Source organism: Salinivibrio sharmensis (genome assembly GCF_001995985.1).
GTDB lineage: Bacteria > Pseudomonadota > Gammaproteobacteria > Enterobacterales > Vibrionaceae > Salinivibrio > Salinivibrio sharmensis.
The window spans coordinates 1-43037 of record NZ_MUFC01000020.1 but is presented as its reverse complement, the minus strand read 5'-3'; the positions used below and the strand labels follow the sequence as shown (position 1 = coordinate 43037).

Annotated in this window: 36 protein-coding genes, 4 tRNA genes and 1 rRNA gene; 27 read left to right on the top strand and 14 right to left on the bottom strand. The window is 51.4% G+C overall.

What is annotated here, in order from left to right; all coding sequences use genetic code 11:
• Nucleotides 1-45 precede the first annotated feature (45 nt).
• From rrf to BZG74_RS13920, 3 genes are all read left to right on the top strand, one after another.
• Nucleotides 46-161: ribosomal RNA gene (gene rrf / locus BZG74_RS13930) — 5S ribosomal RNA — on the top strand.
• A 244-nt stretch (nt 162-405) separates the two neighbouring features.
• Nucleotides 406-786, top strand: a complete 381-nt coding sequence (locus BZG74_RS13925) for a thiol-disulfide oxidoreductase DCC family protein (protein ID WP_077773146.1) — start codon at nt 406-408, stop codon at nt 784-786.
• 8 nt (nt 787-794) lie between these two features.
• Nucleotides 795-1436 carry a flavin reductase family protein gene (locus BZG74_RS13920; RefSeq protein WP_077773145.1) on the top strand — a complete coding sequence of 214 codons (642 nt, stop codon included), beginning with the start codon at nt 795-797 and terminating at the stop codon, nt 1434-1436.
• Here the strand turns inward: BZG74_RS13920 and BZG74_RS13915 are convergent.
• Together BZG74_RS13915 and epmB are read right to left on the bottom strand one after the other, a co-directional pair.
• A complete protein-coding gene (locus tag BZG74_RS13915) occupies nt 1433-1921 on the bottom strand; it encodes a GNAT family N-acetyltransferase (RefSeq protein ID WP_077773144.1) in 489 nt (162 codons plus the stop codon). The two genes, BZG74_RS13920 and BZG74_RS13915, sit on opposite strands and share 4 nt — an antisense overlap.
• A gap of 88 nt (nt 1922-2009) precedes the next feature.
• On the bottom strand, nt 2010-3032 hold the full coding sequence (gene epmB / locus BZG74_RS13910; RefSeq protein WP_077773143.1) for an EF-P beta-lysylation protein EpmB: 1023 nt from the start codon (nt 3030-3032) through the stop codon (nt 2010-2012).
• Between the two features lie 33 nt (nt 3033-3065).
• On the opposite strand from epmB, the gene efp reads away from it, so the two are divergent.
• The gene (gene efp / locus BZG74_RS13905) at nt 3066-3632 is read left to right on the top strand and encodes an elongation factor P (protein ID WP_046074398.1); all 567 of its coding nucleotides are present in this window, start codon (nt 3066-3068) and stop codon (nt 3630-3632) included.
• 67 nt (nt 3633-3699) lie between these two features.
• On the opposite strand, the gene frdD is transcribed toward efp, so the two are convergent.
• Genes frdD through frdA form a run of 4 tightly spaced genes read right to left on the bottom strand, consistent with a single transcriptional unit; the run spans nt 3700 to nt 7008 of the window.
• The gene (gene frdD, locus BZG74_RS13900) at nt 3700-4062 is read right to left on the bottom strand and encodes a fumarate reductase subunit FrdD (RefSeq protein ID WP_077773142.1); all 363 of its coding nucleotides are present in this window, start codon (nt 4060-4062) and stop codon (nt 3700-3702) included.
• A gap of 8 nt (nt 4063-4070) precedes the next feature.
• Complete coding sequence (frdC, locus tag BZG74_RS13895) at nt 4071-4454, bottom strand: fumarate reductase subunit FrdC (RefSeq protein ID WP_077457626.1); 384 nt, start codon at nt 4452-4454, stop codon at nt 4071-4073.
• Nucleotides 4451-5206 (bottom strand): succinate dehydrogenase/fumarate reductase iron-sulfur subunit, encoded by a 756-nt coding sequence (locus BZG74_RS13890; protein WP_077773141.1) that lies wholly within the window; start codon nt 5204-5206, stop codon nt 4451-4453. Before BZG74_RS13890 ends, frdC begins: the two co-directional genes overlap by 4 nt.
• Nucleotides 5203-7008 carry a fumarate reductase (quinol) flavoprotein subunit gene (gene frdA / locus BZG74_RS13885; protein ID WP_077773148.1) on the bottom strand — a complete coding sequence of 602 codons (1806 nt, stop codon included), beginning with the start codon at nt 7006-7008 and terminating at the stop codon, nt 5203-5205. The genes BZG74_RS13890 and frdA overlap by 4 nt, the downstream gene beginning before the upstream one ends.
• A gap of 309 nt (nt 7009-7317) precedes the next feature.
• Between frdA and epmA the strand changes: the two genes are divergently transcribed.
• Nucleotides 7318-8295: an elongation factor P--(R)-beta-lysine ligase gene (gene epmA / locus BZG74_RS13880; RefSeq protein ID WP_077773140.1), complete on the top strand. Its 978-nt coding sequence runs from the start codon at nt 7318-7320 to the stop codon at nt 8293-8295.
• A gap of 49 nt (nt 8296-8344) precedes the next feature.
• Here the strand turns inward: epmA and BZG74_RS13875 are convergent, their stop codons facing one another.
• The 5 genes from BZG74_RS13875 to rsgA all read right to left on the bottom strand — a co-directional run bounded on the left by BZG74_RS13875 (nt 8345) and on the right by rsgA (nt 16152).
• Nucleotides 8345-10222 (bottom strand): methyl-accepting chemotaxis protein, encoded by a 1878-nt coding sequence (locus BZG74_RS13875; RefSeq protein WP_077773139.1) that lies wholly within the window; start codon nt 10220-10222, stop codon nt 8345-8347.
• A 181-nt stretch (nt 10223-10403) separates the two neighbouring features.
• Nucleotides 10404-12290, bottom strand: a complete 1887-nt coding sequence (locus tag BZG74_RS13870) for a methyl-accepting chemotaxis protein (RefSeq protein WP_077773138.1) — start codon at nt 12288-12290, stop codon at nt 10404-10406.
• A 239-nt stretch (nt 12291-12529) separates the two neighbouring features.
• Nucleotides 12530-13936, bottom strand: coding sequence for an SLC13 family permease (locus BZG74_RS13865; RefSeq protein WP_077773137.1), 1407 nt, complete (start codon nt 13934-13936; stop codon nt 12530-12532).
• A 203-nt stretch (nt 13937-14139) separates the two neighbouring features.
• Nucleotides 14140-15003, bottom strand: a complete 864-nt coding sequence (asd, locus tag BZG74_RS13860) for an archaetidylserine decarboxylase (protein WP_077773136.1) — start codon at nt 15001-15003, stop codon at nt 14140-14142.
• 96 nt (nt 15004-15099) lie between these two features.
• Nucleotides 15100-16152: a small ribosomal subunit biogenesis GTPase RsgA gene (gene rsgA, locus BZG74_RS13855; protein ID WP_077773135.1), complete on the bottom strand. Its 1053-nt coding sequence runs from the start codon at nt 16150-16152 to the stop codon at nt 15100-15102.
• A gap of 79 nt (nt 16153-16231) precedes the next feature.
• On the opposite strand from rsgA, the gene orn reads away from it, so the two are divergent.
• The 5 genes from orn to BZG74_RS13830 all read left to right on the top strand — a co-directional run bounded on the left by orn (nt 16232) and on the right by BZG74_RS13830 (nt 17297).
• On the top strand, nt 16232-16777 hold the full coding sequence (gene orn / locus BZG74_RS13850; protein WP_077773134.1) for an oligoribonuclease: 546 nt from the start codon (nt 16232-16234) through the stop codon (nt 16775-16777).
• Nucleotides 16778-16909: 132 nt separating this feature from the next.
• Nucleotides 16910-16985, top strand: a tRNA-Gly gene (locus BZG74_RS13845).
• Nucleotides 16986-17023: 38 nt separating this feature from the next.
• Nucleotides 17024-17099 (top strand) — tRNA-Gly (locus tag BZG74_RS13840).
• Between the two features lie 28 nt (nt 17100-17127).
• Nucleotides 17128-17203 (top strand) — tRNA-Gly (locus BZG74_RS13835).
• Between the two features lie 18 nt (nt 17204-17221).
• Nucleotides 17222-17297 (top strand) — tRNA-Gly (locus tag BZG74_RS13830).
• 471 nt (nt 17298-17768) lie between these two features.
• On the opposite strand, the gene queG is transcribed toward BZG74_RS13830, so the two are convergent.
• Nucleotides 17769-18896, bottom strand: coding sequence for a tRNA epoxyqueuosine(34) reductase QueG (gene queG, locus BZG74_RS13825; RefSeq protein ID WP_158020664.1), 1128 nt, complete (start codon nt 18894-18896; stop codon nt 17769-17771).
• Nucleotides 18897-18976: 80 nt separating this feature from the next.
• Here queG and BZG74_RS13820 point away from each other — a divergent pair, with 80 nt between their 5' ends.
• The 11 genes from BZG74_RS13820 to BZG74_RS13770 all read left to right on the top strand — a co-directional run bounded on the left by BZG74_RS13820 (nt 18977) and on the right by BZG74_RS13770 (nt 31103).
• Nucleotides 18977-20449: a bifunctional ADP-dependent NAD(P)H-hydrate dehydratase/NAD(P)H-hydrate epimerase gene (locus BZG74_RS13820; protein ID WP_077773132.1), complete on the top strand. Its 1473-nt coding sequence runs from the start codon at nt 18977-18979 to the stop codon at nt 20447-20449.
• A gap of 68 nt (nt 20450-20517) precedes the next feature.
• Entirely contained in the window at nt 20518-20988 is a 471-nt protein-coding gene (tsaE, locus tag BZG74_RS13815) for a tRNA (adenosine(37)-N6)-threonylcarbamoyltransferase complex ATPase subunit type 1 TsaE (protein WP_077773131.1), read from the top strand.
• A 1-nt stretch (nt 20989) separates the two neighbouring features.
• Complete coding sequence (locus BZG74_RS13810) at nt 20990-22678, top strand: LysM peptidoglycan-binding domain-containing protein (protein WP_077773130.1); 1689 nt, start codon at nt 20990-20992, stop codon at nt 22676-22678.
• 1 nt (nt 22679) lies between these two features.
• Nucleotides 22680-24695, top strand: a complete 2016-nt coding sequence (gene mutL / locus BZG74_RS13805) for a DNA mismatch repair endonuclease MutL (RefSeq protein ID WP_077773129.1) — start codon at nt 22680-22682, stop codon at nt 24693-24695.
• Nucleotides 24688-25629: a tRNA (adenosine(37)-N6)-dimethylallyltransferase MiaA gene (gene miaA, locus BZG74_RS13800; RefSeq protein WP_077773128.1), complete on the top strand. Its 942-nt coding sequence runs from the start codon at nt 24688-24690 to the stop codon at nt 25627-25629. Before mutL ends, miaA begins: the two co-directional genes overlap by 8 nt.
• Nucleotides 25630-25706: 77 nt before the next feature.
• On the top strand, nt 25707-25985 hold the full coding sequence (gene hfq / locus BZG74_RS13795) for an RNA chaperone Hfq (RefSeq protein ID WP_046074381.1): 279 nt from the start codon (nt 25707-25709) through the stop codon (nt 25983-25985).
• A 28-nt stretch (nt 25986-26013) separates the two neighbouring features.
• Nucleotides 26014-27306: a ribosome rescue GTPase HflX gene (gene hflX, locus BZG74_RS13790; RefSeq protein WP_077773127.1), complete on the top strand. Its 1293-nt coding sequence runs from the start codon at nt 26014-26016 to the stop codon at nt 27304-27306.
• 49 nt (nt 27307-27355) lie between these two features.
• The gene (hflK, locus tag BZG74_RS13785) at nt 27356-28516 is read left to right on the top strand and encodes an FtsH protease activity modulator HflK (protein WP_077773126.1); all 1161 of its coding nucleotides are present in this window, start codon (nt 27356-27358) and stop codon (nt 28514-28516) included.
• Between the two features lie 2 nt (nt 28517-28518).
• Nucleotides 28519-29409 carry a protease modulator HflC gene (hflC, locus tag BZG74_RS13780; protein ID WP_046074378.1) on the top strand — a complete coding sequence of 297 codons (891 nt, stop codon included), beginning with the start codon at nt 28519-28521 and terminating at the stop codon, nt 29407-29409.
• A 92-nt stretch (nt 29410-29501) separates the two neighbouring features.
• Nucleotides 29502-29687, top strand: coding sequence for a DUF2065 domain-containing protein (locus BZG74_RS13775; protein ID WP_077773125.1), 186 nt, complete (start codon nt 29502-29504; stop codon nt 29685-29687).
• A 117-nt stretch (nt 29688-29804) separates the two neighbouring features.
• Nucleotides 29805-31103, top strand: coding sequence for an adenylosuccinate synthase (locus BZG74_RS13770; RefSeq protein WP_077773124.1), 1299 nt, complete (start codon nt 29805-29807; stop codon nt 31101-31103).
• 32 nt (nt 31104-31135) lie between these two features.
• Here the strand turns inward: BZG74_RS13770 and BZG74_RS13765 are convergent, their stop codons facing one another.
• A complete protein-coding gene (locus BZG74_RS13765) occupies nt 31136-31348 on the bottom strand; it encodes a hypothetical protein (protein ID WP_077773123.1) in 213 nt (70 codons plus the stop codon).
• Between the two features lie 266 nt (nt 31349-31614).
• Between BZG74_RS13765 and BZG74_RS13760 the strand changes: the two genes are divergently transcribed.
• Genes BZG74_RS13760 through BZG74_RS13750 form a run of 3 tightly spaced genes read left to right on the top strand, consistent with a single transcriptional unit; the run spans nt 31615 to nt 38028 of the window.
• On the top strand, nt 31615-35622 hold the full coding sequence (locus BZG74_RS13760; protein ID WP_077773122.1) for a YDG domain-containing protein: 4008 nt from the start codon (nt 31615-31617) through the stop codon (nt 35620-35622).
• The gene (locus BZG74_RS13755; RefSeq protein WP_235605774.1) at nt 35604-36392 is read left to right on the top strand and encodes a YDG domain-containing protein; all 789 of its coding nucleotides are present in this window, start codon (nt 35604-35606) and stop codon (nt 36390-36392) included. Before BZG74_RS13760 ends, BZG74_RS13755 begins: the two co-directional genes overlap by 19 nt.
• Before the next feature lie 4 nt (nt 36393-36396).
• A complete protein-coding gene (locus BZG74_RS13750) occupies nt 36397-38028 on the top strand; it encodes a ShlB/FhaC/HecB family hemolysin secretion/activation protein (protein WP_201247391.1) in 1632 nt (543 codons plus the stop codon).
• A gap of 59 nt (nt 38029-38087) precedes the next feature.
• On the opposite strand, the gene BZG74_RS13745 is transcribed toward BZG74_RS13750, so the two are convergent.
• Entirely contained in the window at nt 38088-38459 is a 372-nt protein-coding gene (locus tag BZG74_RS13745; protein ID WP_077773120.1) for a hypothetical protein, read from the bottom strand.
• A gap of 246 nt (nt 38460-38705) precedes the next feature.
• Between BZG74_RS13745 and motX the strand changes: the two genes are divergently transcribed.
• The 3 genes from motX (at nt 38706) to rlmB (ending at nt 42792) form a co-directional block, all read left to right on the top strand.
• Nucleotides 38706-39341: a flagellar protein MotX gene (motX, locus tag BZG74_RS13740; RefSeq protein ID WP_077773119.1), complete on the top strand. Its 636-nt coding sequence runs from the start codon at nt 38706-38708 to the stop codon at nt 39339-39341.
• A gap of 217 nt (nt 39342-39558) precedes the next feature.
• A complete protein-coding gene (gene rnr / locus BZG74_RS13735) occupies nt 39559-42054 on the top strand; it encodes a ribonuclease R (protein ID WP_077773118.1) in 2496 nt (831 codons plus the stop codon).
• 3 nt (nt 42055-42057) lie between these two features.
• Nucleotides 42058-42792, top strand: coding sequence for a 23S rRNA (guanosine(2251)-2'-O)-methyltransferase RlmB (rlmB, locus tag BZG74_RS13730; protein WP_077773117.1), 735 nt, complete (start codon nt 42058-42060; stop codon nt 42790-42792).
• Nucleotides 42793-43037: the final 245 nt, after the last annotated feature.

Sequence of the window (43037 nt, the reverse complement as noted above, 5' to 3'; positions counted from 1 at the left end):
GTTGATTGTGGCGAGAACGAACAGCTTTCTAGATTACCGAATTTGCTTGGCGACCATAGCGCTTTGGACCCACCTGACTCCATGCCGAACTCAGTAGTGAAACGAAGCAGCGCCGATGGTAGTGTGGGGTCTCCCCATGTGAGAGTAGGACATCGCCAGGCTTGCTTTCTTGTTTTCAGATTTTTGGAAAAATCTGAACGCAAAAACTGATTTAAGCATCAAAGCGGATATGTGTAAGACTTTGATGAGAAAATACAGAGCCCTGACCTCACGGTCGGGGCTTTTTTGTGTCTGTTATTTTTGTACTGAGCGCTATGCTTTCCCTTCCTGCTAGCTTTTCTACCGTGCGTTTCTCTGATCTTCTTTTCCCTTCTGTGCGTAATCTTGTTACCAGGAGGAGTGATTATGGTGACTGTATTTTATGACAGCATGTGTCCTTTATGCGTGAAAGAAATGCGTAAGCTGTCTCGCTGGGATACCCAGGGTGCGTTACAGCTGGTTGATATTCATCAAGCTGACTTCTCTGTTCGTTTTCCTGACATAGATCCCAGTGCCGCCAATCGCATTTTGCATGCGCAAGATAGCGGCGGGCAGATAGTGTATGGTTTAGATGCGATTTATGTAGCTTGGCGGGCTGTGAATAAAGGGTATTGGGTGAAGTGGCTACGCTGGCCTGGTATTGCTTGGTTTGCTGATAAACTGTACCTGTTCTTTGCCCAACACCGTTATCGCATATCCGCGCTGTTAACGGGGCAAGCTCGCTGTCAACAATGCCAACTTAAGTAAGGATGGATATGGCTCTGAGTGTGTATGATAGAGACGATATACTGGCGATGGAAAAGCGTTATCGCGCGGCGTTCGTGAATAGCCTGTCGGGCTTTAAATCGGCGAACCTGCTAGGCACCAGTGACTCAAATCGACAGACAAACTTGTGCATTGTGAGTTCTGCGTTTCATCTAGGAGCCAACCCAGCATTAATGGGCGTGATTATCCGCCCTGATACCGTACCGCGTGACACGCTAGAAAACATTCGCGAAACCGGGGTTTATACACTTAACCATGTTCAAAAGGAAATGGTTGTCGCGGCGCATCAAACGTCAGCACGCTATCCACACGGGGTGTCTGAATTTGAGCAAGTGGGGTTGACGCCCTTATGGCGTGAGCGAATCAATGCGCCTTATGTTCAAGAAGCCGCGATACGTCTAGGCCTGATTCTTCGTGAAGAGCATACCATGGCAATCAATGGCACCCATCTATTGGTCGGTGAGATCATTGAGGCGCATGTTCCAGATAGCTGTATCAGCCATGATGGTTTTGTCGATATTGAGCAAGCAGGCACCGTCGCGTTGAGTGGCTTAGACAGTTACCACTGCACCGATCGTGTGGGGCGGCTCAGTTACGCTAAACCCGACAGTATGCCTGAGTGGCTTGATTAGCGGGTACGCGCCATATAATGGGCATCGACAAACTCGCCGTTACGGAACGCAAACTGTTTGGCGGTGCCTTCAATTTCAAAGCCAAAGCGTTGATAGAGATGGATCGCAGCCGCGTTATCCGTATAAACGGTTAGTTCTATCCGTGAAACGTTCAGCCAGTTTTCGGCTAAATCGATCGCTTTTTCCATGAGCGCACTGCCAATGCCGCGGCCTTGATAGGCATCATGAACGCCCATGCCAATATCTGCGACGTGGCGACGGCGAGGATTCGCGGCAATGACGAAGCCGAGATTACCGACCACTTTATCCTCCAGCTCGGCAACCAACGGGTATACGCCATCTGGTACGTTATTAAGCCGTTTTTCCCACATGGCGAGGCTTGGCATCGGCAATTGTAAGGTGCCTGCTTGAGCCTTGGGTTGCGCATAGATATCGCGTATCGCCGGAATGTCGTCGGCGTGGTATTGACGAATAATCAGAGACATAACACATCCTTGTGGTGAGCTTACCTTTCTAATAAGCCATGGAAGCAAAGATAAATCAACAGCTTATATTAAATAAGTTACTGATTATTCATTCTAAATGTAGATCCAGTGGGGTTTTACTGGCTCGCCCGCCAATTTCTCGGGTCAGTCGGGGGACCAAATAGCCGGAAAGCTGGCCGATAATGTCTTGCACTAATGCGCGCGCTTCATCGTCCGAGACTAAAAAGTGGGCGGCGCCTTGAACTTTATCCAATACATGCAGATAGTAGGGTAAAACGCCAGCCTCAAACAGTCGTTGACTCAGAGCCACCAAAGCGTCAGCGCTATCATTCACGCCTTTAAGGAGCACGCTTTGGTTAAGCAGCGTGATACCTGCTTGTCGCAGTGCGTGGAGTTTGTCGCTTAACTGGTCATCGATCTCATTGGCATGGTTGATGTGGGTGACCATCACCACTTGTAAACGCGAGTGCGATAAACGCTCGGTCAGCGCTGAGGTGATGCGTGCGGGGATCACCACGGGCAAGCGAGAGTGAATACGCAGCCGTTTAACATGCGTTATTTGCTCGATAGCACTGATGAGCCAATCGAGCTCCTCGTCTTTGGCCATCAGCGGGTCGCCACCCGATAAAATCACTTCGTCTATCTCTGCATGAGCGGCGATATAATCCAGCGCCCCTTGCCACACGCGTTTGCTGCCTTTGTTATCCTGGTAAGGGAAATGGCGGCGGAAGCAATAACGGCAGTTTATTGCACAGCCACCCTTAACGATCAGCAGCACTCGGTTGTGGTATTTGTGCAACAGTCCAGGGACGGCATTATCTTGTTCTTCCAGTGGGTCAGCGCTGAACCCGTCAACCTCATTAAATTCGTCGGCAATCGGTAGCACTTGCTTTAGCAATGGATCATGAGGGTTGCCCTTTTCCATTCTGGCGACAAAACTGCGCGGGACGCGCTGTGAAAACAAACGGCGCGCCGTAAAACCGGACTCCCACCCCTGTGGTGAAATTTCAAGCATTTGCAGCAGTTCACTGGGATCTGTGATCGCCTCTGCGAGTTCTTTGATCCAGTTTCGCTCAACAGCAGGCTGGATTCGGGTTATGATGTGCGACATTTGTGAAAACTCGAAGATGTTAAGAGGATCAAGATGGCGTCTTTCAGCACTAATGAATTCCGCGGCGGTTTGAAAATTATGCTCGATAACGAGCCGTGTGTCATTACCGAAAATGAATTCGTAAAGCCAGGCAAGGGTCAGGCCTTTAACCGTGTCAAAATCCGTAAGTTGATCTCCGGTAAAGTACTAGAGAAAACATTTAAATCGGGTGACAGCGTTGAAGCGGCTGACGTGATTGAAGTCGATATGGATTACCTGTACACAGACGGTGAATTCTATCACTTTATGAACAATGAAACCTTTGAGCAAATTGCGTCTAACGAAAGCGCAGTGGGTGATAACGTCAAGTGGTTAGTCGAGAACAACACTTGTACGCTTACACTGTGGAATGGCGACCCTATCGTGGTTACCCCACCTAACTTCGTTGAACTAGAGGTAACGGAAACCGATCCAGGTTTGAAAGGTGATACGCAAGGCACGGGTGGTAAGCCTGCTACCTTGAGCACGGGCGCTGTGGTTCGCGTGCCTTTGTTTATTCAAATCGGTGAAGTGATTAAGGTCGATACCCGTACGGGTGAGTACGTTGGACGGGTTAAGTAACCTTTGTTAAAAAAAAGCCCTGCGCTTCATCAGCCAGGGCTTTTTTTATGCCTTGTTTTGACTGGAATTAGACAATCAATACCAACAGTATGGCCGCGACACTGACCGCAAAGGCGATGGCGTAGCAAATCACCTTACCGGCGAGTCCAACATGCAGCTTTAAGTCGTGCAGCCCGTGATGGATACGATGCATGGCATGCCACATAGGCAACGCAAGGGTGGCCAGGATCAGCAGCTTGCCGAGCCAGTGATCAGCAAACATCGTCACGCGGTCATAGCTCAATGCGGATGGGTCAATAACGCCAAGTGGGATGAGCACCCCCAGAATCAAGACAGTCACTGGGGTAAACATCGCGAACCAGGTTCCCCCGGCGCCAAAGAGGCTCCACCAAATGGGCTCATCGGAACGTTTGGGTTTGGAATCAATCATAACACCTCCTAAATGAGCACCAGAGCAATCAGTGATATCACCGCGACCGCGGCCCATTGCGCACCAATTACCCATTTACCGTCGAGCAGTTTGCCTTTAATGCGAATCGGCATTACTTGCGGCATCATGCTGAAAAATGTGGTGGCATGAAACAGGCTGGCGACCAAGGCGACCAGGTTCAAGATAATCACAACCGGGTGGGCCATGTAATCCAGCCAGCTTTGCCACGCTTGTGGCCCCTGAACCAAGCAAATTAACCCAGCTGTGAGACTCAGCGTGAAAAAGACCAAAGGCAGTACTGTCGCTTCGCGCACCATATAAAAGCGGTAGAACGGATGGTCGAGCCACCAAGTACGCGGCATGGGGCGTGTATAGGGTTTGCGGTTACTCATCCTCTTACCTCCTGCCCATCTTTATTAGGGTTAAACATGGCAATCACCATATCTTGGGTGGAAGCCACCTTGCCTTGGTTGACCGCACCCGCAGGATCAACACCTTTCGGACAAACTTTTGAGCAGTAGCCGACGAAAGTACATCCCCATGCACCGTTATCACTATTAATCAGTGGCATGCGTTGGGCTTTCCCCTTGTCTCGACTGTCAAGGTTATAGCGGTGTGCCAGCGCGATCGCAGCAGGACCAAGAAAGTCGGGATTGAGACCAAACTGAGGGCAGGCGGCGTAGCATAAGCCGCAATTGATACAAGCGGCAAACTGTTTGTAGCGTGCCATTTGTTCAGGCGTTTGCGTGTTGGGGCCGTCTTCAGGGCGACGATCATTACCCAAGATATAGGGTTTGATTGCTTCAAGACGCTCAATAAAGGGCGTCATATCGACAACGAGATCTTTCTCGATCGCAAAATTAGCCAAAGGCTCAATCACCACCCCTTTGGCGTAATCACGTAAAAACGCTTTGCAAGCGAGCTTGGGAACGCCATTGACCATCATCCCGCATGAGCCACAAATGGCCATGCGACAAGACCAGCGGTAAGACAGCGACTTATCGAGGTTGTCTTTGATATAGCCCAGCGCATCTAAGACCGACATGGTTTCATCACCGGGCACAACGAAAGATTGCGAGTAAGGCGACTCATCCGTTGCCGGATCGTATCTGAGCACTGAGACCTGGTAGGTAGTTTGCGTCATGATGCGGGCTCCTCTTGTTGATCCACATTGCCACGATTGGCGTGTTCCGCCGCATCGCCATATAGGCGTGCTTGTGGTTGTGATTTGGTGATTTTAACATCGCCGTAGTCAATGCGAGGGCCGCCCCCGGGTTGATAGAAGGCCAAGGTATGTTTGAGGTAGTTATCATCATCACGCTCGGTGCAGCCTTCATCTAGCCGTTGGTGAGCGCCACGAGACTCCTTCCGCTGGATGGCAGAGTGTGCCATGGCCTCTGCGACCTCCAAGCCATAGCCCACTTCAATGGCATAGAGTAGATCAGTATTGAACACACTCCCTTGGTCTTGGATGGCAACATGTTGATAGCGTGCTTTGAGCTCAGCAATTTTATCAATGGTGGCTTGCATCAGATCTTCGCGACGATAAATACCGCAGCCCGCTTCCATTGTGTCGCCCAGCTCTTTGCGAATATCCGCCCAGTTTTCTTCGCCTTGGTTGCTCAGCAACTGATCAATGCGCGCTTTGACGTTCTGAATCTGGGCATCAATCGCCGCTTGATTCCAACCTGTGAAAGTCGCTGCCCGTTTTGCTGCGCCTTCACCCGCTAACCGACCAAATACCGCCAATTCAGCGAGCGAATTTGAGCCGAGTCGATTAGCACCATGCAAACCGACGGAGGAGCACTCACCAACCGCAAATAAGCCGTTAACGCGTGTTTCGGTTTGGGCATCCGTTTCAATGCCGCCCATGGTGTAGTGCACGGTAGGACGAATAGGGATTGGCTCTTTAGCGGGGTCAACGTTGACATAGGCTTTGGCGAGCTCACAAATAAACGGCAGCCGTTCTTGAATGTAGTCTTCGCCGAGGTGACGTAAATCGAGATGCACAACGTCACCGAGCGTGTGCTTGATGGTGTTGCCTTTGTGTTGCTCATGCCAAAAGGCTTGCGAGACTTTATCGCGTGGGCCGAGCTCCATGTATTTGTTCTTTGGCTGCCCGACCGGCGTTTCTGGCCCGAGACCATAATCTTGCAGGTAGCGGTAGCCGTCTTTGTTGACAATAATGCCACCTTCGCCACGGCAGCCTTCGGTCATTAAGATCCCCGTTCCAGGTAGCCCCGTAGGATGATATTGGACAAATTCCATATCACGCAGCGGGATGCCGTGGCGATAAGCCATGGCCATGCCATCACCGGTGACAATCCCGCCATTGGTATTGCAGCTATAAACGCGTCCGGCGCCGCCAGTGGCTAGTACCACCGATTTGGCTTTAATACAGACCAGCTCGCCTTCCGCCATGTGCAAGGCAATTAAGCCTTGTACTTGACCGTCATCGATAATCAAATCAATCACAAAGTATTCATCGAGACGTTGGATCTGTGGGTATTTGGTCGAGGTTTGAAACAGGGTGTGGAGCATATGGAAGCCGGTTTTATCCGCGGCAAACCAGGTGCGCTCTACTTTCATGCCGCCAAAGCGACGGACATTGATGCTGCCATCGTCTTTTCGACTCCAAGGGCAGCCCCATTGCTCGAGTTGCACCATTTCATGGGCACAATGTTTAACAAAGTAATCGACGACGTCTTGTTCACATAACCAGTCGCCGCCGCTGACGGTATCATTGAAATGGTTGTCTAGGCTGTCTTCGTCCTTGATGACGGCAGCCGAGCCTCCTTCTGCGGCCACAGTGTGGGAGCGCATTGGGTAGACCTTAGATACCAGGGCAATATTAAGAGAGGGATCTGCCTCGGCGGCCGCAATAGCGGTGCGCAGCCCAGCGCCACCGGCGCCAATCACTGCAATATCTGTGGTAATGGTCTGCACGTTCATCCTCCAGTGTAGGGAAAGCCAGTGCTTGGCTTATTTATTGTTCTGCTGTCATGGTAGGCAATCTGTGCACAGCAAAAATTGACTCAGTCGGGGAATTGCCGTGATTTTGCGGACATGGGTGTTAAATTGCATAAAAGTGTGATGTTAGTCGTTAAGTGCCTGCCTCTCTTGTAAAAATGAGAAATACTCACCAAGAAAATGCGTCGTGTGACACATAGTTGTTGTGTGACATCAGTGATGAGCACTTGTCATTCCAGGCGGCAGCGATAGACTGACGCCATCAGAGAGTGCAAGGGTAAACGTATGAGTGAGAGGAATCAGTGGCAGCCAACCGCAGGCTTGTCACAATTGAAAAAACGCGCCGCGATCATTGCCCGTATCCGTCAATTTTTTGCTGATCGTCAGGTATGGGAAGTGGATACCCCTGTACTGAGCCAGGCAGCGGTCACCGATGTGCACCTGCATAGCTTCAAAACGTCTTTGGTTGGACCGGGTTTTGCTGACGGTGTCACCTTGCACCTCATGACCAGTCCAGAGTTCCATATGAAGCGGTTATTGGCCGCTGGAAGTGGCGCTATTTATCAGATTAGCAAAGCGTTCCGAAATGAAGAAGCGGGGCGCTACCACAACCCTGAATTTACGATGTTGGAGTGGTATCAACCTGGCTATACCCACCATGACTTGATGGATGAAATGGATGGGTTGTTACAAGCAGTACTTAGGTGCCAAGGTGCGACACGGATGAGTTATCAAACGGCCTTTGAGTCGTTCACCGGACTATGCCCATTAACCGCAGATATTATTGAGCTGCGTGCACTGGCTGCTTCGCAGGGATTGGCAGACATCACTCAGGATGAAACTGACAAAGATACCTTGCTGCAGTTGCTTTTCTCCGTGATGGTGGAGCCGAATATTGGCCAGCAGGCGCCCGCCTTTATTTATGACTTTCCCTCATCGCAAGCTGCGCTGGCAAAAATCAGTGAAGTAGACTCGCGTGTTGCGCATCGGTTTGAGGTGTATTACCAAGGCATTGAGCTGGCCAATGGTTTTTATGAACTGCAAGACGCCAACGAGCAGCGCCAGCGGTTTGAGGCGGATAATATCGCACGAGTCGCGCGCGGTTTATCGCCACAACCTATCGATGAGTACTTACTGGCCGCGCTGGAAAGTGGCTTACCTGATTGCGCGGGTGTGGCATTAGGGATCGATCGCCTTGTGATGCTCGCGCTCGGTTGTGATCACATTGATGCGGTGACCGCGTTTCCTGTCTCACGCGCGTAGCGCCGTAATAAAAACGCCGCCTTGCGGCGGCGTCTGAAAGGGCATTCACCTAGACTTTAAACTTGGATAAGTCTTGATGCATATCCCGCGCGGCTTGCGCCATGCTCTCACCTTGATCGCCGGTGGCACTGGCTTGCTGGTGGATTTCATAGGACAGATCTTTTACCGCTTGAGTATTACGGTTGATGTCGTCAGTCACTGCGCGCTGCTCCTCTGCAGCACTGGCAATTTGAATCGCCATTTCTGAAATCGTACCAATAGCGCTGGTGATTTGGTTGAGGCGCTCACTGGCCGCTTCGGCGCGATCCACACTCGATGTCGCCATTTCGTTACTTTGGGTCATATCATCGACCGCACGCTGCGTGGTGTGCTGCAGCGTCTCAATCATGTTGCGAATTTCTTCGGTGGAGTCATGGGTACGCTGGCTCAGCACGCGCACTTCATCGGCAACCACTGCAAACCCGCGCCCTTGATCGCCAGCCCGGGCTGCTTCAATCGCCGCGTTTAGGGCAAGCAAGTTGGTTTGCTCGGCCACCCCTTGAATGGTCGCGATGATTTGGTTAATGCTCTGTGCATTTTCATCCAGTTCACGGATTACATTGGTCGCGCGTTCTACTTGCTCGGCGAGTTGGGTGATGGCATTGCGGTTATCGCCGACCACGCTCAACCCTTCTTGGCATGACTGCTCCGCTTGTTGCGCCGATGAGGCCGTATCTTCGGCGTGACTGGCGACCTCGTTGGCCGTGGTCGACATTTCGTGGATAGCCGTCGCTATTTGGTCAACGTCATTTTGCTGCTTATCAACCAGCTGACTGGATTGCAGGGCGTGGGTTCGGCACTCTTCCGCGCTTTCTGACAACGTCATGCTCTGACTAACCGCTTTACCCACCATCTGCTGGAGCTGAGCGAGGAAGGCATTGACGTATTCAGCCAATTCGCCAATTTCATCTTGGCGGGCGATGTTGATCCTTTGCGTCAGATCCCCTTCACCTGCTGATAGGGTGCGCACTGCGCCTGTCAGCTCGCCTAATGGCTTTAGCAGTTGTTTGATTAACGCGCCGGCGACAAAGGCAATCACGATAAACAAAATCACTGAGGCAATCACCACAAAGGTAATTTGCTCTGATACTGAGGCATAGGCTTGCGTCTTGTCTTCAACGATACCCAAGGTCCAATCGGTATTGGGCACTTCGATAGCCGCGAGTAGCTTTTCTTTGCCATTGAGCTCAAAGGTGGTGAGTTGGCGTTGTGCGCTTGCATTGGCCATAAATGTCGGGGTGAGCTCTTCATCCAGCTCAGTGAGGGGTTGGCGACTGAGATCTGTGTCGCGATACGCCACTAAGCGGTTGTCACCATCGACGAGAAAGGCAAAGCCATTACTGAGTTTTAAATTTAACACTTGCTCGACAATATCGGTGACGGTGACATCGGCAGCCAGCACGCCTTGATATTGGCCATTGAAGGCCTTGGCGAGACTGACCACCAAACTGCCGTCGAAATCTTGATAGGGTTCGGTAATGATTAAGCCATTGGCGTCACTGGCGCTTTGATACCAAGGGCGAGTACGCGGGTCATAGTCGGCAGGCCAATCTTCGTTTTTATCACCGTAGGCGATACGGCCATCTTCAAAGCCGGCATACACGGAGAGGAAATGCCCGGCTCGCTTGGTCACCAAAAGCTCGCGATCGACATTGGCCTGATTGGCGATCAGTGATTCGTTTGCCAATAGCATATCGGCGCGAGTGCTGAGCCAGCTATCGATAAACTGAACGGTAGCATCCCCGACATCATGCATTTGCTTGGTAATACTGCTGGTCGTCTCGCTTTGGAGTTGACGCACAGAAATGCTGGCAAGTACCGCACTGACCAAGGCCACGATAAAGGCAATCGCCACAATGATTTTTAGCTTAATGGTTGGCTTGGGCATAGACACATTTCCATCTGCTTGAAAAGTGTCACAAGTGTATACGCAACGTTTGCACTAAAGTTGGATCGATAAGACAAAATGCGGTTACAACAGCAGCAAAGCGCGAAAAGAAGGATGAATCTGTGATCTTTCTGCCAGTGACAGTCTGCCTACCCAGGCAGGCAGACTGCAGTGGCTCAGGTTATACTTTGAACTTGGAGAGGTCGTTGTGCATTTCTTGCGCATCTTGCGCCATTTGCTCACCTTGCTCGCCCGTTTCATTGGATTTTTGGTGGATCTCTAACGATAGGTCACGTACCGCTTGGGTATTACGGTTGATATCCTCGGTCACCGCACGTTGTTCTTCAGCCGCGCTGGCAATTTGCGCGGCCATCTCAGAAATGTCGCCAATTGCACGGGTGATTTCGTTGAGCTTGTCGCTCGCTGAGGCCGCGCGCTCGACACTTGAGGTGGCCATCTCGTTGCTTTGGGTCATGCCATCTACTGCGCGTTGAGTGGTATTTTGCAGCGTTTCAATCATGTTACGGATCTCTTCCGTAGAGTCATGAGTACGCTGACTCAGCACACGGACTTCGTCGGCGACCACGGCAAAGCCGCGCCCTTGTTCACCGGCACGCGCCGCCTCTATCGCAGCGTTAAGTGCAAGGAGGTTAGTCTGCTCCGCGATATCTTGAATGGTGGAGATAATTTGGTTGATGCTTTGTGAGTTGGTATCCAGTTCACGGATTACATCTGTGGCTTGTTCCACCTGTTCTGCCAGTTGGGTAATGGCATCACGGTTACTTTCCACGACCTCTAGGCCGTCACGGCATGATCCCTCTGCCTCTTGGGCGGAGCGAGCGGTTTGTTCGGCGTTACTGGCCACTTCGTTGGCCGTGGTCGACATCTCATGGATGGCGGTGGCAATTTGATCCACATCGCCTTGCTGCTGACCCACCAAACTACTGGACTGGTGAGCAAGGTTGCGACATTGGTCGGCCCTATCAGACAAGGTCACACTCTGAGTGACGCTGCGGCCTATCATCGCTTGTAACTGCTCAAGGAACGCATTGACGTGCCCGGCTAACTCACCGATTTCATCTTTACGGACAATATCAAGGCGCTGAGTCAGATCCCCACTGCCTTTTGAAAGTGAGCTCACAGCCTGTGTCAGTTGGGTCAGTGGCGCCAACATCCGGTGGATAAGGGCGCCGGCAATCAATGCAATGATCACAAAGAGAATCACTGACGTGACCAAGGTGGACACAATCTGCTCTGAGACAGACGCAAACGCCAACTTTTTGTCTTGTACCACGCCAAGGCTCCAGTCAGCGCCTTCAACGGGCGTCACCGCGAGCAGCTTTTCTCTTCCGTCACCGTCAAAGGTAATGCTCGCGAGTGCGTCACTGTTACGTGCCTTTTGGATAAAAGCGGGGGTGAGCTCATCGTCAACCTCGGTGAGCGCTTTGGTACTGAGCGCGGTATCCCGATAAGCGACGACATTGTTATTCCCGTCCACCAAAAAGGCAAAGCCTTGGTTGGGCAAACGCACGTTGAGCACTTCTTGCACAATGGCGTCAACGGAGAGGTCTGCAGCAATGACGCCCTCATAGCGTTGATTGAACGATTTGGCAAAACTGATCACCATCCCAGCGCCATTGGCATCGACATAAGGTGGCGTGATAATCAGCTCATTGGCGGCGTTGGCCTGTTTGTACCAAGGCCGAGTCCGTGGGTCGTAATTGGCCGGCCAGCTCTCCGTTTTGTCACCATAAGCAACAGAGCCATCGGCAAAGCCGGCGTAAACGGTGAGAAAGTCACCTTGGCGTTTGGTCAATAAGAGTTCTCGATCAACATTGGGCTGGGTCGCAATCAATGGCACATTGGCGACTAACATGTCACTGCGGATATCTAGCCACTCTTCGATAAAATTGCTGGTGGAAAGACCGACATCGCGCATTTGTTCGGTAACGTTTTGCTGCGTCTCTTGTTCCAATTGGTTAACGGAAAACCATGCCTGTACTGCACTGACTAAGGCAACGACCAAAGCAACAGCAAGCAATATTTTGGTCTTGATGGTGAATTTCATTAAAGATCCCTCGTACTACCACGTTTTGATGATACTTTCTTATTGAGTATCTGCTTAATTGTAGAAAGCTTGAGTCAATGAGGGATAAAGAATTTTGCAAAAAGTGGGTTTATCCTCAAAGCTCAGTTGGCTGTCTTACTCACATCTTTGGTGTTATCCCATTTTTAACCGATGAAAAATATCAATTTTCTCGTTCTGGGGCGAATCTATCGTTTTGTGTCTCAATCGTTAAACGATTGTCATGTGAGTAAAACGACAGCACTGTAAACCAAACCTAAACCACTGACCCCTAAAATAACCCCGACCTTTACCAAATCTTGACTGTTGATAAAGCCGGTTGAATACGCCAATGAATTGGGCGGTGTCGAAACGGGTAGAATCATCCCCAAGGAAGCGGAAAAGGCGACCACAATTAATAGCCCCTGCATACCGCCAATGCTTGCCAGTGCGGGCATGGAGGTCGCGATGGCTGCGGCTATCGGCATTAAGAGGTTGGCGGTGGCTGTGTTGGACATAAAGTTCGCCATCAGCCAGCAGATAATCGACAAGGTAACCAGCACCGTCATGGCGGTAAGCAAGTTGTAATCGACCGCATGTGCGAGCGCCGCGGCAAGCCCTGTTTGATCGAGCGCGATCCCCATTGCAATCCCGCCAGCGACCAGCCATAAGACATCCCAGTTGATTTGTTTAAGCTCCGGCTTACCAATAATGCCGGTGAGGGTAAAAATCGCCAGTGGTATCACTGCAACCACGTAGGTGTTCATGCCATGCAAACTGGTGGTGAGCCAGAGCACAATCGTGAGGGCGAAGGTGATATAGACAGTGTAGGCTTGCCAGCTTTGTAGAAAGCGTCCCTCTAAAGCGAGATTGACTTGGGTCTGTTGGCTACGAAAGAGACGTTGTAATAGCCACCAGGCGAAGGTGAGCTGAACGATCACGAAAGGCAGACCCATCTGCATCCAGCCCAAAAAAGAGACTTTATACTCTCCCGTTAGATACTGTAAGGCAATGGCGTTTGGGGGCGTTCCTATTGGGGTGGCAATGCCACCGGTATTGGCGGCCACGGGAATGCAAAGCACGAGCGCCTTGATAAGAGGATCCCCCTTTGGCAGCACTGCGATAATTGGCGTTAATAGCGCCAGCATCATCACCGTGGTGGCAGTATTGGACATAAACATCGAGAATACCGCGGTAATTAACATCAGACCGAGCATGATAAATTTAGGGTGCTGACCAAAGGGTTTCAGCAATACACGTGCTAAGTTGATATCCAGTTCATATTTTGACGCGGCGATGGCCAGTGAAAATCCTCCCATAAACAGAATAATAATGGGGGATGAAAACGCACTTAAAATATCGGTATAGGGGATTAATTCGCCCCGGGGGTGATGCGCGGTTTCGCCGCGAAACCAGTGCAAGCCTTTATCCGAAATCATCACCAATTGCAGTGTGATAATCAGTAAAGACGTAGAAAAAACAGGCACAGGCTCAAGGACCCATAGCAAGGCTGCCATCAAAAAGATCGCCAATAACCGGTGTTGAACAATGGTGAGGTTAGCAATGGGCAACCAATCGGTGGGTATCAGTAATAATACGAGCGGTAAGCCGAGGGCGACCAGTAATTTGATAAAATGAGCATTAATCACAAATACGCTCCTTCGTCATCGGTGGGCGAGCGCGTTCTGCTTGAGACGCGAAGACTCGCGTGCGCCTGGTTATCAGTAATGGAATATCCTTATCATACGGTGCTGCATCGACGATTAACGGGAAAAATCTCCGAGTTTCGACACAAAAAAGGGGCATAAATGCCCCTTATTTCACATTTTCTACTTTGGATAGGTGCGGTGGGTTAGCGCTGGCGATGCGCGTAAGCTTGCCCGAGCCGTGTGGTTTCTCCAGGGCAAACGCAATCATCAAAGTGTACCGCTCCTATAGGGAACAGGTTAATCACGGTAGACCCAAGCTTAAACCGACCCATTTCGTCACCTTGAGCAAAGTGAATCGCTTGGTCCCCTTCGCTTGGGTATTGCCAGCGACGAATACTGCCGCCAGTGGGTGGGGTAACCGTCCCTGCCCACGTGGTTTCGATACTGCCGACAATGGTGGCGCCGACTAATATTTGCGCCATGGGACCAAATTCCGTATCGAAAACGCACACGACACGCTCGTTACGTGCAAAGAGATTAGGCACGTTTTCTGCCGTCAATGGATTCACTGAAAACAAGTCGCCAGGAATATAAATCATCTCTCGCAACACCCCGTCACACGGCATGTGGACGCGGTGATAGTCGCGAGGGGAAAGGTACAAGGTGGCGAATTCCCCCTGATCAAATTTTGCTGCTAAGGTGTCATCGCCACCGATCAATTCAGTCAGTGAGAAGCTATGGCCTTTCGCTTGAATCAAGCGGCCTTGATCGATGGCGCCAGCTTGGCTGACACAGGCATCTGCGGGAAAGACAAGTGTGTCGTGATCGCCTTCGATAGGACGAAGTGCAGGCTTCAGCTCGCGGACGAAAAAGTCGTTAAAGGTGCGATAGTAACTCGGATCGCTGACTTTCGCTTCGCTCATATCGACGTGATATTGCTTGATAAACCATTTGATCACAGCAGTGGTTAACCAGCCACCTTTTAAGCTCGCAAGCTTGCCCATTAATCGGGTTAACGCGTGTTTCGGCGTAAGATATTGTAGGCCGACTTTCAAATCGTCTCGCACAGTGTAGTCCTAACCAGTTATTGTGTTGATGATGCAGGTGATGCGCACCTTTACTGGCGCGCAGTGTAGCGAATCTGTGGGCGAAGTGACAGCCGCTCAGTGTTGCTTATTGCGAGAGAACTGACGGTTGTCTTTGGCTTCTTTCATGCTCTCAATGATACGGTGGTAGCTATCAAAGCGCTCGACACTAATATGTCCATCTTCGACCGCTTGTCGCAGTAGGCAACCGGGATCATCACCATGTTTGCAATCACGGAACTTACACCCACCTAAATAGTCACGAAATTCGACAAAGCCATGGGCAATTTGTTCCGGTTCTAAATGCCATAAGCCAAATTCACGCACGCCAGGGGAGTCAATCAGGTCGCCACCTTGATCAAAATGGTACAAACGTGCAGCGGTGGTCGTATGTTGGCCGAGCCCTGAATTTTCCGATACCTGGTAGGTTTGGGCGTGGACGTCAGGGAGTAGGGTATTGACCAAGCTCGATTTACCGACACCGGATTGGCCGACAAAGACGCTGACATGTTGGTCGAGGTGTTGGACGAGCGCCGACATACCTTCGCCCGAGTCTGCGCTGACCATCACCACGGAATAACCTATTTCTCGATAGATATCGAGTAGTTCATCGACCATCTCCCGACCTTCTTCGTCCAATAAGTCGACTTTATTGACAACAATCAGCGGCGCGATATCTAGAGCCTCACAGGCAATCAGATAACGGTCGATAATGTTGAGCGACAGCTCGGGTAAAATAGCGGCCACGATCACGACTTGATCAATGTTCGCAGCCACTGGCTTGACCCCATCGTAATAATCGGGGCGAGTGAGCACAGAATCACGCTCACGGACGGCTTCTACCACCCCAGCAAACCCATCAAGTGTCTCTTTACCGGGGCGCCAGACCACTCGGTCGCCGGTGACTAAACTATGGACAGAGCGGCGTAGGTTGCACCTATGCACTTTTCCTGTATCCGGGTCTTCGATATCGGCGTGCTGGCCAAAACGGGTGATAACACGCCCTTCACGCGCAGACTCCAGCGCTGCATCTTCCCACTGAAGATCGTTATCTTTATCTTTGATCCGGCGCTGCTGGTTGGATCTGACCCGTCGCAGTTGCCCCTTGGTTAGCTTTTTCTTTTTTGCCACGTTGACTCTTATCGGTTAAGTTGGCTGTCATATCAAGCACAGTATGATACATGGTTTATCGATAAAAAAGGCAAGTTCAATGGCGTTCAGTGAAAACAATTTAATCTGGATTGATCTGGAAATGACAGGGCTGGATCCGGATACCCATAAGATCATTGAGATCGCGACCGTTGTGACGGACGCACAGTTGAATATTCTGGCGGAGGGGCCTGTATTGGCAGTGCACCAACCGCAAAGTGAGCTCGACAAAATGGATGATTGGTGCACGCGTACACATAGCCAGTCTGGCTTAGTGGCGCGCGTACAACAAAGTGACATTGATGAAAAGGCCGCGATTGAGCAAACCATTACGTTCTTGTCGCAGTGGGTACCAGCGGGTGCGTCACCGATCTGCGGTAATAGCGTGGGGCAAGATCGTCGCTTCCTGTATCGCCATATGCCAGAACTCGAGCGCTATTTTCATTATCGCACCGTCGATGTGAGTACGTTAAAAGAGCTGGTACGTCGATGGCAACCAGAGGTGTTGAATGATTTCTCTAAACAGGGAACCCATTTAGCGCTTGACGACATCCGAGAATCAATTGCAGAATTACACTTCTATCGCGAGAGGATCTTAACGATCTGATGGGTCAGTCATCGATCTGATGCTCTTTTGAGCGATTAAAAGAAAAAACCAAAAAATTGCTTACCAGCACTTGCAACCCGGTTTTTTCTTCGTATAATTCGCAGCCCTAACGACGTGAAACGTCTTTTGAAAGCGACATTAGCTCAGCTGGTAGAGCGCAACCTTGCCAAGGTTGAGGTCACGAGTTCGAACCTCGTATGTCGCTCCAAATTAATGGTCGATCAGACTATGATCTGGTGGATCAGTGCGACACTAGCTCAGCTGGTAGAGCGCAACCTTGCCAAGGTTGAGGTCACGGGTTCGAACCCCGTGTGTCGCTCCAAATACAATCGGTTTTAACGCATCGATATGCGACATTAGCTCAGCTGGTAGAGCGCAACCTTGCCAAGGTTGAGGTCACGAGTTCGAACCTCGTATGTCGCTCCAAACAACAATTCGGAATAAGCGACACTAGCTCAGCTGGTAGAGCGCAACCTTGCCAAGGTTGAGGTCACGGGTTCGAACCCCGTGTGTCGCTCCAATCACTTGGTTAACCACCAGTGTGGCGTTTAATATAGCGCTGTCTTTAATGCTGTGAAGCATCATTTCTTACGCTAATTCACTTGTACTCGCTTTCTCTGGAAGCGGCATGGTAGCGCGGTTTTTACCAATACTGCACAGACTTATCCACAGATTTCGATTTGTGGATAACCTAGTTGATGAATTCGTTTCCGTGTATGGTGTTGGTTACCCTGTCATCAGGCACGGTATTCATGTTGCACATGCGTAATAAACACCTAAAATCTATATATCACTGTAATAAAAGGAAAATAATAATTTTTCTTGCAGGTTAGCTAATGCTTTTCCACCGAGTTATCCACTTGCGTGATCTTGCTCGCTTAATGCACCACCAATGTGTTTAACTATCAAAAAGTGCACCATAAATGCGCATTGCGTGGCAGTTTTCCACATTATGTGAATAGCATCATCTTTCCGCATGTTACCTTCCCCGTTACGCATCACGCGGCAGGCCTTTTTCGATAATACGAACAAGGCGGCGTGTTCCTGTAGGTAGTGTTTTAACATCAATACGCTGTCGTTTTTTCTCTTGCTCGCTGAGCGCCCAGTGAATATGTTCGTCAACCAGCTCGTCCTCCCCGAGCCGCGCCTTGAGGCTATCAATAATGTCTTGATTGAATGGGGCGTTACCCATGGCAATGGCGAGGTTGCGTCGCCATTTTTTTATCCCTATCCGGCGTACTGCTGAGCCTTGGGTTAGCGATAAAAAGGTGTCCTCATCCCAGTTGAAAAGTGTGGTGAGCGGCTGCTGGTCAAGGCTGGGGCGACAGTGAAAGTCGGCCTCTAAGGTCAGTTCGGCCTCTCGGTTAAACGGGCAAACTAGCTGGCAGTCGTCGCAGCCGTAGATGCGGTTGCCAATGGCATGACGAAACTCTAGTGGGATCACCCCATCATATTCGATGGTGAGATAGGAAATGCAGCGACGTGCGTCGACCACGCCGTCAGCGACGATCGCTTGGGTTGGACAACTGGTCATGCAGGCCACGCATTTCCCGCACTGATTCTCGACGGGGGTGTCAACGGGTAAAGGAAGATCCACCAATAACTCACCGAGAAAGAACCAGGATCCGGTTTCATCATTGAGGATCAGTGAGTGTTTGCCGGTCCACCCTAACCCGGCTTTTTCCGCTAAAGGACGCTCAAGGACTGGCGCGGAGTCGACGAAAGGGCGGTAACCATAGGGGCCGACCGCTTGTTCAATTTGCTGCCCAAGCTTTTTTAAGCGGTTGCGGATCAGTTTATGGTAGTCCCGTCCTAAAGAGTAACGGCTAATGTACCCAAGTTCTGGATGAGCCAGCGTGTGTGCAAAGCCTGCATTGGGGGGCAAGTAGTTCATCCGCACACTGATGACGCGTACCGTACCTGGCACCAACTCATCGGGACGAGCGCGCATCATGCCATGGCGAGCCATCCACTCCATCTCACCGTGATAGCCGTTATCGAGCCAACGTTGCAATTGCGCTTCATGTTGCTTGAGATCAACATCCGTGATCCCCACCTGCTGGAAGCCTAGCGCTTGCCCCCATTGCTTGATACGTTGGGCGAGGTGATCGAAATCAATGGATGCATCGGACTTGGGTTGCGACATAGCGGTAGATCCTGAGGCCTTGGGTGGTGCAGAACAATCAATGGAGGCACTTAATGGCGACAAGTTTACCACAGAGTTTCTATCGCGCAGAGCAAGTTCGTGAAGGCGAGCAAGCTGTTGCCCAAGCGTTGTCTATCCCCATGTATCAATTAATGTTAAGAGCGGGTCAGTCGGTGTTTGATAGCATCAACCAGTACTACCCTAATGCTGCGAGGCTGCTAATTGTATGTGGCGCTGGCAATAACGCGGGTGATGGCTATGTTATCGCCCGGTTGGCTAAATCTGCAGGGTTAAGTGTCACCGTGTGGTCGCTAGTAGCACCAAGCAAACTGAAGGGTGATGCGGCGACCGCTTGGCAAGAGTGGCAAGACTGTGGCGGTGACTATATTGAACACCCACCCGTCATAAGCCAGTTTGATGTGATTGTTGATGCAATCTTAGGCACCGGGTTATCACGCAAGGTAGAGGGAGACTTTGCTCACGCAATTAACACCATTAACCAATCATCGGTGCCTGTGGTCGCGGTGGATATTCCCTCCGGACTGTGTGCCAATAGTGGCTGCGTGAAAGGCGTGGCCATTGATGCCGATATGACCGTCACCTTGATAGCGCTTAAACAAGGTCTGCTGACGGGACAAGCCGTCGCTTATCGCGGTGAATTAGTGTTTGCGGGGCTTAACGTAGCTACGGCGTTCGCGCGTCAATGCACCCCCGCTGGCTACCTTGTCCGCGACGATTGGATTGAACAGCATTTACCGACGCGTGCGCGTAGCGCACACAAAGGCCAGTTTGGGCGCGTGCTGTGCTTAGGCGGCGATCAAGGTATGGCGGGCGCGGTGACCTTGTCGGCGCAAGCGGCGCTGCGAACGGGGGCAGGGCTTGTTAAAGTCGTGACTCAACCTGCGCACACGTTGATGATGGTCACCCGCCAGCCGGAGCTGATGACACAAGGCTGGGCGCCGGGCCAATCTCTCAGTGACACGCTCGAGTGGGCAACCCACTTGGTAATTGGCCCAGGGTTGGGGCAAAGTGCATGGTCCGACGCGCTTTGGAACATAGCCGTGAATGCCCGAAGTCCCAAGGTGATTGATGCCGACGGCCTCAATAAGTTAGCCCGACAGCCGCAGCATCGCGATGATTGGATCCTAACGCCTCATCCTGGTGAGGCCGCACGACTACTCGGTTGTGACACCAAAGATGTGGAACTTGATCGTTTTGCTGCCGTCAAAGCGATACACACGCGTTATGGTGGTGTTGCCGTACTTAAAGGTGCGGGGACAATCGTATATGATGGCACAAATTATGCTGTTGCTAATGTGGGCAACCCTGGTATGGCGTCTGGGGGAATGGGAGATGTACTATCCGGCGTGATAGGCAGCCTTCTTGCGCAAGGTTTAGGACTATTCCCTGCGGCAGCATTGGGGTGCTATCTTCATGGCAAAGCCGGAGATCACGCGGCGCATGCAGGGGAGCGGGGATTATTAGCCAGCGATCTATTCCCCTACTTGCAACAACTAGTTGATTAACGTACTGGGATGGCAAAGGCCGCTCAGGTGCGACAAATACCCAAATAAAGATGAGATCCCGTTGTAGTATGACCCAGACTTTTATCACCCAACTGACTGACGCGGAGCGTACTGTGGCCTTTGGGGCCGCACTCGCCCGGGCATGTACGCAAAGTACAACCTGTTATTTACATGGTGATCTTGGTGCCGGTAAAACCACGTTCTGCCGGGGCTTTGTGCAAGCGATGGGGCATACCGGAAATGTGAAAAGCCCCACCTATACGCTCGTAGAGCCTTACCAGTTAACGCCTTGGCAGGTTTATCACTTTGATCTTTACCGACTGGGCGATCCAGAAGAGCTGGAGTTTATGGGGATCCGTGATTATTTTAATGAACAAGCGCTTTGTTTGATTGAGTGGCCGGAAAAAGGCCAGGGCTGGTTACCTCGCGCTGACTTGGACATTACTCTGCGCTATGAGGGTGAGCAACGAGCGCTGGTTATTGACGCGAACACTCGTGTTGGCGCTGCAATTATCGACCGCCTAGAATGGGAAGACTAGCATGATGTGGCAGCGGCTTTGCACCTTAATGATCGCCAGTTTGTTGAGTGCAACAAGTTGGGCCAATAAGATTGAAAATATTCGAGTATGGCCCGCCCCCAATGAGACCCGGGTGGTGGTTGATCTCGAAGATAAACCCAGTTTTAGCTATTTCTCTCTGTCACGCCCCGATCGGCTGGTGGTTGATTTAAAGCAAAGCCAGCTGGCGACGCGCTTACCTAAGCCGGTCAAAGGCAGCGATATTCTGAGTAAGATTCGTAAAAGTAGCCCGCCAGAGGCATCGACCTACCGGCTAGTCTTTGAATTAAAAGACGGTGCCAAGCCGCATATCTTCTCACTCGCGCCCGGTGGTGAGTACGGTCATCGTCTGGTAGTCGACTTGCCCCACCCAAAGAAAGTGGATAAAAACAAGCCCGAATTATCTGTTGCCGAAAAGAAGCGTCGTGAAACGGTGGCCGCATTGCCCTTTGGCACTGAAGATATTGTGGTGGCAATCGATGCGGGGCACGGCGGCAATGACCCGGGCGCAGTGGGCCCTAGCCGTAAATTTGAAAAGTACGTCACGCTCTCAATTGCCAAGAAAACGGCGGCACGGATCAACGCTGTGCCGGGAATGCGCGCGGTCTTAACCCGAACGGGCGATTATTTTGTCGATTTGAACCGTCGGTCTGAAATTGCACGTAAACACAAAGCCCATTTATTGGTCTCGGTACACGCGGATGGCTTCCACAAACCACAGCCTCGTGGCGCGTCAGTCTGGGTACTCTCTCGTCGCCGAGCGAATAGTGAGATTGGTCGTTGGATTGAGAAACACGAAGAGCAATCCAATTTATTAGGTGGTGGCTCTTTGCTGGCACAGAATAATGAAGACGAGTATCTAAGTCGTGCGGTGTTGGATTTGCAGTTTAGTAACTCGCAAAAAGAAGGCTTTAATGTCGCGAAACGGGTATTAAAGGAGCTCGGCAAAGTCACCAAATTACACAAGTCGAGCCCAGAACACGCCAGTTTGGCGGTGTTAAAATCACCCGATATTCCGTCTTTGCTGGTCGAAGTTGGTTTTATCTCTAATCCGCAAGAAGAACGTTTGCTGTTTCAGCGCGATCACCAGCGTCGGCTCGCAGATGCGGTCTATCATGGCATTCGCAATTACTTTGAGCGTTTCCCGCCAGACGGTACTCTATTTGCCGCGCGGAAAAACGGCGTAAAACATAAAGTCAGCGCCGGCCAGTCACTGTCGGTGATCGCCAAAAAATATAAAAGCTCTGTTTCGGCGATCAAATCGGCCAACGGGCTGACCTCAAATACCTTGCGGGTAGGGCAAATTCTGTCGATCCCCAACGTTGATGTGGCGAAGCTGGCAGGAAAAACAGACGCCACAGCCGCAACACGCACGCTCACTCATACCGTCAGTCGAGGGGAGTTTCTCGGCAAAATTGCCGAGCACTACCAAGTCTCAGTGGCTACATTGCGCCGCGCAAATAACTTGAAGTCAGACACGCTTTGGGTGGGACAAAAGCTGAAAGTGCCAGGCGCGACATCGCCAGCGGTTAAGCACAAAGTCAAACGCGGTGAATACCTTGGCAAAATTGCCAGCAATTACGGGGTGACGATTGAGAGTCTTCGTCGCGCCAATGAATTACGCTCTGATACGCTGGCGGTCGGACAAACGCTGATCATCCCAGGAAGCTAATATGGCGATTGAGATTTTACCCGCGCGCCTTGCTAACCAGATTGCAGCAGGTGAGGTGGTTGAGCGTCCTGCCTCGGTGGTCAAGGAGCTGGTAGAAAACAGCATTGATGCGGGGGCGACCCGCATTGACGTGGATATTGAAAAAGGGGGCAGCAAACTGATCCGCGTGCGCGATAACGGGTGTGGGATCAGCAAAGCCGATCTGCAGCTTGCCCTCAGTCGGCATGCCACGTCTAAGATCCATAGCCTTGATGATCTTGAAGCGATCATGAGCTTGGGATTTCGAGGCGAAGCGCTGGCCAGTGTGAGTTCGGTATCTCGTCTTACCATCACCTCGCGTCCCGCTGACCAGCAAGAGGCGTGGTCGGCGTTTGCCGAAGGCCGAGAGATGGCGGTGAATGTGAAGCCTGCCGCGCACCCTGTGGGTTGCACTGTGGAAGTGGTGGATTTGTTCTTTAACACCCCAGCGCGGCGAAAATTTTTACGCACCGACAAAACCGAGTTTGGCCACATTGATGAGCTACTGCGCCGCATTGCATTGAGCCGGTTTGATATTTCCATCAATCTGCGCCACAACGGTACGCAAGTACGCCAATATCGACGTGTGCCAGAAAATGGTGACCCGTTACGCCGTGTTAAGGCAATTTGTGGGCAAAAATTTGTTGATCATGCGTTGCGGATTGACCTGCACCATCACGATATGGTGTTGAGCGGCTGGATCTGCACACCGGAAGGCGCACGGCAGCAAAACGATATGCAGCATTGTTTTGTCAATCAGCGCATGATGAAAGACAAGCTGATTAACCACGCCATTCGTCAAGGGTATGAACAAAGCCTTGCACGGGATCAGTACGCCGCTTTCGTACTATATATCGATGTCGATCCGCATCAAGTGGATGTTAATGTGCACCCCGCTAAACATGAAGTCCGTTTTCATCAGGCGCGCTTGGTCCATGATTTTATCTATCAAGCTATTTATGACGGTTTACAACAAGCGGCATTGTCAGCCGAAAACGGCGTGGATCCTGACACGGGAGAGATAAGAGAAGCGGTAACCTATCAGCCGCGAGCCTCTGCGACCGCCAAACCTAATCCATACCAACAAGCCGTAGACGCGTTTCCTGATTACCCGGGTAAACGCGAAGGCGGCGGTTCACCACTGACGACCTCGTCGCGAGATACGGCATCGTATAAGCGCGACGCCAGTGGCGGCTCACGCGGTGGTGGCCCCTCTCACGGTTCAGAGTGGGCAGGAAGACCGGCTGCGCCCTCAAGCTCTCCTTCAAAGCAAGCAACGCAAGCGTATCAAGCATTGATGACGCCCCAATCTGATACAGGCACTGACCTTAGTGATGCTATGCAAAAGCGCTCGACGACGTTGTCACATTTTGACAGCGTCCCAGCAACGCTTGATAGCGCCTCAACAACGGCAGGCAGTGGCCAGTCTGGATTAGGCAAGGTGCTTACAGTGGTTGAGCAGCACTATGTGCTGATGTTGTGGGGCGAGGGATTATGGTTGGCCGATCATCACCAGCTAGAATGCTGGCGCCATCTAGGTGCGTTGCAACCCGCTCTGGATGAAGGGCTCATCACGCAACCGTTATTGATCCCACAGCGGTTATCTGCCTCTGCAGAGGAGTGCCAACGGGTAACTCTGTATCAGGCGTTACTTGGTCAGTTTGGGCTGCATATTCGCCCTAAAGGGCAACAATTAATGGTGATGTCGGTGTGCCAGCCACTACGCCAACATAACTTGCAAGCATTTATCCCCGCTCTGCTGGATTTTTTGGGGCGGTTAGACCCCGACCAATCCCACACGGATCACAGCGCGAGTATGTGCAGTTGGCTGGCAAAGCAGTTGACAGTAGCATCGGATCCAGTCAGCCTTGCGCAAGCGGTACAAACCGTATCGGACATTGAACAATATTGGCAGGGGGATGCGTTAGAAAAGGGCCGTCAGCGCTACTTTAAACGCCTCGACCTGACCTCAGTGATAGAAGCATTACAGCATGACTAACCCGCTGCCTAAAGCGATTTTTTTGATGGGGCCGACTGCATCCGGGAAAACGGATTTGGCCATTGCAATACGCCAGACTTTGCCGGTGGAAATCATTAGTGTTGATTCGGCACTGATTTATCGTGGGATGGATATTGGGACTGCCAAGCCGACAGCGGAGGAATTAGCGCAAGCACCACATCGTTTAATCGATATACGCGATCCGTCTCAAGCCTACTCGGCGGCAGACTTTCGTGACGATGCGCTCACAGAAATGGCGCGGATCGTCGCGGATGGCAAGATCCCACTGTTGGCGGGAGGCACCATGTTGTATTTTAAAGCATTGCTAGAAGGACTATCACCGTTGCCGAGTGCGGATCCTGACATTCGTGACGCGCTAGAGAACGAGGCACAACAGCATGGGTGGGAAGCATTACATGCTCAGTTGTGTGAGGTCGATCCCGTGTCGGGGGCGCGGATCCACCCTAACGATCCTCAGCGAATTACGCGGGCGTTAGAAGTCTATCGGATCAGTGGCCAGACCCTAACAGCATTGACAGAAAAAAAAGGTGAACCTTTGCCGTATCAGGTACACCAATTTGCAATAGCGCCTCAGGATCGAGGCGAATTGCATCGCCGCATCGAGCTTCGTTTCGATAAAATGATCGACGCGGGGTTTGAAAAGGAGGTACGCGTGTTATACGAACGAGGCGATCTGCACCCAGATCTTCCTTCGATCCGTTGCGTTGGGTATCGCCAGATGTGGGACTATTTGGCCGGACGTTGCACCCATGATGAAGCCGTTTACCGTGGGATTTGCGCGACGCGCCAGTTAGCCAAGCGTCAAATAACCTGGCTAAGAGGCTGGGATAATGTGACTTGGCTTGATAGCGACACGCCGTCGCTGTCTTTACAAACGGTGACAAAAGCGTTGACGGCAGGGGCGGAAACTTGATGTATACTGTCACTGACAAGGACGCTGCTTAACCGCGACAATTGACTACAATTACAAACAAATAAGGAAAAGAAATAATGGCTAAGGGGCAATCATTACAAGACCCATTCCTGAACGCGTTACGTCGTGAGCGCATTCCTGTTTCCATTTACCTAGTAAATGGTATTAAGTTGCAAGGCCAAATCGAATCGTTTGATCAGTTCGTGATCCTGCTAAAAAATACGGTTAATCAAATGGTGTACAAGCACGCGATTTCAACCGTTGTGCCGGCACGTGCTGTGAGCCACCACAACAATAATCAAGGGGCTGGTGAGCGTCCACAGGGCGAACGTCAGCAAGAAAAACCTGAGGAATAAAGCATTCTATTGCTAAGGAGTCTATCGCTTGTTTGACCGTTACGAGGCCGGTGAACAGGCTGTACTCGTTCATATAAACTTTACCCATGATGGCGAGTGGGATGATCTCAGCGAATTTCAAATGCTGGTGTCATCCTCGGGTGTCGATGCCTTGCAAGTTGTTGTCGGCAGCCGTCAGTCCCCTCATCCCAAATATTTTGTTGGAGAGGGAAAAGCCCAAGAAATAGCAGATACTGTGCAACAAGTCGGCGCGGACATTGTGATTTTTAATCACACTTTATCCGCGGCCCAAGAGCGCAACCTAGAGCAGCGATTTAAATGCCGAGTGTTAGACCGAACCGGATTGATCCTCGATATTTTTGCCCAGCGTGCGCGTACCCATGAGGGTAAGTTGCAAGTTGAGCTGGCGCAGTTACGCCACTTATCTACCCGGCTGGTGCGAGGCTGGACTCACCTTGAGCGTCAAAAAGGCGGGATTGGCTTGCGTGGCCCGGGTGAAACACAGTTGGAAACAGACCGTCGCTTAGTCCGTGATCGGGTAAAAGCGATTTTGAAGCGACTGGATAAAGTGGCGAAACAGCGAGAGCAAGGGCGGCGCGCTCGGGCACGGGCGGAAGTACCGACTGTGTCATTGGTGGGATATACCAATGCGGGCAAATCAACCTTGTTTAATCGGATCACCGAAGCGGGGGTATATTCGGCCGATCAGCTGTTTGCCACCTTGGATCCGACATTGCGCCGTATTGAAGTGGACGACGTGGGTACCGCGATATTGGCGGATACCGTCGGCTTTATTCGTCACTTACCGCATGACTTGGTCGCGGCATTTAAAGCAACGCTTCAAGAAACGCAAGAAGCGAGCTTGCTACTACACGTGGTCGATGCCAGTGATGAACGCTTTGGTGAAAACATTGAAGCGGTAAACAGTGTGTTAGATGAAATCGATGCGGCAGATGTGCCTCATCTTATCATTATGAACAAGATAGATAGTCTGGATCAGGCTGAGCCTCGTATTGAACGGGACGAAGAGGGCGTTCCGAAAGCAGTCTGGGTGTCAGCGTTGTCTGGTCAAGGTATCGCGCTCATATTTGAAGCCCTTACTGAGCGTTTATCTGGCACCATGGTGCGGCATCAATTGCGATTGCCACCCAGCATGGCGGGTCGAATGCAAAGTAAATTTCACCAGATGCGATGTGTTATCAGTGAAGAATATCAAGATGATGGGCATCTGTTAGTTGATGTCAGGCTGCCACAAACAGACTGGTATCGACTAGAAAAAAGAGAAGGCAACCAGCTCGGCGACTTTATCGTCAGTGATTAGGCTGCTAGAGTAAAAAATTATCGTCAGATCAATTTGATGGAGTGCGCGAATGGCGTGGAATGAGCCAGGAAACAATGGCGGTCCCGACAAAGACCCCTGGGGGAATCGTGGAGGCCGTAATCAAGGGCCACCGGATCTTGATGAATTGTTTAACAAACTAAGCCGCAAATTGGGTGGCTTAGGTGGCCGTAAAGGCAAAGGACCATCGTTCGGCGGTGGTATGGCAGGGCTAGGCGTTCTCGCGCTGGTGGGTATCATCGTTTGGGGTATTTCCGGGTTTTACACCATCGGGGAAGCTCAGCGTGGTGTGGTTCTGCGGTTTGGTCAGTATGATCGTATCGTTCAACCGGGCCTAAACTGGAAGCCAACCTTTGTGGATACGGTAAGCACGGTGGATGTAGAGTCGATTCGTTCGCTCAACAGCTCTGGCCTGATGCTGACCAAAGATGAAAACGTCGTCAATGTAGAGATGGACGTTCAGTACCGCGTGATGGATCCACAGCAGTATCTTTATAGCGTGACCAACGCGGATGACAGCTTGCGTCAAGCAACCGACTCAGCACTGCGTGCGGTGGTCGGTGATTCGTTGATGGATGACATCATCACCCGTGGTCGTCAAGAAGTGCGTGAGCGCACCCAGGTCGAGCTGAACGAAATCATCGATAAATATGATATGGGCTTGCTGGTGGTTGACGTCAACTTCCAATATGCGCGTCCACCAGAGCAAGTAAAAGACGCCTTTGATGATGCGATTGCAGCGCGAGAAGATGAAGCACGCTTTATCCGTGAAGCCGAAGCGTATCGTAATGATGTGTTGCCGAAAGCAACGGGTCGTGCTGAAACGCTGAAAAAAGCGGCATTGGGTTACAAAGAGCGTACCGTTAACGAAGCAGAGGGTGAAGTGTCTCAATTTGAGAAACTGTTGCCTGAGTATCGTGATGCCCCCCGTGTGACGCGCAACCGGCTATATATTCAGACCATGGAAGAAGTGTACAGCAACACCAGTAAGGTGATGGTGGACTCGCAAAGCGGCAACAGCAACCTGATGTATCTCCCACTGGATAAGCTAATGGGAGGCGCAGCCGTTGGCGCTAACCAGCGTAAAGAAACGTCGAGCAGCCAATATGGTATTGAGCTTGAGCAAAGCGCTCAGCCTAAACAGCAAGAGTCTGCGCCGCGTTCTGGTTCATCACGAGAAGGGAGATACTAAGCATGCGTAAGATGATGATCCCAGTTGTCGTCCTAGCGGCAGTGGTCTTTTTGATGTCGATCTTCGTGGTGAGTGAAGGTGAGCGTAGCATTGTTATTCGTTTTGGCCGCGTGCTTAAAGCGGACAACGACGTGGCGAAAATCTATCAGCCCGGTCTGCACTTCAAACTGCCATTGTTCGATCGCGTTAAGACGCTGGATGCGCGTATTCAAACTATGGATGACCGCGCTGACCGCTTTGTTACCGCTGAGAAAAAAGACGTTATTATCGACTCGTACGTCAAATGGCGTATTAAAGACTTTGGCCAGTATTATCTGTCCACGGGGGGCGGTAATAAACTGACGGCTGAATCTCTGTTGCAACGTCGAGTCGCCGATGGTCTGCGTGCCGAAATTGGTAACAAGACCATCAAAGAGATTGTGTCTGAAAAGCGTGATCAAGTGATGAAAAGTGTCCTTGAGCGTGCGGCCAGCGAGGGCTCGCGTGATTTGGGGATTGAGTTAATTGATTTACGTATCAAGCGTATCAACTTGCCGAGCGAAATCAGTGAGTCGATTTATGCCCGTATGCGTGCTGAGCGTGAGGCCGTAGCCCGCCGCCATCGTGCTCAGGGTCGCGAGCAAGCGGAAATCATTCGTGCACAAGCTGAGCTCGAAGTGGCGACGATTCTGTCTAAGGCAGAGCGTCAAGCCAGGATCACCCGAGGTGAAGCTGACGCGGAAGTGGCGAAGCTGTTTGCCAGTGCTTTCAAGAAAGAGCCTGAGTTTTATAGCTTTGTTCGCTCGCTACAAGCGTATCGCAAGAGCTTTAACAGTAAGAGTGATATGCTAGTTGTGGATCCGAAGAGTGATTTCTTCAAATACATGAAGCAACCTGAAGCGATAGAAAAGTAAATCGTTAAGTGAGCTATCTCGTTTGAAAGACAAGGCCAAGGCCTTGTCTTTTTTTATCTCGCAACGCCATGTTTATGTAGCTGGAGGTCATTATGGAGAGCGTGTGGGGAGCGTTAGCACTGGTGTTAGTGGTAGAGGGGCTAGGGCCGATGTTATTGCCCAAACAGTGGCGACAAATGGTCATGGCTTTAGGTGAGCAGTCTGACACGCAACTGAGACGCCTGGGTGGCTGCTTAGTGGTGATTGGGGGTGTGCTGGCTTACCAGTTTTTAGCTTAACACTCAGCAGCCTGGTACCGAGTAGGTGAGTGAAAATGTCGATACGGTTAAAAAATGACTGCAACCGAGTTTTTAAGGTGCTAGAATCCATTTTTAACTAGCTGCATATCGAAGAAGATGGGTAATAACGTAGTCGTTCTCGGCACCCAATGGGGTGACGAAGGTAAGGGAAAGATCGTTGATCTTTTGACTGAAGATGCAAAATACGTGGTTCGCTACCAAGGCGGTCACAACGCAGGTCATACTCTTGTCATTGACGGTGAAAAGACCGTCCTACACTTGATTCCTTCTGGTATCCTCCGCAACAACGTTAAATGTATTATCGGCAACGGTGTGGTGCTATCTCCAGACGCTTTGCTGAAAGAAATGGGTGAGCTGGAAGCACGTGGTGTGCCTGTGCGTGAGCGCCTATTCCTGTCAGAAGCTTGTCCACTGATCCTGCCTTATCACATCGCACTAGATGCGGCACGAGAGCAAGCACGCGGTAAGAAAGCTATCGGTACCACGGGGCGTGGTATTGGTCCTGCGTACGAAGACAAGGTCGCCCGTCGTGGTCTACGCGTTGGCGACTTGTTCGACAAAGAAGCCTTTGCTGAAAAGCTCAAAGAAGTGATGGAGTTCCACAACTTCCAGCTTGAGCATTTCTACAAAACCGAGCCAGTAAGCTACGAAGAGACCTTGGCGAAAGTCATGGATCAAGCGGACATCCTCACCGGTATGGTGATGGACGTGACCCAAGAGCTGGATGATGCCCGCAAGCGTGGTGACAAAATCATGTTTGAAGGCGCGCAAGGCACTTTGCTTGATATCGACCACGGCACCTATCCGTATGTGACCTCATCGAACACCACCGCAGGCGGTGTCGCGGCAGGCTCTGGCTTTGGCCCGCGTCATCTTGGCTATGTGTTGGGGATTGCTAAAGCCTACTGCACCCGTGTAGGGGCAGGCCCATTCCCGACTGAGCTGGATGATGAGATTGGCATGCACCTTGGCACCAAAGGCGCTGAGTTCGGCGCAACCACGGGCCGTAAGCGTCGTTGTGGTTGGTTTGATGCGGTGGCAATGCGTCGTGCTGTACAAATTAACTCGGTATCGGGTTTCTGCTTAACCAAGCTTGATGTGATGGACGGCTTGGAAGAAATCAAAATCTGTACCGGTTACAAGATGGCAGACGGTTCAACCGTTGAGGTTTCTCCATTGGCCGCTGACGCGTATGAGAACATCGAGCCTATCTATGAAAGCATGCCTGGCTGGAGTGAAAACACCTTTGGGGTGAAATCTCTCGACGAACTGCCGCAAGCGGCGCTCGATTACATCAAGCGTATCGAAGAGCTGACTGGTGTGCCTATCGATGTGGTATCGACCGGCCCTGATCGTAACGAAACTATTATCAAAGTGCATCCTTTCAACAGCTAAGCACTTGGATAGCGTGACAACAAAGGCCAGCGTTAATCGCTGGCTTTTTTTATGCCTAGTGGTGTGAATTGGAAGCCAAATCGCGAGAAAGCGTAAAAATGAGCCCCCTCCGGCCATTGCCGTGATTGAAGACAACCGCGATCCGTGTATTTTTGTGATCCGCTCGCAGTGAAAGTAAAGTCCACCTGCAGGCACTGCAATACGGTACCGATTTTTATCTGGTTAGACCAGTCAGTTTTTCTCATCTAGCCTCCTAAACAGCAAACTCAATGAGATTCTTGCACGGGAAGCTCTGGTTAAATTGATGTTTCCTCATCAGAAAGCGGAAGTTAATTACCTGGACGTTATCCCTAGCCGTCTGCGAAAAAAGCTCGTGACTAGCGCTATAAACTGCCTCTTCATTCTATTTTTGGTCAGGAGTTGATTTTTAGACAATAAAGCAAGAAGTTACATTCTGTTAACTGATGCAGTAAACTATCAAAAGTTGTCTACCAAAAATTAGGGTTACGCTATGAATAGGACGTGCAAAGTCGTCTGGAATAAAAGTACAAGAACTTGGCAGGCCGTGTCTGAACTGGCCCGCTCCAAGTCTAAAACTGCCTCAGCTGGATCACTGGTGGCCACGTCACCGAACAGAATTGCCACCGGTACGCTACTGTTACTGGTTTTACCTTTTTCAACCCTGACTCAGGCGGCCTTACCTAGCGGTGGGCAGGTGGTGGCCGGTGAAGGGAGTATTAACTCTTCCGACAGCACCCTCACTGTGCAGCAGAATAGCCAGAATATGGCCATCGACTGGCAGAACTTCTCCGTTGCCGAAGGCCACACCGTCAACTTTGTACAGCCAAACAGCCAGGCTGCTGCACTTAACCGCGTGACTGGCAATCAGGTATCTGATATTCGCGGTGCTATTAATGCCAATGGCCGGGTTTTTCTGGTCAACCCCAACGGCATTATGTTCAGCAATACCGCACGAGTGGATGTGGGTTCGCTAGTGGCTTCCACGCTGGATATTACCACTGAAGACTTTATGGCGGGCAACTACCGCTTTGCCGGTGACAGCAGCAACGCCATCATCAACCAGGGCAACATCACCACTACTCAAGGCGGTGCGGTGGCCATGATTGCCACTCGGATCATCAATACCGGCAATATCACTACCCCGGGAGGTGGCGCTCTGATGGGGGCTGGCAGCAAAGTAGTGCTGGATCTGGGTGGGCCACTGAGCATTGAAGTCGAAGAAGCACAGCTGGAAACCTATATCGAACAAGGCGGTGCTATTCGTGCCGATGGTGGACTGGTGTATCTGACGGCCAAAGCCGCCAACGAACTCACCGCCAGCGTCATCAACCACACTGGCATCACCCAGGCACAAACGCTTGCTGCGGGCGAAGATGGCCGCATTATGCTGATGGGTGATATGCAAAGTGGCACAGCACAAGTGGCAGGCACCCTGGATGCCAGCGCACCCACAGCAGGAAATGGCGGCTTTATCGAAACCTCAGCAGCAAAGGTTGAAATCAAGGATGTGCAAGTCACCACCCAAGCTGAAAATGGCCAGACCGGAGAGTGGCTAATAGATCCCAATGACTACACCATTGCCGCCAGCGGAGGGGATATTACTGGTACGCAGCTGGGTACCAATCTGGCAACAAACAATGTCACCATTCAAAGTGTTGAAGGCAAAACAACAGACGGCAACGGCGATATTTTTGTTAATGACGAAGTGACTTGGACAAGCGGGAACACCCTCACCCTGAATGCTAAGCGTAATATCGAAATCAATAGTTCCATCGATGCCAGTGATGGCTCTGGTGGCAAGCTGGTATTGGAATACGGACAGGGAGCAGTAGCTTCGGACAATACGGCCACCTACAACATCAATGCTCCCGTTAACCTGCAAGCAGGGGAAAACTTCAGTACCAAGCTAGGGAATGACGGAACAGCTATTGAATACACAGTAGTTAATACTCAAGTCGACCTTCAGAAGATGAAGGATCATCTCTCAGGTAGCTACGCGCTGGGCGATGATTTGACTGTAACTGGTGATGATGACTGGACACCAATTGGTAGTGGCAGGGGTAGTGAATTTACGGGTCATTTTGATGGCCTTGGTCACGAAGTAAGTGATGTTAAAATAGCGGATACAGGTTATGGGTCAAAAGGTTTTTTTGGTCGAACTGATGGGGCTCGAATCCAAAATATTGGTTTAGTCAATATCAGTGTTACTGGAAAAGCCCAAGGAATAGGGGTAGGGGGGCTTATCGGGTTCGCCAACAACACCTATGTCAATAATGCTCATACATCTGGATCAGTAAAAGCCAGTGGCGGTCAGGTTGGTGGCCTGATTGGAAATATGCAAAAGGGCTCAAACTTTATCTTGAATAGTTCATCTTCTGCAAATGTGGAAGGAAACCGATATGTAGGAGGACTTGTTGGTTATGTAAGTGGAGATGGGTCTGTTTTCTCCATTGAAAGCAGTTATTCCACAGGGAATATAGAAGGTAGTAGTGATTATATAGGTGGCTTAGTTGGATCTGCATACAATGTTTTTATTAAGAATAGCTATGCGGTGACAGAAAATATTAGTGGTGATAAGTACGTTGGTGGTTTGGTCGGTTCAAAATCGAAAGGCAATATCACCGATAGCTATGCGGTGACAGACAATATTAGTGGTAATAGCAACGTTGGTGGTTTGGTCGGTTCAAAATCGAAAGGCACTATCACCAATAGCTATGCGGTGACAGACAATATTAGTGGTGAGCAGTACGTTGGTGGTTTGGTCGGTTCGAACAGGCAAGGCAATATTACCAATAGCTATGCGGTGACAGAAAATATTAGTGGTAAATCGTCCGTTGTCTTTGGTGGTTTGGTCGGTTCGAACAGTCGCGGCAATATTACCAATAGCTATGCCGTGACAGGGGGCATTATTGGTGCACAGTACGTTGGTGGTTTGGTCGGTTGGAACAGTCGCGGCAATATTACCAACAGCTATGCGGTGACAGACAATATTAGTGGTGATAGCGACGTTGGTGGTTTGGTCGGTCGGAACAGTAGTGGCAATATTACCAACAGCTATTGGGATAAAGAGGCATCAGGTACAACAGACAGCGCAGGTGGTAAGGGCAAAACCACCGCTGAAATGCAAACTGCCAGTACCTTTGCAGAATGGGATTTATCCACAACAGGTGGCTCTGATAAAACCTGGCGTATCTATGAAGGTCACAGTGCTCCACTACTGCGTCACTTTATGGACGTCGCCACTGTAACTGTAACCAAGAGTGAAAATGCCACCCTGACCAAAACCTACGATGCCACTACCGAGGTTGACAATAACCTGCTCAATCTGACATGGAGCGTGACAAATGGCACTTATGATTCAAACCTCATCCAGGGGGACGGCTTCATTCTTGATAGCAAAAATGCAGGTTCGCGCAATCTTGTCAGTGGGTTTCACTCAGGTCAAACAGGCTACGACATTGTTGTTGATAGCAGCCTTGCAACCTTTGAAGTCACCGCAAAAGAGCTGGATGTCACTGGCCTGACTGCCGAGGACAAAACCTATGATGCCACTACTATTGCTAACTTGACAGCTGACGTCACGCCCCTGGGCAATGATCAGGTGAGCGTAGAAGGCACTGCTGCGGGTGAATTTACTGACAAAAACGTCGGTGACAATAAAGTTGTGACCGTGACTGGTCTGACGCTGACTGGTGACGATGCGGGTAACTATACGCTTGTCGCTCCCAATGCCAATGGCCTGACCGCCAGCATCAGCAAAGCCAACCTGGATGTCACTGGCCTAACTGCCGAGAGCAAAACCTATGATGCCACCACTGTTGCTAACTTGATAGCTGACGTCACGCCTCTGGGCAGTGATCAGGTAAGCGTAGAAGGCACGGCTGCGGGGGCATTTGCTGATAAAAACGTCGGTGATAATAAAGCTGTGACCGTGACTGGTCTGACGCTGACTGGTGACGATGCGGGTAACTATACGCTGGTCGCTCCCAATGCCAATGGTCTGACCGCCAGCATCAGCAAAGCCAACCTGGATGTCACTGGCCTAACTGCCGAGAGCAAAACCTATGATGCCACTACCCATGCCAACCTAAGTGGCACAGCGGCCATCAATGCTCTGGGTGGCGATCAGGTGAGCTTGGAAGGCACGGCTGCGGGGGCATTTGCTGATAAAAACGTCGGTGATAACAAAGCTGTGACCGTGACCGGTTTGACGCTGACCGGTGACGATGCGGGTAACTACACGCTGGTCGCGCCTAATGGCCTGACCGCCAGCATCAGCAAAGCTAACCTGGATGTCACTGGCCTAACTGCCGAGAGCAAAACCTATGATGCCACTACCCATGCCAACCTAAGTGGCACAGCGGCCATCAATGCTCTGGGTGGCGATCAGGTGAGCTTGGAAGGCACGGCTGCGGGGGCATTTGCTGATAAAAACGTCGGTGATAACAAAGCTGTGACCGTGACCGGTTTAACGCNAACCTGGATGTCACTGGCCTAACTGCCGAGAGCAAAACCTATGATGCCACTACCCATGCCAACCTAAGTGGCACAGCGGCCATCAATGCTCTGGGTGGCGATCAGGTGAGCTTGGAAGGCACGGCTGCGGGGGCATTTGCTGATAAAAACGTCGGTGATAACAAAGCTGTGACCGTGACCGGTTTAACGCTGACCGGGGATGATGCGGGTAACTACACGCTGGTCGCGCCCAATGGCCTGACCGCCAGYATCAGCAAAGCCAACCTGGATGTCACTGGCYTAACTGCCGAGAGCAAAACCTATGATGCCACTACCAATGCCAACCTAAGTGGCACAGCGGCCATCAATGCTTTGGGTAACGATCAGGTGAGCTTGGAAGGCACGGCGACGGGGGCATTTGCTGATAAAAACGTCGGTGATAATAAAGCTGTGACCGTGACCGGTTTGACGCTGACTGGGGATGATGCGGGTAACTACACGCTGGTCGCGCCCAATGGCCTGACCGCCAGCATCACTGCTAGTCGTGGCAATGACACTCAGCCCGCTCCAGATCAGCAGCGGGTCGCTGTGATCCGCAAGGAAGCCACTTCATCAGCTACCAGCAACGTTTTTAGTGACGTTGGAGCATCCACGGATACACAGCAACTGTCCGACGGAATGGAAATCGTTGAAGTCAGTGAAGCTGATTTCAACTCAGGAAGCAGTGCTTTGGGTATGGGGCCACAGCGTATTTTTGTGGTTGAAGGTGGTATTCGCACAGTTGCCGGTATGACGGCTCAAGAGGAACAGTAATAACATGATGTATAAACTCAACCCTATCCCACTTGCTTTGGCTTTGCTTGCGTTTCCGGCGAGCACTTTAGCTCAGGAGCGCCCGGATGCTGGGCAGATTCAGCAGCAAAGCCAGCCGCGTGAGCTAGCACCGTTGACACCCTCTGTTGAACTAGATCTGGATGCCGGTCAACTGACAACTGCTGAAATCGGCGGTGCTAAGGTGCAGGTCAGTGCCATTCGCCTGCAGGGTAATCAGGTTTTTAGTGAAGAAAAACTGCTTGCACAGTTGGGTGACTATAAGGGGAAGCAGTATGATATGGCCGGTCTGCAAGATCTTGCCAATCAGATCAGCCAGTTTTACCGCAAACAGGGTTATGTGTTTGCTAGCGCCTTGTTGCCTGCGCAGGATCTCGCCAGCAATGAGTTGAAGATTTATGTCATTGAAGGGCGTTATGGACAGGTAAGTACTCAGGGTGATTCAGAGCTAGCCACAGAAGCTCAGCGTTTTGTCAGCCCTTTGCAGCCGGGTGATGTGATTGAATCCAGCCTGCTGGAACGTCAATTGATGATCATGGGCGATCTGCCCGGTATTGCCGTGGTGCCTGTAATGCGACCCGGTGAACAAATGGGTACAGGCAATTTGGATGTGCAGGTTTATGAAACGCAACGCATAACCGGGCGGGTCTCTGCTGATAATCACGGTAGCCGTTTTTCTGGGGCTTATCGCGGTCGCGGGGATCTGCAAGTCAACCGGTTGCTCACCGTGGGTGATGAACTGAGTGTTTCAGCGCTCTACACCAGCGAAGAAACCTGGCTGGGCAGCTTTAGTTATGCGATGCCGCTGATGACGAATGGCCTGCGCGGCTCCCTGAGTTATTCCCACACGGATTATACGCTGGGGAAGGGCTTTGAAGGCTACACAGGCACCGCGGATATTTTTGCCACGGGTGTGAGTTACCCTATGCTGCGTTCGCAGACTAGCAACCTGCGTCTGAGCGCCACGCTGCAGTATAAGGATCTGGATGATACGGCAGACATTAGCAGTTATAAAAAGGCCACGGAAAGCTACAGCCTGCCTTTAGCCTTGTTGTTTGATCATCGCGATGCCTTGGGACGTGGAGGGGTTACCTGGGGGAGTTTGTCAGTGACACCCGGTCAGATGGAACTCAGCACCAGTCAGATAGGCAGCACAGTAGCCGATGATGAAAGCTTTTTATTGGTTAACCTGGAAGCTATCAGGCTGCAAGCATTGTCTGACAAGCTTTCCTTGTATGGCCGCTTTAACAGCCAGTGGTCAAACTATGAGCAGCTGGATGGCTCTGAAAGCTTTTCCATCGGTGGACCCAGCGGGGTGAGAGCGTTTCCGGTGGGTGAAGGTTCTGACAGTCGCGGCTGGTTAACTCAGATTGAGCTGCGTTACCAATCGGACTGGGGTATCCGTCCTTATGTGCTGCTGGATGCAGGTCGCACGATCAGAGGTGGCACAGATGAAGGAGCACGTGAGCTGGCTGCCGCTGGCTTTGGTGCTCGTTATAAAGATCAAGACTTTAGTGTGGAGCTGGTCAGTGCCTGGAAGCTGGATGGCGGTGATGCGCAGGCTGATGGCCGCCAGAAAGATCCCAGACTTTGGTTTAGTGCCAACTATAGTTTCTAAACATAAGCTGGAGAAGAGCCTTTTAAACTGATATTTGTCAGCCACCGGCGAATTTACGATCAGGTTTCTGACGCTGATTGTAAGGCTGGGGCTGACATAAAACCGCCATCGCCTTCCCTGTGCGTTGATGCTTTCTGGTTCCAGCTTAACGTTTCTTTGATCGCCCAAGCATCCGCAGTGGCGCTCTGAGCGGCAATCAGATCCTCAAATGCCGATACCTGATTAGGTGTGTGGTCCTCATCCTTGATGCTGTCCTTGCCGCAACCTGGGACAGCGAAAATCACCGGTTTCTGCTTGCGCTGCAGACTGAGGAACATGGTGACGTAACGATGCCCGAGTCGAGACGCGATTTCGTCCACGCCAACCATGGTCACATTGGACAGCTCCAGCTTATAAAGCGCCACACGGTGAGGTGTCACAGCAGTGCCCATATGCTGATGCTTGAGAGTTCAGAGGGCTTCTAGGCCAAGGGGGAGTATTAAAAACTGGGGCCGTCCATGTCGTACCTTCTGCTAATATGCTGGCTCAGCTCAGGGGCCAACTCCGTCCCCGACGACGAAGAGCTGGGAAAAAACTTGCCGCCTTTGCTAAAGTCAGTATGCAAGGTGCCGATACAAAAAAGCACACGGCGGGCGTGCGCGTTGCTGTTGGGTTTCCTGGTTGAATAGCGAGTAGGCATGAAGTTTCGAGCGCTGATTTTTTCACTTTCTTTGACGACAGCGACGCTGACGACAACAACGGCCCACGCGGACGTCGGGGCGGCTGTGCCATTATACGAAGAAAGTGAACTCATCACGCTGTTTGAGACCAACTCCCATCTTGAGCGGGTGAAACAAGATGAGTGTCAGCTCGTGCAAGATATTGAAGCCCGTGCCACCCGTGTGGGGTCTCCCGCCTATGAATTTTTGTACGGTGATATGCTGGCGTGGGGTGTGTGTGTGGATCAAGACGCGGACCTCGGTGTTCACTATATGAAGCAAGCGGCGCAGCAAGGGCTACCCGCCGCACTCGAGCAAATTGGGCGTTACTACGCCAATGGCACACTGGTCCAACAGGATCAACGCCGAGCGATTCCTTACCTTCGCGAAGCCGCCTCACTGGGGGATACGCGTGCGCGCATTTTGCTGGCTGAGTTATTGGTGGATGATGTCGGTTCACCGCTTGATTATGAAGACGCTTACCGCTGGTTGTATCAAACCATCACTGCAGATTCTCGAACCCGCAACCGTATCTCAGAGCTTCGCACTGCGCTTGAAGCACGGATGCCACAGAATATTATCGCCCGTGCGAAACGGCGCACCAGTTATTGGTAACCGCGAGAGGCGTCTGTAGGCGACTTTATGCGCAAAATCCGTTACACTCCCTATACACATCTGTTCCCAATCTGATTTGATATGGCCTGGGTGCCATGCTCCTCTCGTTGCCTGCAAGCAAGGCGCTGAAACAAAACGTCAAACTGCGATCATCGCGGCGCAATAGCGACAGTTTACAGATATAATGAAATCAACATACGCCAATAGGAAAAGGTCTATGTCGCAAGACACAGGTTCGACAAATAATACCCCTAACACACTCGCAGCCGATCCTCATCAGGCACGCGAAGCGGAGAAATACGAGAATCCGGTCCCCAGCCGAGAGCATTTGCTGGAAGTTATCCGCAGCTTCAAGGCACCAGTGAGCCGCGATAATCTGTTTTCACACCTTGGCCTAGCCGGTGATGAGCAGTATGAAGGGCTACGTCGACGCCTGCGCGCCATGGAGCGTGATGGACAATTGGTGTTCACCCGTCGTCAATGCTATGCCTTACCCGAGCGGTTGGACTTGGTCAAAGGGACGGTGATTGGTCACCGTGACGGCTTTGGTTTTCTACGCCCAGAGGGCAAAGGCAACCACGATGACTGGATGCTCCCCCACCACCAAATGCGTAGTGTGATGCACGGTGATGTGATTTTAGCCCAAGGTGTTGGCACCGATAAGCGCGGCCGCAAAGAAGCCCGTGTGGTGCGCGTGCTCGAAGCGCGTCAGGGTCAGATTGTCGGCCGTTACTTTGTTGAAGATGGCATGGGCTTTGTGGTGCCTGATGATAGCCGTCTTGGTCAAGATATCGTGATTGATAAAGAGCACACCCAGGGCGCACGCATGGGCAATGTGGTGGTGGTTGAGATCATGCAGCGCCCGACGCGGCAAACCAATCCTGTTGGCAAAATTGTTGAAGTGCTGGGCGAGAACATGGCGCCTGGTATGGAAATCGAGATTGCGATGCGCACCCACGATATTCCTCATCAATGGCCTGATGCGGTACTCAAGCAAGTGAAAAGCTTGAGTGAGGAAGTACCAGAAAAAGCCAAAGAGGGCCGTGTTGATCTGCGTGATTTGCCACTGGTGACCATCGATGGTGAAGATGCCCGCGATTTTGATGATGCGGTCTATTGCGAGCGTAAACGCTCGGGTGGCTGGCGCTTGTGGGTGGCGATTGCCGACGTCAGTTACTATGTGCGACCTGATTCGGCGCTGGATAAGGAAGCGCAAAACCGCGGTAATTCGGTGTACTTCCCCAACCAAGTGGTGCCAATGTTGCCGGAGGTGCTTTCCAATGGCTTGTGCTCGCTGAACCCGCAAGTCGACCGCCTGTGTATGGTGTGTGAGATGACGATTTCAGAATCAGGAACGTTATCTGGCTACAAGCATTACGAAGCGGTGATGAATTCCCACGCGCGCCTGACCTATACCAAGGTGTCCCATATTCTGGAAGGGGACGAGGAGTTGCGTGAGCGCTACCGCTCTCTGGTACCGCACTTGGAGACCTTGCATGATATGTACAAGGTACTTAGTGGTGCGCGTCAGCAGCGTGGGGCCATTGAGTTCGAGACGGTGGAAACCCAATTTATTTTCAACGCACAGCGTAAAATTGACCGCATCGTGCCGGTTGAGCGCAACGATGCGCATAAGATCATCGAAGAATGTATGATCTTGGCCAACGTCGCGTCTGCCCGTTTTGTGGAAAAACACAAAGAGCCGGCGCTCTTTCGTGTTCACGAAGCGCCGGGAGAAGAGCGCCTTAGTGGCTTTAAAGATTTTTTAGGCGAGTTAGGCTTGAGTTTAAGTGGTGGCCTAGAACCGACACCGAAAGACTACGCAGCACTGATGCATCAAGTGCATGGTCGTGCTGACAGTGAACTGATTCAAACCATGTTGCTACGCTCGATGAAGCAAGCGGTCTATCAAGCGGATAACCAAGGCCACTTTGGTTTGGCGCTAAAACAATACGCCCACTTTACCTCGCCTATCCGTCGCTATCCGGACTTGCTGTTGCATCGTGCGATCAAATACTTGATTGCCAAGCAAGCGGGTAAAAACCAAGACCGTTGGACCCCGACCGGTGGCTACCACTACTCGTTTGACGATATGGATGTGCTCGGCGAGCAGTGTTCTAAAACCGAACGACGTGCTGATGACGCTACCCGTGATGTGGCGGATTGGCTTAAGTGCGAATACATGCAAGATCACGTTGGCGATGAGCTTGAGGGCGTGATTGCCAATGTCACTGGTTTTGGCTTCTTTGTTCGCCTCAATGAGCTACATATCGATGGCTTGGTCCATATTTCTAACCTCGATAACGATTACTATCGCTTTGATATGGTAGGGCAACGTCTGGTGGGCGAAGGCTCGGGCCGTGTGTTCCGACTCGGCGATCAGGTGACCGTGAAAGTGCTGTCGGTGAACTTGGATGAGCGACAAATCGACTTTGAGCTGGTAGGCTCTGAGCGCAAAGCTCGTCGCCCGGGCAAAACCGCGCGCGATAAACGCAAAAAAGGCCGTGCGGAGTCGAATAAAGACCCGCAAGCCCGTCGTGAGCGCACCTCGGTACGGCAACAGCTCAAACGCGGCGCGGTGCCAAATGTTGAAGCCGATAAGGCGCCTGCGGATAAAAACGGCAAAAAGGGCAAAGTGAAATCGCCTGCGGAAAAAGCGCGTAAGAAAAAGGCGAAGAAACAAAAAGCCAAAGCGGGTCAGAAAAAGAAGTAAATCATGAGTAATGAAGTAATTTACGGTATTCATGCCGTTAAAGCGATTTTAGCGACCGATCCCTCCCGCTTTATTGAGGTGATGGTGTTAAAGGGGCGCCAGGATGAACGTCTGGTACCTGTGCTAAATGAGATTGCGATGCTGGGCGTCAGTATTCAGCAAGTCGGACGCAAGGCGTTAGACGACAAAACCCAAGGTGCATCGCACCAAGGGATCGTGGCACGTGTCAAAGCGGGCCGTCAGTATAACGAGAATGACTTGGAGGCGATTCTCACTAATACCGAGAACCCCTTGTTGCTGGTGCTTGATGGTGTGACTGATCCCCACAATTTGGGGGCGTGCTTGCGTACCGCGGATGCGGCGGGAATCAGTGCGGTGATTGTCCCGAAAGACAAATCCGCGCAGCTTAATGCCACGGCACGAAAAGTCGCCTGTGGCGCCGCTGAAGTCGTGCCTTTAGTGCGCGTCACCAACTTAGCGCGAACCATGCGCGCGCTCAAAGAGCAGGGCGTATGGTTTGTGGGTACGGCGGGTGAAGCGGACCATGATGTCTACGACACCAAATTGGTCGGGCCGCTAGCCTTAGTGATGGGCGCAGAAGGAGATGGCATGCGCCGTCTGACGCGTGAAACCTGTGATGAGCTGATCCGGATACCAATGGCAGGCAGCGTGTCGAGCTTGAACGTGTCCGTGGCAACTGGCGTCTGTTTGTATGAAGCGGTGCGTCAGCGTCGTTAAGTGCCGCCTCTCTGTCCACCGTTGAAGAAAAACGCCCCAACTGGGGCGTTCAGACTGCTGACAAAGGTCTAGCTTTCGAGCTAGACCTTTGATCTAATAGGAGTGTCGCAATAGGGATGCTCCGGTATGCTTCAAGAACCTTCTCCACACCAATATGAACTTGAAATGGTGACGATGGAACAACTTGTTCCCAAAGACCATCTTGTTCGTAAAATCGACCGTGCCATCGACTTCGAGTTTATTCG

Coding starts and splice junctions, on each gene's coding strand:
- BZG74_RS13925 (WP_077773146.1), top strand. CDS start 406: ATGGTGACTGTATTTTATGACAGCATGTGTCCTTTATGCGTGAAAGAA.
- epmB (WP_077773143.1), bottom strand. CDS start 3,032: ATGTCGCACATCATAACCCGAATCCAGCCTGCTGTTGAGCGAAACTGG.
- rlmB (WP_077773117.1), top strand. CDS start 42,058: ATGAGTAATGAAGTAATTTACGGTATTCATGCCGTTAAAGCGATTTTA.
- BZG74_RS13915 (WP_077773144.1), bottom strand. CDS start 1,921: ATGTCTCTGATTATTCGTCAATACCACGCCGACGACATTCCGGCGATA.
- hfq (WP_046074381.1), top strand. CDS start 25,707: ATGGCTAAGGGGCAATCATTACAAGACCCATTCCTGAACGCGTTACGT.
- BZG74_RS13775 (WP_077773125.1), top strand. CDS start 29,502: ATGGAGAGCGTGTGGGGAGCGTTAGCACTGGTGTTAGTGGTAGAGGGG.
- tsaE (WP_077773131.1), top strand. CDS start 20,518: ATGACCCAGACTTTTATCACCCAACTGACTGACGCGGAGCGTACTGTG.
- efp (WP_046074398.1), top strand. CDS start 3,066: ATGGCGTCTTTCAGCACTAATGAATTCCGCGGCGGTTTGAAAATTATG.
- BZG74_RS13765 (WP_077773123.1), bottom strand. CDS start 31,348: ATGAGAAAAACTGACTGGTCTAACCAGATAAAAATCGGTACCGTATTG.
- frdC (WP_077457626.1), bottom strand. CDS start 4,454: ATGAGTAACCGCAAACCCTATACACGCCCCATGCCGCGTACTTGGTGG.
- orn (WP_077773134.1), top strand. CDS start 16,232: ATGGCGTTCAGTGAAAACAATTTAATCTGGATTGATCTGGAAATGACA.
- hflC (WP_046074378.1), top strand. CDS start 28,519: ATGCGTAAGATGATGATCCCAGTTGTCGTCCTAGCGGCAGTGGTCTTT.
- rnr (WP_077773118.1), top strand. CDS start 39,559: ATGTCGCAAGACACAGGTTCGACAAATAATACCCCTAACACACTCGCA.
- BZG74_RS13870 (WP_077773138.1), bottom strand. CDS start 12,290: ATGAAATTCACCATCAAGACCAAAATATTGCTTGCTGTTGCTTTGGTC.
- BZG74_RS13745 (WP_077773120.1), bottom strand. CDS start 38,459: ATGGGCACTGCTGTGACACCTCACCGTGTGGCGCTTTATAAGCTGGAG.
- BZG74_RS13875 (WP_077773139.1), bottom strand. CDS start 10,222: ATGCCCAAGCCAACCATTAAGCTAAAAATCATTGTGGCGATTGCCTTT.
- BZG74_RS13820 (WP_077773132.1), top strand. CDS start 18,977: ATGGCGACAAGTTTACCACAGAGTTTCTATCGCGCAGAGCAAGTTCGT.
- BZG74_RS13890 (WP_077773141.1), bottom strand. CDS start 5,206: ATGACGCAAACTACCTACCAGGTCTCAGTGCTCAGATACGATCCGGCA.
- BZG74_RS13810 (WP_077773130.1), top strand. CDS start 20,990: ATGATGTGGCAGCGGCTTTGCACCTTAATGATCGCCAGTTTGTTGAGT.
- BZG74_RS13920 (WP_077773145.1), top strand. CDS start 795: ATGGCTCTGAGTGTGTATGATAGAGACGATATACTGGCGATGGAAAAG.
- miaA (WP_077773128.1), top strand. CDS start 24,688: ATGACTAACCCGCTGCCTAAAGCGATTTTTTTGATGGGGCCGACTGCA.
- BZG74_RS13750 (WP_201247391.1), top strand. CDS start 36,397: ATGATGTATAAACTCAACCCTATCCCACTTGCTTTGGCTTTGCTTGCG.
- motX (WP_077773119.1), top strand. CDS start 38,706: ATGAAGTTTCGAGCGCTGATTTTTTCACTTTCTTTGACGACAGCGACG.
- BZG74_RS13770 (WP_077773124.1), top strand. CDS start 29,805: ATGGGTAATAACGTAGTCGTTCTCGGCACCCAATGGGGTGACGAAGGT.
- frdD (WP_077773142.1), bottom strand. CDS start 4,062: ATGATTGATTCCAAACCCAAACGTTCCGATGAGCCCATTTGGTGGAGC.
- hflK (WP_077773126.1), top strand. CDS start 27,356: ATGGCGTGGAATGAGCCAGGAAACAATGGCGGTCCCGACAAAGACCCC.
- mutL (WP_077773129.1), top strand. CDS start 22,680: ATGGCGATTGAGATTTTACCCGCGCGCCTTGCTAACCAGATTGCAGCA.
- epmA (WP_077773140.1), top strand. CDS start 7,318: ATGAGTGAGAGGAATCAGTGGCAGCCAACCGCAGGCTTGTCACAATTG.